A 56295-nucleotide genomic window follows, 5' to 3' on the forward strand; every position below is an offset into this window, starting at 1 on the left:
TCGCCGCGCCTCAGCTTCGTATCGGCAAATCCGCCCGAGCGCATAAGGCTGAGCCCGGGATCCGTGGCCGCATAGGCCAGCGGGGTGACCGCAACCGGACCCATCGGCGCTTCAGAGAGCCTGACCACCGGGATCCGCTCATTACTTTGAGGGGCAGTGGCATTATAAAAACCACCGGCGGTTGGGCCATCCGATGGCCGGGCGCAGGCACTGAGAACTGCGACAAGGACGAGCGGCGCCAACTTTCGCATCAAGTATCCTTTTGGCAATATTGAGAGAATCGGAAAATATCAGCGGCATGCGACCGAGCAATACCAGTTGCACGCGAAAAATCAATTATGACAGTCCAGAGGTAGGCATGTGTGACTAATTGGCAACCATCAGCCCCTCGGTGGAACCAAATCCTTCGCCCGTCTTTTCGGTCGAAGTTGGCGTCGACTCATGGCGAATGAGCAAATGGCTTTGCGCATCAAACGAATCTACGAGCCGAAGGAAGACAGTGATGGCACCCGCATCCTGGTCGACAGGTTATGGCCGCGCGGATTGAGCAAGCAGGATGCGGCAGTCGATATCTGGTTGAAGGATATCGCGCCAAGCCCGGCGCTGCGCCGATGGTTTGGCCATGACCCCGCCAAATGGACGGAGTTCCAGCGCCGCTACCGGGACGAACTGGAAGAAAATTCATCGGCCGTCGAAGAATTGAAACGCCAGATCCGGCAATCGGACGCGACACTTCTCTACGCTGCGAAAGATCTGCGCCACAATCACGCGATCGTCCTCCAGCGTTTCATCGGCAAGGACTGACACCGGCAACAAGCCGTTTCTTCGTCTCCGAAATTTCCGGGAACCTTTTCGACGGACCTGCATCCAATGTCCGCTTCAAAGGCGCACACCGCTGCTGCCGGGAGGCATCGTCATATCGACACAAGGGAGACAGACCATGTTGAAAGAAATTCTCGGCGCCGCCCCATGGCGGCATCCATAAGCACGGCTTCGATCGCCGCAGACTCCAAGCCCACCGATCCTCAGATCGCCCACATCGCCTATACGGCTGGGCAGATCGATGTCACCGCCGCGGAGCAGGCGCTGAAGAAAAGCAAGAACGCCGAAGTCATCGAATTCGCCAAGACCATGGAGCGCGACCACAAGGCCGTCAACGACCAGGCGCTCGCTCTCGTCAAGAAGCTGAACGTGACGCCCGAAGACAACGCCGTCAGCCAATCATTGTCGACACAGGCAGCGAAGGAACTGAAAACGCTGGAGGCGCTCGACGGCGCGGCATTCGACAAGGCTTATGTCGAAAACGAAGTCGCTTATCACAAGTCGGTCAACTCAGCGCTTGCCAAGATCCTGATCCCGTCGGCTGAGAATAAGGAGCTCAAGTCACTGCTGGAAACGGGCCTGATCCTGTTCAAGGAGCACCAGATACATGCCGAGCATCTGGCTTCGATGATCAAGTAGACATGGCGATGGGCTCGCTGGTCAAATCGCTGCGGCTCCCGCTGCTGTCTGCGCTGCTTTGGGCAGGCAACGGCGTCGCCTCGGCGGCGGAATATCAGGTCACCATCGCCGGCATGAAATTCGGCTCGCCATCTGCCGAGCTGCATGTCGGCGATGTGATCGTCTGGCGAAACGATGATATATTCCGGCACACGGCAACCGCACGCGACAAAAGCTTCGATCTCGACCTGCCGCCAAAATCGGAAGGCCGCATGACGCTCAGCCAGGCGGGAGCCGTTGATTTCTATTGTCGTTTTCATCCCGCCATGGCGGGCAAACTGGATGTTCGGCCCTAATGAATGTCGCCCGGAAGTGTGCAGCGGTTCCGGGATACCGGCATGCAGAAACAAAAGGCTTTAGGGCCGGGCTCCGATCGAAGGACGGTAAGCAGGGGAGAATTTCCATGACAGCCATTCCGGTTCCGGCCGAGCGACACCGGCAGGAGGTATCGACACTGTCCGACGCCGAGCTCGTACCCCTGGCAAGAATGGGCGACGAACCTGCCATCCGCGCCATCATTCAGCGTCACAATCGGCGCCTGTTCCGGACGGCGCGCGCCATCATCCGCAATGATGCGGAGGCCGAAGACGTCGTCCAGGCCGCCTATATCAAGGCGTTCAGCAATCTGGCCGCGTTCCGGGGCGATGCACAGTTTTCGACATGGCTGACCCGCATTGCCCTCAACGAGGCGCTGGCGCGCGTGCGGCGGCAAAAGAACACCACCGGACTTGAGGAAATCGACATGCAGACGAGATGGGGCGGCGACGTATTGCAGTTTCCGTCCTCCCTGTCGGCGACTGATCCGGAAACCGAACTCGCCAGGAGCCAGGCGCGACATCTCCTCGAAAATGCTGTCGACGAACTGCCGGATGATTTTTGCGCTATATTCGTGCTACGGGATGTCGAAGGCATGGGCACGGACGAGGCCGCATCTTACCTTGGCATAAGACCGGAAACGGCCAAGACCCGGCTGCACCGGGCGCGAAAGCTGATGCGGCAGTCGATCGAAAACCAGCTCTCCGGTGCATTCTCGGCGCTGTTTCCGTTCGATGGCGCGCGGTGCGCTTTCATGGCAGATCGTGTGATCGCTGCCCTTCGTCACAAGACGCCATGATGTCAGGCAGCCTGTAGAGCTGCACCTTGGTCGAGGTGGTTCAGCGCTTAACGTGAGGCAGCAGCCCGTATATCTTCTCGATATCGAGCATCAGGGTTGCGGCGAGAATGCCGCGTTGCATCCCGCTCCGTCTTGCCGAGAAATCGTCCGAGTGAAAGGGCGGTTACCCTGCGGCGCCTGTCGATGCAGAACCGGTTTGCAGCGCTCCGCTTAATCTGTCGAGTTCATCCAGAACCTTTTGGATCCGGGCACGCGCCTGGAGCATTTGGTCCATATCCGGATCTCCGGACGATACGCCTGCGACGTTGAGGTCGTGAATCTCGATCGAGGTGTTGGGGGCCGGGTTTGGAAATGGGATGATTTCAGCCATGAGCATTCGCTATTCTTGACAATCTGGGAGGATCGGAAACTCTCATGTCTCCAAGTCCGACGGCTCGAGGATCCGGCATGCTTCATTCGCCGATCAACCGGAACATCTTCGCTATTCATTTCAGTGAGTTGCGCCTGTTCGTATGGCTAGTAAACGCCGTGTCAGCCTTAACAAACTCTTACTTTAGCGCGCACAGCGGCGCGCTTGCCGGCTTTGCTGCGTCAAACGGACAGAGATGCGACAATCGGATACCGCAACCAAAGATTTTATAAATATCATAGGTTGTGATTTTTTCACATTTATAGATTGCAAATTCTACCACTGCATATCGAGGACAGCGGCAAGCCAGATCAAAAGGAGAAGGCCGGCTCCTTTATCCTTTGGCAAGCGCCCTTGGTCGGGAGCGGCCTGAATCCGCCGTCCCGACATCGGCTGGAATTTCGACAATCCTGCGAAGGGTTTGCGATGGCAGTTCGCCGAAGCGCTTTCGATATTGGCCTGAGAACCGGCCAACATGGGCAAAGCCCCATTTTTGCGCAATGACTCTCACCGATTGCTCGGGATCGGCCGATGAAAGTTCCTGGCGAACGACATCAAGACGCATATGCTCCAGATAGGCCATCGGCGTCGTCATGCGAAATTTTCGAAAGCCATCCTGCAGGGTCCGGGCACTGACGCCGCATGCTTCAGCAATTTCCTTGAGAGTCATCGCCCGGGAAATATTGCCATGCATGTAGTGGATCGCGCGCTTGACGTGCCATGGAACAGGAGCCTCCCTGTCGCGGGACAACTCCTGGGAATAGTTGTGCGGTAGGGCGTCGATGAGAAGCTCGAGCATTGCTCCCAGGACATGACCAAGCGCCGCAGGCGATTTATGGAGGGTTTCACCCGCCAGGCCGTGATGGATGGCCATAGCGAGCCGTGCCAGGTCCAATCCAGGCCCTTGCGACAGATCGATCTCGGTTGCGAATTGGAGACGCTCCCTCAACGAGGCATTCAACCGGGCTTCGATACGCCGGGTCAGTTCGAAGTGGGGCAGCCTAAGGCAAAGATGCGTTCTGGGGCCCGCAATGCGCAGCTGATTGTCCGACAGCCGATCGACGAAGACGCCCTTGTTTTGGATGGACGGCAAATTACGGTCGGCTACCGCGACCATCGCGCTCCCGGTCAGCGGAATGAGAACCATGGCTGTGTCGATCGATGCGGGAAAGTGGATCGAGAAATCGCCGTCATAGCGGCTCGCGATGACCGAGATCCCCCGCGTGCGAACCATATTGACCTGATATTTCGTATTCCGCTGACTTTCCGATCTCACTTGGATTCCGCTGTGCAAACGGGAAAGCGACGTTGAGAATTCCTGCAGATCCGCCCCGGCAAACGACAGATGGTCGAAGGTGTTCCAACTTACGTCCGGCACTCCCGGTTACCTCTGGCCAATGATGAATGTCTGCGTTTGCTGAGAGCCGAGGGGGCTCCCCGCTCGGCCGCCATCCTCATCGGCGTGGCGCGATCGGCGCCCGCCTGCCGCGGCCCCACAGGATAAACGCCGAAAGAGCAAGCAGGATGACATTGAGCGGCACGGCGGGGGCTTCGCCGCGGGAGAGATGAAAGATCATCGCGGCGATTTGCAGCAGCGCGCAGCCGAGCGCCGCCAGCACCGTCAGGCGAGGCTGGATACGGGTCAACGCAGGCAGCAGCACGCCCACTCCGCCCGCAAAATCGATAATACCCATCAGACGCAAAAACCACACGGGAACGTCGCCGGGCCATACCCACATCGCCGCCAATTGATCGACCGGCATGAAAAATTTCATGCAGCCGAACAGGGTGAAGGCGGCAAAGATCAGCACCTGCGCGGCCCACAGCCCAATCTGGAGCCATTTTCCGGCAGGTGCAGGCAAGACAGTCGTGGTGTTGGGCATGCGAACCTCTGGAGCAAAATGCGGTGCGTCGCGCGGGATAGATAAAGCTGGAAGCTCATCGCGAAAACCGCTAAACTTTCGAGAAAAGTTATCGATAGGATCGATGAGATATGCAGCCCCACCCGACTTTGGATCAGCTCCAGGTGTTCCTGACCGTGGTGGAGAAAGGCAGCTTCTCCGCTGCATCCCGCGCCCTTAACCGAACGCAATCGGTCGTCAGCTATACGATCGCCAACCTGGAGGCGCAGCTGCGGGTGGCGCTTTTCAGCCGTTCCGGCACCAGACGACCGGAGCTGACGGATGCCGGCAGATCCGTCGTCGAGGATGCTCGCCGCTTGCTTGGCGATCTCGATCTGATGCGGGCTCGCGTGCAGGCCTTGAGCGACGGTCTGGAGGCAGAGCTCAACGTTGCGATGAGCTCCATTGTCCCCTCGGACGTCGTCGTCGAGGTGCTGCGTGCCTTCCGCAACCACTATCCCACCGTCTCCTTGAAAGTAACGGCGGGGACACCTGTGATCGTCATGGACGAGGTAATTCATGGCAGGGCCGTCGTCGGCTTTGGCGGCACTATGGCAGTCAAAAACGATCAGATCGTTTTCGAGCGGATCGGCCAGACGGCGATGGTCCCCGTCGCAGCCCCGGATCATCTTCTTGCCACGCTGCGCCGGCTGCTGACACTTGCCGACGTGCGAGACGAAACCCAGCTGGTGGTCTTCGATGCTTCGGGAACGGCGAAGGGCCGGGATTTCAATGTATTCTCTCTCAAGACCTGGCGGGTCAGCGACAACGCGACGAAACATCTGTTCATCCTCGGCGGATTGGGATGGGGCGGCCTTCCCGCATCCGTGGTCAAGGACGATCTCGCTGCAGGCCGCCTCGTCCGCCTCCGGTTTCCTGCCTTCGACCAGGGCGAGCTTCCCATCCATGCGGTCCGCAATGTTGCAAACCCGCCGGGGCCTGCTGCGAGATGGCTGACGGCGGCGTTCCAGGCGAGGCTTTCAGGCGGGGCTGGAAGCCGATAGCTGACGGCAACATGGATGTTTACCCGCGTCAGGGCGGCGTCGCCTGGAGACGGGTGATCGCCACGTTGCACTCAGTTCGACGATGTTCCCTGCGTGATGGAATTCAAATGCAAGGCCGCTCCTCGCGTGGGGAGCAGCCGTTGGCCAGGGAGCGCAGCCACAGAGCGATGATTTCCGTCTTGGGCAGAGCTTTGCTGTAAAGGAAGCCTTGCGCCGAACCGCATCCATTTGCCACCAGGAAGGCTGCCTGCTCGGCGGTCTCGACGCCTTCCGCCACCACATTCTGTCCGAGACAACGGGCGATGGACAGGATTGCCTTCACAAGTTCCTCGTTGCGTTTATCCGCGCTGTTGATGAAAGACCGGTCGATCTTCAGCGTGTCGATCGGAAAGCGCGCGAGATAGTTCAGCGCCGAATAGCCGGTGCCGAAATCATCGATGGCGATCGAAAATCCCATGTTTCGAAGTTCAGAAAGCATCTGCAGCGTTTCGTCTTTCTGATCCAGCAGCAGGCTTTCCGTTATTTCGATTTCAACCCATTCCGCGCGGCAGCCGGTCTCTTCGAGAATCTCGGCGATCGACCTTACCAGTCCGGCGGACTGGAACTGTTTGACCGACAGGTTGATCGCCACCTTGTGCGATGACCGGCTATCGGCGTTGAATTCGGCCGCTGTCTGGCAAGCCTCGCGCAGCACCCATCGTCCGAGCTCCACGATCAGCCCTGTCTCTTCGGCAACCGGAATGAAGCTCGAGGGAGGGATCATGCCCATTTCGGGGTGACGCCATCTTAACAAGGCCTCGCAGCCGACCATGGCGCCGCTGTCCAAAAGCACCTTGGGCTGGTAGTGCAATTCCAACTCTCCGCGCTCGATCGCGCGGCGCAATTCCGATTCCAGCCGCATGCGCTCTTCGGCGCTCGCCGTCAGGTCCTTCGAGTAGAAGCGAAAACTGTTTCGCCCCGAGCGTTTGGCGAGATACATCGCCGAGTCGGCGTATTTCACGAGGTCGTTGGCGTCAGCGCTGTCATCGGGATAGAGCGCGATGCCGACGCTGCAAGAAATAAACAGCTCCTGGCCGTCCAGCAGGAAACGTTCCTTGAACTTTTCAAGGATCGTGTTGGCCATCCGGCCGAGATCGTCACCTTGCCGGATATCCGGCAACAGGATCGCGAATTCATCGCCGCCGAGGCGCGCAACGGTGTCATAGTCGCGAACGCTTTCGTTCAGCCGCGCGGCGGCCTGGCAGAGCAATTGATCGCCGACGGGATGTCCCATCGTATCATTGACCGCCTTGAAATGATCGATGTCGATCAGCATCACGCCGGCGCGTTGGCCACGCGATACGGCAGCGGTGATCATCTGCCGCAGTCGATCGCTGAACAGCGATCGGTTCGGCAGCGAGGTCAGAGGATCGTAGAAGGCCATCTGGTGGATTTTTTGGCGCGAGACATTCAACTCAGTCACATCCCGCGACACACCGAGAACCCCGACGACGTCTCCTCCCGCGCCCAGCACCGGAACCTTGCGTGTCTCAAGAAGAACGGATTGACCGTTTTCCTGGGAGATGACCCATTCCTCGGAGGCCAGAGTACCTCCGGCCTGGATCGCCGCTTTGTCCGACTCCAGAAAGACCTGAGCCCTTTCAGCACCAAACAGTTCGAGATCCGATTTGCCGACAATCTCGGACTCCGCCTTACCTGTCAGTCGTTCGAACGCGTGGTTGCACAACAGATAGACGCCGCCCATATCCTTCACCCAGACCATATCAGGAATGGTCTGAAGCACGCTGAGCAGCTGCGTCCGCATGGAATTGACGGCTTCCTCCGCCTGTTTTCGCTCGGTAATGTCACGCGAAAGTGCGAGGAGCGTGGTGATCGTCGGATCGGCGCTCGGCCGTTTGGCGACGGAGAGTTCGAACCATCGGGTCTCGCCGTTTGGCAAGGAGATCCGAATGCATCGGCCATAGGCAACGCCCTCTTTGCCGGCAGCCGCGAGAGCCTCCATCGCGATGGCCGCCTGGTCAGGCGCGAGAACCTCGTTGACCGTCTTGCCGAGCAGCATCTCCTTCTGCTGAGCCAGAAGTTCTGGGTTTCTTGTCCAGACCTGAAGGTAGCGGCCGTCCTCGTCCACCTCGAAGAGGACATCGGGAATGGCGGCGATGATCCCCTCTGCGAATTCAAGCGCTTTCTTGAGCTCCCGCTCCGCCTGCTTGTGCTCTGTAATGTCCACGATGGCGCCGATCACCCCGGCCGGATCGCCGTTGTGCCCGGTGAACACCGCCTTGTTGACGACGACATCCCGCACCGTCTGGCTCGCGGCAGTCATCTTCTTCTCGAAGCCTCGGCCTCCGCGCCCTTCGAGAAATCTCTCATCCCACGTGAACTGGAGTTCAGCCGGGTGCTCCGGATTGAGATCGAATTCGGTTTTCCCGATGATCTCCTCGCGCCTGTGGCCAAGCAAGTCTTCGAAAGCCTTGTTGCAGCCGGCGTAGCGCCCCTCGGAGTTCTTATAGAAAACCGGCAGGGGAAATGCGCCGAGCAACGCTTCGAGAAGGGCTTCCCGGTCGACGGCGGCGTCCTGATGCTGCGATCCGTCTCGCCTCTGCTCGTCCCCTTCCGTGAAAAGGGCCGGCTGCCGAAGCGATTGAGACAACGTCATCATGGATCTTCCTCACCATGGGCAACCGAATGCATCATCCATCCAGTCGAGAATTCTTCCAAGAAGGCCGCCCAAGTCATTTGAGGCGAAAACGAAGGCCCGAAGTTTCCGATCGCAAAGGCATCGGCCGCTGCGACCGAGCATGTCGGCTTGGCCTGAATATTGCGGTCAGAAAATTAAGAGATCGCTGCCCTCTCTTGCGCCGCGGCAACTTTCAACGCGCGAAACGGATCGGGCCGCGCAATATGGACATCCTCGCCTCTCGCGCAGATCCCAACCTGCGCGTCCTTTGGCTTTCATCGCCCAGCCGACGCTGCCGATGTCCAAACCAGGCACACTGACAAGCCAAAGCCAATCGATCGGAAAAGTAAGGGTGGGCGCCTTATCCGAAATCCGAATCCCATGGCCAAATCACGACGATTTTGTACCGAATTCTTCGCAAGGAACTGGTTTTATTGCCTTTTCACAAAAGTGTTTACGCTTCTTCAACCAGGTGGTCCACAATTTCGAGTCATTCGAATGAGGTGCTGCTTGTACTTCTCCGCCATGATGACGGGTTCAGGGACGAGCCAAAAATCCGCGCTGTCGTCAATCGATCGCGTCTATCAGAGGTGGGAATGTTCAATAATCGGCATGCATATGACGGCCTCTATTCCAAGTGCAGCGCAGATGGCGCGATCGCGCCGGCTCTGAAACTCCGGAGCATTCCGGGTAGCAGTTGTTGATGAGCAAAGCCGCACCGGCGTTGGTTCGCTGAAAGCCTCCCCTTGGCAGTGTTGACAGCAAATCCGATCGCGACAGCGGTCCGGGGAGCGCACGACGTGACCCTTCTATTTCCGGCGCCAGTGCTCGAGGCGCGGACAGGGCCATGATGGCCGATCTCTAAATAAATGATCGTGATGCAACCGTCCGCATGCCGGCGGCTGCTCAGCCGGCTTGTATCTTTCTGATGGAGCGCGAATGGTGGTGGGATCGGATTTGAAAAACACGGTGATGCCGCCCGGCGAGTCCCATTCCTCCGTGGCGAAATATATCCGCTCCATCGGGCGACACTACATCGTCGCCGTCGTCGTGATGACGGTGCTGATCGGGGCAACCTTCCTGACGGTCAAGGTGGCGCTTGATCGCCATTCCCTGCAGCAGAACATCAGCTATCTGATCGGGCGCCAGTTCATTCGCTTCCAGCAGCTTGCCAATCAGACGCGAGCGATCATGCGCGCTTCGGCCGATCCGAATATGCCGGAATATATCGTCAGGCCAATGGTCGAAGACGTTCAGAAAGCGATTAACGACATCCGCGCCATGAGCGCAGAGTTGAACGCGTTGAATATCGAGGTCGAAGCAAATCTTCTCGAAAAGCTGAACGGGCGGGATGCCGCATCTGAAAAATTGCGGCTGGAACTCGACGGGCGGCTGGAGGATTTTCTTGAAAGAGCTGAACGCGTCGTGTCCGCGAAATTGCTGGATCGGCGGGAGCGTTACAGCTTCTGGGGACCAATCGACTTCGCCGTTTCCTCCGACAGCATGCTCATGCGTCAGTTCAGCGCCCTGATCGAGAGCGCGCACGACCGAAGCGATGTGAGCATCGATCATACCCGCCTGATCAGCGCCGTGCTCCTCAGCCTCACCGCAGCCACGCTGATACTGGCGACCCTCATCCTTTTCATACCGCTGCTGATAAAACTGCGCACCGAGCACCGCCGGACTCTCGATTTCGAGATCAAACTGACGCATCTGGCGCATACCGACACGCTGACAGGCCTTGGCAACCGATCTTCGTTCAATGAGGCCCTAAACGGGCTGTTCGGTTCGCTCGATCGGACAGGCTCAGGTTTTTCCATGCTGCTGGTCGATCTCGACCACTTCAAGGCCACCAACGACAGCTTTGGCCATCCTGCCGGCGATGCGGTTTTGAGCCATGTCGCGAGTGCGCTGCAGAAGACCTTCCGCACCGGCGACGTCGTCGCAAGGCTTGGTGGCGACGAGTTTGCCGCTCTCCTTCCTGGAATTTCAGATGCGGCAACGCTGGAAGGAATTGCCGGGCGCGCGGTGGCAGCCATTGCAGCGGAATGTCATTTCGAGGGCCGGTTGCTACCGGTTTCGGCGAGCATCGGCGGCGCGGTCGTGCCCGGCCACGCGTCAGATGAGGCGACGCTCATGCGCATCGCCGATCTGGCACTCTATGCCGCCAAGGCCAAGCGCAACACAGCCGTCATCTTCGATGAAGCATCCTTTGCCCAACGTCTGGAACAGAACCGGCTTGCTGCGGCCCTCGCCGTCGCGGCCGATCGCGACGAGTTTGTCGTCTACTACCAGCAGAAGGTCAATCTGCAGACCGGCAAGCATCTCGGTTTCGAGGCACTGGTGCGCTGGCGCCATCCTCAGCTCGGCATCCTTCCGCCCGGCCGCTTCCTGCCGCTCATGGAAGGCCATATCATACAAGGCATGACGCGCTGTATCGTCAATATCGTCGCGCGTGATCTGAGGACCTGGAAAGCAGCAGGGCTCAGGGTGGGGTCGATTGCCATCAATCTGCCGGAGGCCCTGTTGGTCGGCGACGACGGTTACGCCCTCATCGCTGCGGCGGTCGAAGCAAACCACCTCGACTGGCTCGATTTTTCCATCGAGGTCACGGAAGACGTCTTCCTCAATCGCGGCGCCAATCAGATTATCGAAACCATTTCCCGTTTTCGCAAACATGGCGTGTCGGTCTCGCTCGATGATTTCGGCACCGGTTTTGCGTCGCTTGTGCATCTGCGCGACTTCCCCTTCGATGAGCTGAAGATCGACCGCAGCTTCGTTGCCGAGATCGGCAAGGATATCCGCTCGGAACAGATCATCAGGGCAATCATCGATCTGGCCCGCAACCTCGGCAAACGGTGCGTCGCGGAAGGCATCGAGGACGAGAGCCAGCGTGATTTCCTTTTGAACGCCGGCTGCGAGATCGGCCAAGGTTATTTCTATGCCAAGCCGGAACCGGCGGCCGTAGCGGTCGACCGATTGGCTCGCCGGGCGGTTCTGCGCGGGATATCAGGCCGGTCGCGCAAATTGCGGGTTGAAACTGTCTCCTGAGAGAGGCGCCGCACAAGGGACGGTGCGGCAGAGTTTATCAAAGAAAGAGGGGAACGAATGAAACGGGGAATCATATGCACATGGCTCGCCGCGGCTCTGGCGGCCGCAGGTCCTGCGACACAGGTTTTGGCGGGGCAGGACATGGCCGTCGACGTCGTGCATTTCTGGGTGTCGAAAAGCGAGTCTGCCGCACTCGATGTTTTCCGCCGGGCCTGGGCAGCCGCCGGCAACCAGTGGGTGGACATGCCGGCAGAGAACAAGGTCGCCGTCCAGCGCGTGGTGAGTGATCGTATTGCCAATGGATACGCGCCGGCGGTGATGCAATGGAATGCAAACGAGGGATCGCGCGAACTGCCGGAAATGGGCATCGTGCAAGATATAGATGATGTCGCGCAGGCGGATCATTGGCAGGACGTCATCCCGGCAACGGTTCTCAACCGGATCTCCTACAAGGGGAAAGTCTACTTTGCGCCGACCAATATCCATGCCGAAAACTGGCTGTGGACAAGCGCAGCGGCCTTGGCCGAAGCGGGTGTGAAGACGCCACAGACCTGGGACGAACTTTTCGACGCGGCCGAAAAAATCAAGGCGACGGGGCGTCTGCCGATTGCGCTTGGCGGGGCGCGATGGGAAGTGTCGCTCATTTTCAACGACATCATCTATCACAAGTTCGGCCCGGAAGGTTATGCCCGTCTCATGAGCGGCGATGCCGACTTGGTGCAGGACCCGCGGATGATCGAAGCCCTGGATATGCTGTCGCGCCTGGCCAATTATGTGGAACCGATCGAACAGCGAAAGGACAAGACATGGGCTGATGCCACGGTGGCCGTGGGCCAGGGCAAGGCCGGCATGCAGTTCATGGGCGACTGGGCCAAGGGCGAGCTTGCGGCGCGCGGCTACAGCGTCGACAAGGATTTCAATTGCAGCCTCGTTCCGGGCACATCCATCGCATACTTCATGGTGATCGATGCCTTTGCCTTTCCGCTGACCAATCGGGAAGGCACGGCAGAGGCGCAGCAGGCCTTCGCGCGCATGGTGCTCGATCGCGACAATCAGGTTGCCTTCAGCCGGATCAAGGGGTCGTTGCCCGTCCGCACCGATGTCGATCCGTCCGGGCTTGATCGTTGCGGCAAGCTTGGATTGGAGATGATCAAGGCGAGGAAGGGCGAAGTCAGCGCCCAATCCCAGGCCATGCCGACCCAGATGTCTGAGGGCTGGATTGCCGTGATTGGCGACTTCTTCAACAATCGAAACATGACTGCACAATACGTTCAAAAACGCCTGCATGATCTCCTGATGCAGCGCTGAAGGCGGGATTAAGTCAGATTCCCTGTGGCGGGAGGGCTCCTGCCGGCAGGCGATTGCGGGACGGCGCAACTGGCCCCTCCACAATCGCCTGCTCCGCTCGTTCAATGTTTCAAGACGACCTTGCCCTGGATACCGGCAGCGACGGCGCTGTGGGCCGCACCGATCTCACTCAGCGGGAAAGTCTTGGCGATCGGAACGATCAAAACGCCACGCGAGGCAGCGTCGGCCACGGCTTCGAGCGTGGCCGCATCGGCACGGTGATAGAGTTCGTGGATGATCACCCGATTGCCGATATTGGCACCCTCCGGTACGGGAACGATGCTGGCGACTTGGCCGCCGTCCCTGACATGCCCGATGAGATTGGCCGCGACAGGGGCAGCAGCACTGATCGCGTAATCGAAGGTCGTGGCAGCCGGAAGCTCGGCAATGTCGAGCGCTTCTCCCGCAAGCCGGGCCGCCTCGTCGAGCCGATCCGCCCGGACGCCGGCCACCGGCTGGGCGCCGATCTCCTGAAGATATTGGATGGCGGCACGGCCGACAGCCCCGAGACCGCCTGACACCAGCACGCGGTCACCCGCTTTGACGCCAAGAGCGTCGACCGATTGCCGGCCGGTAAGGCCCGCCTTGGGCAGAGCGGCGCCCTGCTCGAAGCTGAGATTGGCGGGGAGTTTGGCAATCGCCGAGACCGGAACGACGCCGTACTCCGCATGCGCGCCTTTACCGTTCGGTGCGAAATCGGCGATAACGCGATCGCCGACGGCAAATCCGGTCACGCTGGAGCCGATCTCGACGATGCTTCCGGCAGCGTCACCGCCCAGCACCGCGGGAAGTTCCAGGGGAATGTATTGAGCCACATAGCCCTGGCGGATCATGAGATCGAAATGGTTGACGGCGGAAGCCTCGATCTTGATCAGGACTTCACCGGCCTGAGGCGTGGGCCTGCCGACGTCATCGATTGTGAACTGGTCAATGTCGCCATAGGATTTGAGACGGGCAGCTTTCATGTGTCGGCACCTTTGTATAATCTGATGTGGAGATACGATAACGTTCACTATCGTTTATACGATATGATTGACTATCGCATGGAGTCAAGCGCATGAAATCATGGTCATCAGACCATCCGAAAGCGAAGTTGATGGCGAGCAAGCGGGCCGACATCCTCGCGGCGGCCAAGGCATCATTCCTCGATACCGGTTACGAGGGAACGAGCATGGAAAGCATCGCCAAGGCGGCAAACGTCTCGATCATGACGCTCTACCGGCATGCTGAGAGCAAGGATGACCTGTTTTCAGCCGTGATCTCCAATGCCTGCGACCCGGACGACGAGGCCGAGCGGGCGCAGATGGAGGCGCTCCTTGAAAAACCTCTGAGAGACGTCCTGCTCTGGGCCGGGATGACGGCGCAAAGCCGCCTGATGGATCCCGACACGATCGCCCTCATGCGCACCGTGATCGCCGGGACCAGCCGGTTTCCCGGTCTGGCGGAGATGGCTCATACCAGCCTCGTCGGCAACCTCGAAGGCATGGTCGCCTTCATGCTCGGGCTCAAACAGGAGACTCTCGGCATCAGCGCCGAGCGCCGAAGCGAACTCGCCGTGCAATTCATCGACCGGCTGCTTGGCACCCATATGCTCGGCGTGCTGATGGGACTTCCCGGTCCTTCGACACAACAGCAGCAGGAAAGAGCAGAAATTGCTGCCGACGCGCTGATCGCCGCGCTTGGTCAGCCCCTGTCAGCCGAACGCTGACACCCCACGGATGTGGGTCCTCTCGACGTGAAAGACGACGATATGCCATCCCGCGGATATCCATAATTCGCAAACATGTACAATCTGCGCAGCAAATAGCGCGTCGGCAGCCTGCTTCATGTCGAAAAGTGCAGGAATTAACAAAGACTTAAGCACCTTGGATACATCTCGCAAATGAGTAATTTTCATGACTTATGTGATGGTGGTTTTTGCGCTCGGGTCTTTCCTGTTCATTTGCTCGGCTCCTCAAAGCCCTCCGCGGTCTCGGCAGAGATAGGAGCGGCAATGTCGCGATTGTCGTTGCCCTCACCCTGGTGCCGATGATCGTCGCGGTCGGCGCGAGCTTTGACTATATTCGCGCTTACAATGTCAGGCAGCGGATGCAGAGCGACCTTGACGCGGCCCTGATCGCCGCCGTCAAGCAGATCGACACCTCGGACAAGGACGCCCTCGAGGAAAAGGTTTCCGACTGGTTCCACGCACAAGTGGAAAACAGCTATACGCTTGGCGACATCGACATCGATACGTCAAACCACAAGATCACCGCGACGGCCAGCGGCACGGTTCCGACGACCTTGATGAAGATCGCCAATATCGACACAGTCGACGTCAGCGTGGCAAGCGCCGTCAAGGGACCAACCACGTCCTATCTCAATGTCTATATCGTCATCGACACATCCCCATCGATGCTGCTGGCGGCAACGACGTCGGGGCAGTCGACCATGTATGCCGGTATCGGATGCCAATTCGCCTGCCACACGGGCGATTCACACAAAATCGGCAACAAGACATACAGCAACAACTATGAATACAGCACGGCCAAGAACATAAAGCTGCGCGCCGATGTCGCCGGCGACGCCGTCGAAGAAGTGCTCGACATGATCGACACGTCCGACAGCAGTCATGAACGGATCAAGGTCGGATTGTATAGCCTGGGCGACACCCTGACAGAAGTTCTAAGCCCGACGCTCAGCACGGACACGGCGCGCACCCGCCTCGCGGACGCAAGTTACGGCCTCACCAGCGCGACCTCGAAGGCAGCCACCTATTTCGACGTCTCCTTGGCGACGCTCAAGCAAAAGGTCGGCGCCGGAGGGGACGGAACCTCCTCGGGTTCACCGCTCAAGCTGGTTCTTCTGTTGACGGACGGCGTCCAGTCGAAGCGCGAATGGGTGACTGACAAGGTCACATGGAGCAACAAACAGGCGATCTCCGGGGCATATTGGAACAAAGTCGCGCCGCTCAATCCGGACTGGTGCGGCTATCTGAAAGATCAATCCGACACCATGGCCGTGCTTTACACGGAATATCTGCCGATCACCACGGACTGGGGTTACAACGCCACCGTCGGCGCGACAATGGCAAGCGCCAACTGGAAGAGCACCTGGGGCGGCACCATGGATAGCGGCGTGTCGACCAGCATCACGAGGCGCGACTACATCCCCTATGCGCTTTCGGACTGCGCATCGTCCACAAGCCTGTTTATATCAGCGTCATCATCGGCCGAGATCACGGCCGGCCTGTCGGCGCTCTTTACCCAGTATCTTGCATCCGTTCGGCTGACCCAATGAGCCGCAGGAAATTCTTTGCATCGCCGCGCCGCCTGCTCGCCGATCGAGACGGCGTGGCTGCGATCGAATTTGCGATCCTGGCTCTGCCGCTCTTCATCATGATATTCGGCATTATCGAAGTGTCGCTGATGTTTTTCGTCAACTCTTCCCTGGATGCTTCGGTGCACAAGATCTCCCGGATGATCCGCACCGGCGAGGTCGCATCCTCCAATATGACTTTGGCCGATTTCAAGGCCAAAATTTGCAGCGACATGCTTCTCTCGTTCAATTGTTCCAGCGATCTCCTGGTCAAGGTGAACGTGCTCTCCGACATCTCGTCCGCCGCCAGCGCCGACCCCATCGACGACAGCGGCAATCTCACCGTCACCGAGAGCTTTGATGTCGGCAAGGGCAGCGACTACATCCTGGTTCAGACGTTCCTGCCCTGGACGGCCGTCGTCAATTTCTTCAGCCTGTCGAGCGCCAAGCTTTCCGATGGCCGCTACCTGCTCGGCTCTGCCGTTCTGTTCCGCAACGAGCCTTTCTGACCATGAAACGGAGCCTGTCTTTTTTCCGGTGTACCCTATCCGCGATCCGCCGCCTCACGCACGACCGGTCGGCTGCCTCGGGCGTGGAATTCGCGCTCGTTCTGCCGATCCTGGTGATGCTGCTGTTCGGCACCGTCGATCTCGGCCACGCGCTCACGGTCAGCCGAAAGATCGATGAGATCGCCTCCTCCACAGGCGATATGATTTCACAGCAAAGCTCCTGGACAAAGTCCGACGTTGCCAAGCTTCTCACCGGCGCGAGCTTCATCCTGCAGCCCTATGACACGACGGGGCTGACGATCACGCTTACGGTCAACGATGTCAGCAGCAGCGGCAGCGCGACCGTCAACTGGTCCGCCGCACTCAACACCACCGCGCTCAACTCAGGCACGGCGAGCGCGATCGCGATACCTTCAGAGATACAGGAAACGGACGTGCAGGTCGTGCTGACCCGGGTGCAATACACATTGACGACACCGGTCTCGGCGTTCTTTTCGAACTTTACCGGAATGAATGGCTACAGCTTCGATCATCATTTCTTCAATCGCCCGCGGGTTACCGACAAGATCACCTATAATTGAGCCGTAAGGTCTGCCGCAATCGGCTGGGAGGTCCGCCGGATTGTTAACCGATAAGCCATGACAACGGCGATTGCGGACGATATGGAAGGTCCTTCAACAAGGGGCGACATCATGGCAAGACGAGTTTTCGGCGGCATAGGGCGGCTGCCTGTTATCGTCCCGATTGCCCTGATGGTGATTTTGTATTCGAATGGCACTGGCGGGGCAGCACCGACCGATCTTCATTGGTCCCAGGATCCAGGCACTCATTGCAAATTCGTCGCGCCAGCGTCCTTGACCAGCGGCCCCACCTTCTGGATCGGCTCCTGTATCGACGGCAAAGCGTCCGGAGAAGGGATGCTGCGTCGCCGGGATGGCGGCCAGGCCGGGCCTGCCTTCTTCGGCCGGTTGAAGAAGGGGATTCCTGAGATCGGTGTCATCGATCTGGCCGAGGGATACAGAGCCGGCAGTTTCCGCAACGGCGATATCGGCGGGCAAGCTGAGCCTGAGCCGCAGAATCGGATAGATGCCTTTCGTATTGCGGCCGAGGCCGCGCGGTCGGTCAGCGCCCATTATGCCGCCGAGAACAATGCGGGATCTGCCCACATTTATGAAGAGCTTGCCAAGACACTGGAACAGCAGACGGATTGAGCATGAGCGAGAGGCTGCAACGGCGATCCTTTCTGGCGGGCCTATGGGCAGGACTGTCGGCCATGTCTAGCGCCAGCACGCCCGCGGCGGCGGCGAACCAACCGCCGCAGAGCGCGCCGAAGGCCACCAGGGCAGGACTGGCATCCACCCCTGTCTCGGTGTCGGCGCACTCGGCCGTCCTTTCACGCCACGGCTTGCGCGCCGGTGATTTCAACCAGCGAGCCGCACATGAAGGCCGCCTCATCCGATGCCAGGAAGGCAACGAGGGCCGCCACCTCCTCAGGCTTGCCGATGCGGCCGTAGGGGACGAGCCTGTCGAGATCGGCGATCGTCCGGCCGGCGCGCGTAACGCCGGCTTCGAGCATCGGCGTATGGATTTCGCCGGGGCAGACGGCATTGACCCGGACTTTGTCGGGCGCATAGTCGCGAGCCAGATTCTGGGTGAAGGCGGCAACCGCCGCCTTTGTCGTGTTATAGGCGATATGGTTCGGCGCGGGGTAGAGGCCCCATTGCGAGGCGGTGTTGACGATCGCGCCGCCGCCCGCCGCAATCATGTGCGGCAGGACCGCGCGGCAGAGATGGAACATCGAATCCAGGTTGACTGCGAAACTCAGCTGCCAGTCTTCATCCGAAAGCGACAGCAGGTTTCCGCGCCGGTTGATGCCGGCATTGTTGACCAGCACATCCAGCCGCCCCTTGATCGCGAAGGCTTTCTCGATCAGGTCGACGCATTCCGATTTCCGGGAGATGTCGGCCCCGATGGCGATCGCCGATCCGCCCGCCGCCTCGATGAGCGAGGCGACGTCGCCTGCAGCCTGTGCATTGGCATCGGTCACCACCACCAGGGCGCCTTCGTCGGCCAACCTCTTCGATATGGCCGACCCTATACCGCCGCCACCGCCCGTGACCACCGCGACCTTACCCACAAATCTTTTCATATCGAACCTCCCTATCTGATGTAGCTGCCGCCGTTGACGTCGAACGTCGCGCCATTGACCGAGACCTGCGAAGGGCGCAGCAGGAAGGCTACCAGCTCGGCGATCTCCGCCGTCTCGGCCATCTCGCCGATCGGGATATCGCCGACCGCCGCATCCTTGCCATGCTTCGCCACGAAATCCTCGGCCATGTCGGTGCGCACCCATCCCGGCGCGATGGAGACGGCGACGACGCCGTCGCGCCCGAAGCTACGCGCAATCGACTTTGTGAGATTGATCAGCGCCGCCTTCGTCGCCCCGTAGGGCATGGCATCGGCCGCGTAACCGCGCTGGCCCGCCCGGCTTGCCATGTTGACGATCCGCCCTCCGCCATGTTGCCTGAAATGCACCAGAGCCTCCTTGCAGAGGTCCGCTGCCGCGAAGAAGTTCACCTGAAACTCCTTCTGCCAGGCGGCCCGCCAATCGGACGGATCGGCGTCGATCGAAATCTCGTTGCGGATACCGGCATTGTTGACGACGGCATGAATCCGCCCCGCCGCCGCGAGCGCGTCGCGCCAGAGCGCAAAGGCGCCGTCCGGACGGGAGAGATCGGCCTGGACGATCAGGCCGTCGCCACCGAGCCTGCGATGCAGGGCTTCCGCCCCTTCCCTGTCGCGCCCGTATTGGATGACGGGCCGCGCGCCTTCGGCAGACAGGCGTTCGGCGATGGCTGCGCCGATGCCGCCCGACGCCCCGGTGATGAGGATCGTCTGGCCGGCCAGTGGTGGAACGTGAGACATCTTTGGCTCCTAACCGAGCAGGCCGACCTGGGGACCCCAGGTGTCGGACAGGGCAAATCCTGCTGCGAAGGGATCGTCGTCGGAGATACGCAACTGCTCCCGGCCATAGACGTAGGCCCGGCCGGTTATTCTCGGCAGAACGGCGCGGCGGCCGCCCACCTCGGTCTCGCCGATCGCCTCCGCGAGAAACTCACCGCCGATGATCGACCGGGACGTCCTGCGGTCGCCGACGGCGACCTCGCCGCGCGCATGCAGCACGGCAAGATTCGCCGAGCTGCCGGTCCCGCACGGCGAACGATCGACGCGGCCGGGCTGCAGCGTCGTGCAGGTCCGCACCGCGCCGTCGGCTTCGCATCCGCGAAACATCACATAGGCGATCTCGTCGATACCGCTGAGGACAGGATGAGCGACCGAGACCTGGCCTGATAGAAGCAACTTCAGCTCGATGCCGGCTTCCGCCAGCAGCCGCGCATTGGCAGGCGCAATATCGAAGCCGAACTGCTCGACATCCACCAGCGCATAGTAGACGCCGCCGAAGGCGACGTCGATCTTGATGCGGCCCCATTTCGGCGTGTCCACCTCCCTGTCCAGCGCTTCGGCAAAGCTCGGCACGTTGTCGAGGCTGACGGACAGGCAGCGGCCGTCGCGGCAGGCGGCGCGCGCGACGATGAGGCCGGCCGGCGTATCCAGGCGGACGATCGTCTCCGGTTCCGACATCGCCACCTGCCCGCTTTCGAGAAGTGCGGTGACCACGCAGATACAGTTGCTGCCGGACATGGCGTGGGCGCGATCGGCCTGGAGGACGATGAAGCCGGCGTCCGCATCGCTGCGTGTCGGCTCGACCAGCAGGTTCACCGACATGGCGACATTGGCGCGTGGCTCGAAGGTGACGAAGCGGCGCAGGCTGTCGTCGACCGTGTTGATGTGGTCCATTTTGTCGAGCATCGTGGCGCCGGGTATTTCAGGCGCTCCCGACATAATGACCTTGCCGATCTCGCCCTGGCAGTGGACCTGCAGCAGATCGAGGGTCCGGTTCCAGTTCATTCGGCCGCCTCCGGCTTGATGTACCAGCCCCAGGAATCCTCGCTGGCGAAGCGGGTGATCTGCTTGGTCTCGAGATAGTTGTCGAGACCCCAGCGTCCGAGTTCGCGGCCGATGCCGGATTCCTTGTAGCCGCCCCAGGGCGCCTCGGTGAATGTCGGCTGCGAGCAGTTGATCCAGACGATCCCGGCGCGGAAGGCGGCCGCGACGCGCTCAGCCCGGATGTCGTCCTTCGACATGACGGCGGCCGCCAGACCGAAGCGGGAATCATTGGCGAGTTCGACCGCCTCCGCTTCTGACTTGAAGGGCCGGATGCAGACGACGGGTCCGAAGATCTCTTCCACCCAAGCGGCGCTGTCGAGCGGAACGTCGGTCAGAACGGTCGGCTGGAGGTAGTAACCCTTGTCGAATCCTTCGGGGCGGACGCCGCCGCAGGCGACGGTCGCGCCGGCCCGCCGCGCCTCCTCGATCGCCGCGACGACCTGCTCGTGCTGACGCTTGGAAACCAGCGGCCCAAGCAGCACGCCCTCGTCCAGACCATTGCCGATTTTGATCTTGTTCGTTTCTTCGACCAGACGCGCGAGCAAACGTTCGTAGATGGTGTCCTGTACAAGGACTCTTGAAGTCGCCGAGCAGACCTGGCCCTGATTCCAGAAGATGCCGAACATGATCCACTCGACGGCCTCGTCGATATCGGCGTCTTCGAAAATGACGAAGGGCGACTTGCCGCCGAGCTCCAGGCTGACGCGCTTGATGTCGCGAGCAGCGGCCGCCATGATTTTCGAGCCGACCGGGCCGGAGCCGGTAAAGGCGAGTTTATCCACTTGCTTGTGATCGATGATCGCCTGGCCGGCGACCGATCCGGCGCCGGTCAAAATATTCAGCACGCCGGGCGGCAGCCCGGCTTCGTCGGCGACATCAGCCAGTTCGAGCGCCGTCAGCGATGTCAATTCGGCGGGCTTCAGCACCACGGTGCAGCCGGCGGCGAGCGCCGGGGCAACCTTCCATGCCGCCATCAGCAGCGGATAGTTCCAGGGAATGATCGCGCCGGCCACCCCAATCGGCTCGCGCACCGCCTTGGAGGTGAAGCGCTGATCGGGAAGCGCGATCGCCTCCTCGGGATTGTTGTCGAGCTGTTCGGCCAGGCCCGCATAGAAATCGAAGCAGCCCGCCGCGTCGGCGACGTCCCAGTCGGCCTCCGGAAAGGGCTTACCGTTGTCGAGAACTTCGAGGCGGGCGATCTCGGACTGGCGGGCACGGATTCCGTTCGCAATCGCGCGGAGATATCCAGCGCGCTGAGCGCCCGTCAGCTTCGGCCAGCCGTCCTTGTCGAAGGCCCGGCGAGCCGCTTTGACGGCGAGATCGACATCTTCGGCTGTTGCGGCTCCGATCGTCTGGATCACCTCCTCCGTCGCGGGGTTGGTCACCTCGCAGGCGCCGCCCTTGACCGGCTTCACCCATTTTCCGTCGATATAGAGTTCGCTTCGCATGTTCACTCCCTTTCTCCTTGCGACGGCACCGCTCTCAGAAGCGATCGACGCGATAGGGTTGCATATCCACGGGCGGCTGAACGCCGGTGATGAGGTCGGCCATCAGACGGCCGGTCGTGGCCGCATAGGTAAGGCCGAGATGTCCGTGGCCGGTTGCGTACCAGACGTTGCGGCGCTTGGCTGATGGACCCATGACCGGAACGGTGTCAGGCAGCGCCGGGCGATGCCCCATCCACTCCGTCGCCTGCCGGACCTGCAGATCCGGCAATGCCTCCTGAGCCCGCTTCACCAGGATCTTCGCGCGCCGATAATCCGGGGACGCGTCGAGGCCGGCCATCTCGACCGTGCCGCCGACGCGGATGCCGCCCGCCGTCGGCGTGACCATGAAAGCGCGCGCCGGCCAGATGATGGAATGGCGCATCGAGATACCGTGCTCCATGATCTGCGTGTGGTAGCCGCGCTCGGTTTCGAGCGGGATATGTTCGCGCAGCAGAGCGGAAAGCCGGGCGGTGAAGGCGCCGGCAGCCAGCACGACCTTCTCGGTCCTAAGGCTGCGCCCGTCCGCCAGCCGGAGAGCGGAAACACCGGCCTCGCCCTGCTCTAAGCCGGCGATCTCACCACGGACGGTCCTGCCGCCGAGCGCCTCGAACCTTTCGGCAAGGGCGGTGACAAGCCTGTAGGGGTCGGTGATCGACCGGTTGTCGGGAAAGAGCACCGCCTTGCCGATCTTCGTCGTCAAAAAAGGCTCGAGATCCGGGATGGCCTTGCCGCCGAGAATTTCGTACCTGAAGCCGAACCGTTCCAGGATTTCGATATGCTCGCGATCGGCCTTGAATTCGGCCTCGTCGGTATAGAGGCTGAGGCAGCCTTCGGCCGTCAGCATGTGCGTCAGGCCGGTTTCCTTCAGCAGCGCGTCCAGATCGTCGTAGACGCGGCCGCAGAGCGCGGCGCCGGCCGCCTCCAGCGCCCTCAGCTTGGAGGGACGGCTGGCGGCCAGGAACCTGAGGAACCAGGGCACCAGCTTCGGCAGGTAGCCAGGCTGGATGCGTACCGGCCCCTCCGGATCGAGCAGCCATTTCGGCATCTGCGCCCAGATGCCGGGCCGCGAGGCCGGCATGAACTCGGTGACGGCAATACTTGCCATGTTGCCGTAGGAAGCGCCGAGGCCCGGCGCGTCGCGATCGACAAGCGTCACGGAAAGGCCGCGGCGCTGGAGTTCATAGGCGATGGTGACGCCGATAATGCCGGCGCCGACGACCACGATGGATGACACGGCGAACCTCATAATTTCAGTGGTCCCTGGCGCGGCTTGGCCGCTCCAGATCTGTTACCAATTCAGGATCGGCTGCATCGCGGCCTTGAATTCGGCCTTTTCCTCCGGTGTCAGTTCGCCGAGCGGCGCGCGGCATATACCCACGGGCAAGCCCTGAAGCTCGCAGCCATACTTGATCTTCTGCACGAACTTGCCGCTTTCGAGGATGTTCATCGCCCGGTAGAGCGTTTTCATCTGCTTGCGCGCCTTATCCAGATCGCCGGATCGGAACGTGCGGTCGAGGTCACAGCAGGCCTTGGCCATGCAGTTCGACGGTCCGCAGATCCAGCTTTCGGCGCCCCAGAACATGAAGTCGAGCGCGATATCGTCAGAGCCGCTGACAAGCTGGATCTTGCCGTCATAGCGGCTGGCGATGTCGACGGCGCGCTGCAGCACGCCCGAGCTTTCCTTGATCCCGATCACGCGCGGATTATCGGCAAATTGATCCATCAGCTCGAAACTGATGTCCGAACCATCCTTGGCCGGATAGGAATAGAGGACGAGGCTCACATCGACGGCGCCGAGGACGGCCTCATAGTGCTTGATGAGCTCCGCTTGTGTCGGACGGGTATAAAATGGCGGCGCCAGCAGGACCGTGTCATAACCGATATCTCTCGCCATCGCCGTCTGCTCGATCACCTCGCGGGTGGCGGGCGCGTTGGTGCCGGCGATCAGAATTTCGCCCGGCCTGGCGAAATCCTTGACGAACTGCAGCACGTCGCGGCGCTCTTCCCTGGATTGGCTGAAATACTCTCCGGTCGAGCCGTTTGGAACCCAGCCGGTGACGCCTGCCTCGCGCAGGTGCGTCAGAAGCCTTTCGAACGCCTTGAAGTCGATCCTGTTGTTCGCGTCGAAGGGAGTGATGAGCGCGGGCATGACGCCGGAAAGTTTCATGGGATTTCTCCTGTCCTGGGAAAGACTGATTAGATTGCGAGCTTCTTGAGAATGCGCCCCTCGATGAGGGAGACGGCCCGCGTGAGTGGGAAGGCGATGACGAAGTAGATGAGGGCGACGACCGTCAGCACTTCGACGGGACGGGCGGTGTTGTTGGAGATGTTCTGGCCGACGAACATCAGGTCCGCCATGCCGACGGCCGAGACCAGGGCGCTCTCCTTGAAGAGGCTGACGCAGTTCGACAACAGCGTTGGGATTGCGCGCAGCACCGCCTGCGGCAGCACGACGTTGACGACCTGGGCCCTTTTCGGAAGACCGAGGGCGACGCAGGCGTCCAGCTGCTCCCGGCCGATCGACTTGAGGCTCGCCCGAAAGGTCTCGCTGGTGATCGCCCCCATATAGAGCGTCAGCGCGATGACGCCGGACGCCAGGTTCGAGAGCTCGACGCCGAGGAGCAGCGGCAGGCAGAAGAAGATCCAGAAGAGCTGGATAAGCACCGGCGTGCCGCGGAAGAATTCGACATAGGCGCCCGAGACCGCGCGAAGCGCGAGGTTGCGCGACGTCCTCATCAGGCCGACGAGAAAGCCGAGGGTGCATCCGAGCACGATGCAGATGACCGTCAGCTTGATCGTCATCCACAGGCCGAGCAGAAGGGCGTTTTCGAAACGCAGCAGGATCGAGAAGTCGAGAGTCATCCGGGCCTCCTAGCTGACGAGGATCTGGCGGCGGCGTTCAAGCAGGCCGACGATCTGGGTTATCGGGAAGGACACGGCGAAATAAATGAGAGCGACGACGGTGAAGGTCTCGATCGGGCGATAGGTCTCGGTGGCCAGCGTCTTGCCCTGGTACATCAGGTCCTGGATCGCCACGATCGCAACCAGCGCGCTCTGCTGGAAGATGACGATGCCGTTGGTCAGAAGCACCGGGATCGAGGCGCGGAAGGCCGTCGGGAAGACGATGTGGAGCACGCGCTGCAGCGGATTGAGGCCGAGCGCGATGCCGGCGTCGAGCTGTTCGCGCGGCACCGCCTGGATGGACGCCCGGTACGCCTCGGCGTTGAACGCCATCAGATTGAGGCCGAGCGCCATGATGCCCATCGTCACCGGGTCGAGGAAGACGTCGAACAGCATCGGTACGCAATAGAATATCCAGACGATCTGGACGATGGCCGGCGTGCAGCGGAAGAATTCGACGAACAGCATGAACGGCAGCCGGACGATCCGGTAAGGGCTCATGATCAGCAAAGCGAGCGCGAAGCCGAAGACGATACCGATGACATTTGCCGCAGCCGTCAGTTCCAGCGAAACCCACAACCCCTGCAGAAGCGGCGCCAGCGAAACCGCGTTGAAGTCGAACGTGTAGTTCATGGGTGCCCCTCCCTACTGCTTGATATGGAAGACGCGGTCGATGAATTCCTTGGTGCGCTCCTCGCGCGGGGCGCCGAGCACCTGCTCGGGAGGGCCGTCCTCGACGACCACGCCACCGGCGCAGAAGATCACGCGGGAGGCGATGTTTTTGGCGAACCACATGTCATGGGTGACGATCATCATCGGCATGTCCTGGGCGGCGAGTTGCAGGATCACCTGCTCCACCTCGCTGACGAGCTCGGGGTCGAGGGCCGACGTGACTTCGTCGAAAAGCATCAGCTTCGGGTCGAGCATGAGTGCGCGGGCGATGGCGACACGCTGCTTCTGGCCGCCAGAAAGCTGGGCCGGATAGGCCTTGGACTTGGCGCCGAGCCCGAACCGCTCGAGCAGCGCCTGAGCGCGGGCCGCGGCCTTCGCCTTGGCTTCTCCACGCACTTTGCAGGGAGCGAGGATCAGGTTCTGAAGGACGTTGAGATGCGGAAACAGCGTGTAATGCTGAAAGACCATGCCGATCGACCGGCGGACATTGGTGTCGATCTGGGTCTTCCTCCCTGCCCCGTCGGAAGAAATATAAGGCTTTCCATCGAAATTGACCGACCCGCTGTCGATCTGCTCGAGCCCCATCATCACTCTCAGCAGCGTGCTCTTGCCGCCGCCGCTGGGACCGATGACGACGACACGTTCGCCGGGCTTCATTTCGATGTCGATGCCTTTCAGCACCTGAATGGCTCCGTTGCCATAGCTTTTGTGGAGCGCCTGCATTTTCACGAGGGGAAGGCTGAAGGACGTGGTCATGCCAATCTCCGATGATCGAAGCTGGAGAGGGCCGGCGCGATCTTCGCACCGGCCCGGCGAGATTACTTTGCGCCCTTGAGGACTTCGTCGACCGCCTTCTTGATCAGCTCGTCGACGTGACCGGTCGCGACCTTCTCTTCGAGGAAGATATCGACCACTTCGACGTCGGCAGCCGAAAGATTATGCGGCAGGCCGAAGGCGACGCCCTGCTTGGCGAGCGCCGGCGTCGGGTTGAGCGCCACCGCCCAATCCGGGTTCGACTGGGTGAAGAGCTGGTTGGTGTCGGAGGCGTCGACCAGGATGTCGGCGCGCTTCGAGGTCACCGCCAGGCGGGTGTCGTCATTGCCGGGAAGACGCATGATCGTGGCGTTCTTCACCGCCGCGGAAATGGCCTTGTCCTGCGCCGTGCCGGACATGACGGCGAGCGTCACGCCTGCTGTGTCGATATCGGCGACCGAGGCAGCACCAGCCGTAATTTTCGGATTGTTTTTGTTATAGGCGAGCGAGATCTGGTACTCCATCGCCGGGATCGAGAACTGCACCGCCATGGCGCGCGTCGGCGTCCGGTTCAGCGCCAGCGACAGATCCCATTTGCCCGCCTGCAGGCCGGCGACGATATTGTCCCAGGTCGTATCGACGAATTCGGGCTTCACCTTCAGGACATCGGCGAATTCCTTGCAGAGATCGGCGAAGAAGCCGGAATATTCGCCGGTCGCCGGATCGCGCATGACATAGGGCGGCGCGACGGCCGCGCCGCAGCGCAACGTGCCTGCCTTCTGCACGCCCTGCCAATATCCCTCAGCGGTCTCAGCCCGTGCGGCGGTTGCGGAAAGGCCTCCCATCAGGGCGAGCGCGGGCAGCGCCCGCAAGGCGGACGTCATCAACTTCGAAAGCATCGGGTATTCCTCTTTTGTTGTGCGCGAAGCGCGCGGGTTCCACTCGTCGGCTGTAGCCGTTTCTGTTATTTTCTTGTCGGCTTCGTGTCGACTGACAACAGTAAGTCAACAGCGTGTCGACAAAGTCAAGCGGAAAAATTACATTGCCGACACGCTGTTTTTCTGGCCCAATGTGATCCGCGTCGAGAGAAAGGGACTTAAGTGTCTGATGAATCGGAAGTGAAACGAATCCGCGGGACCGGCTGGAAGAACGTCTATGAAACGCTTCGCAATGAGATCCTGGCGCTCACTTTGCCACCGGGCCAGCTTCTCGACGAGATGACGCTTGCCGAGCGTTTCGACATGTCGCGCTCGCCGGTCCGCGAGGCCCTGATCCGGCTCGGCGCCGACGAACTGGTGGTGACGCTTTCGAACCGAAGCACGATCGTGGCGCCGATCGAAGTGGCGACGTTTCCGAAATATGTGGAAGCGCTCGACATCGCGCAGCGCATGAATACGCGGCTTGCCGCAGCATTGAGGACCGAGGCCGACCTGAAGATCATCACCAAGCGGCTGAAGTCGTTCGAAGCGGCTGTTAAAACCGGCAATCATCTGGCCATGTCGGAAGCTAACAAGGAATTCCACATGGCGATCGCCCATGCCGGAAAAAACCAGTATCTGGCCTCGTTCTACGAGAAACTGCTGTCGCAGGGGCAGCGCATGCTCCACCTGCATTTCGAATATCTGGAGCGGACCCACGAGGGCTACCTCCTGACCGACGAGCACTCACTCATGCTGAATGCCATAAAGGACAAGGACGTGGAGCTCGCCGACGAGCTCGCCCATGCCCATACCCGCCAGTTCCAGGACAATTTCATCAATTTCATGCGCGAGAACTACACGACGGATGTCGCGTTGGGCCCGCTGCGGGCCGCGGAGTAATCACGTGACAGTCAAGGCTATTGGATTCGTCGGCACCGGCGCGATTACCGAAGCGATGGTTCGCGGGCTTCTCGCAGAACCGGCCTATGCCTCCGAGATTCACGTCTCTCCACGAAGCGCTCACATCGCCGCGACGCTCGCCGACGAATTCGCCGCCGTCAGAATTGCCAAGGACAATCAGGACGTCGTCGAGCGCAGCGACATGGTGTTCCTGGCGATACGGCCGCAGGTCGCCGAGGAGGTCGTGCGCGCGCTGTCGTTCAGGGATGGCCAAATGGTCGTCAGCCTCGTTGCGGCGACGGAGCGCCAAGCCCTCTCCGAATGGATCGGCGCCGACGTGCATCTCGTGCAGGCGATCCCCCTGCCCTTCGTCGCCGGCCGGCAAGGCGTCACCGCCATCTATCCGCCAGATACCGCCGTCGCCGCGCTTTTCGATACGCTCGGAACGGCTGTGCAATGCCAGTCGAGGAAGGAATACGATCTTCTCGCGGCAGCGAGCGCAATGATGTCAACCTATTTCGGCATCATGGAGCAGGTTGCCGTCTGGCTGGAAAGAAGCGGCCTCGAAAAGGCGAAGGGACAGGTCTATATCGCCCCGCTCTTTGCAAGCCTCGCGCAGAAAGCGAACAGGCCCGGCAACGAACCGTTCAGCGCGCTGAGCCGCGAATTCGCGACCAAGGGCGGACTGAACGAGCAGGTTTTTTCCGACTTCGAGAAGAAGGGCGGCCTTGCCGCTCTGACCGCCGCACTCGACGGCGTGCTTGCCCGCATCGAGGGCAGGAACTAAAAGGTCGGCGGCGTGCAGGCGCTGATAACCTCGCAGGGCACGGGCCCGACGCAGCGGAAACGGTGCGGGCGCCTGCTTTCGAAATAGTAGGCGTCACCCGGTCCAAGGATGCGCCGCTCGTCGTCGACCGTGACCTCGAGCCTTCCCGAGAGCACGATCCCGCCCTCCTCCCCCTCGTGAACAAGGGGAACCTTTCCGGTGTCGGCGCCCGGCTGGTAGCATTCCTTGAGGATTTGCAGGCTGCGTCCGAACAGGTTTTCCCCAACCTGCCTGTAGGAGATGGGACCCTTGCCGATCTCCACCAGTTCCTCGGCCGCATAAAAAGCCTTCTTTGGACGTTCGGGCTCGAAGGCGAAGAATTCCGCCAGACCGATGGGAATGCCGTCGAGAATCCGCTTCAAGGCCCCGACCGACGGATTGGAGGCGTTCGATTCGATCAGCGAGATCGTCGAATTGGGAACGCCGGTGCGTTTGGCGAGCTCGCGCTGGGAAAGCTTATGGGCGATGCGGAGATGGCGAAGGCGGCTGCCGATATCGACGGACATGATGAGTTCGTTTGTCTTGTTCAGAATATCGAAAACATATCCTTTCATTTGTTATATTTCAATGGGTTACAACGATAAAGAAAAGGACTTGTTTGAAAAGGAGAAATCGCCATTCTCGGCGCATTCCAAGGAGGCCAGGATGGACCAGCTCAACAAGACGAACGCGCCCGTACTCGAAAATTTCTGGATGCCGTTCACCGCCAACCGGCAGTTCAAGGCGACGCCGCGCCTTCTCGCGGCAGCAGAGGGCATGTACTACACCGACGTTGATGGACATCAGGTGCTTGATGGCACGGCCGGTCTTTGGTGCTGCAATGCCGGCCACGGCCGCAAGAAGATCGCCCAGGCGGTCGAGCGACAGCTTGCAACGCTGGACTATGCGCCGACCTTTCAGATGGGGCATCCGATCGCCTTCGACTTCGCCGCGAAATTGGCCGCGAACGCACCGGGCGGTCCGGAAGCCAAACTCGACAGGGTGTTCTTCACCGGCTCGGGTTCGGAATCGGTCGATACGGCGCTGAAGATCGCCATCGCCTACCAGCGCGCCATCGGCCAGGGCACCCGCACGCGGATCATCGGGCGCGAAAAGGGCTATCACGGCGTCGGCTTCGGCGGCATTTCCGTCGGCGGCCTGGTCAACAATCGCCGGGTTTTCCCGCAAATACCGGCCGACCATATGCGCCATACGCTCGACATTGAGCGCAACGCGTTTTCGAAGGGCCTTCCCGCTCATGGCGTCGAACTGGCGGATGATCTCGAGCGGCTGGTGCAACTGCACGGCGCCGAAACCATCGCCGCCGTCATCGTCGAGCCGATGTCGGGATCGGCGGGCGTGGTCCTGCCTGCGAAGGGTTATCTGGAAAAGCTGCGCGCGACTGCCGACAAGCACGGAATCCTACTAATCTTCGACGAGGTCATCACCGGCTTCGGGCGTCTGGGCGCTCCTTTCGCGACCGACTATTTCGGCGTCGTGCCCGACCTGATCACCACGGCAAAGGGCATCACCAACGGCACGATCCCGATGGGGGCGGTCTTTGCCAGCCGCAAGGTCTATGACGGCCTGATGGTAGGACCTGATAATGCGATCGAACTCTTCCACGGCTACACCTATTCCGGCCATCCGGTCGCCTGCGCAGCCGGGCTCGCGACGCTCGAGATCTACGAGGAAGAGGGCCTGCTGACCCGCGCGTCCGAGCTCGCCGAATACTGGCAGGAAGCTCTCCATTCGCTGAGAGGCTCGCCCAACGTGGTGGACATCCGCAATCTCGGCCTGGTCGGCGCGGTGGAATTGGCGCCGAGAGCCGCGGCGCCAGGAACCCGCGCCTACGACGTCTTCGTCGACTGCTTCAACAAGGGCCTGCTGATCCGCGTGACCGGCGACATCATCGCCCTCTCGCCGCCGCTGATCATCGAGAAGGCTCAGATCGACACGATCGTCTCGACGCTCAGCGATGCGTTGAAGCGCGCCGCATGACCTTCTCCCGATGCGGCGGCAAACGGGCCGCCGCATCCTGCTATCCCACCGGCACCCCAAGCCCGACCTTGACCCGATCCATTGCGACGAAGGTCCGGAAGCGTTTGACGTTGTTGTTGCCGAAGAAGAGCCTGCGCGTCAGAGCCTCGTAGTCGGCCATCGACGGCACGATGATGACCAGGATGAAATCCGCTTCGCCGGTGACGTAGTAGCATTGCTGGATCTCGGCCGCGGCCGTGAATTCACGCTTTGCCTGCTCGATCTGCTCGGCGGTTTCGCTGATGACCTCCACTTCGACGAAGATTGTGATGGATTGTCCGACCGCGTCCGGCTCGACGACCGAGACATCCGCCCGGATGACGCCCTCCTCCCGCATTCGCTTGATCCGACGCTGAACGGCCGGTGCGGAAAGGTTCACCGCATCGCCAATCGTTCGCTGCGGGGTCATATTGTCCCGCTGAAGAATGGCGAGGATTTTCCGGTCGAAATCGTCGAGATGCGGCGGATGAACGGGGTTGCGCAAACCGATGCTCCAATGAAACAAAATTGCAAATGAACGGCCAAATATCAGCGCCTTTTTCGTGTTCGCTGCAATAGAGTTCAACGAAACCCACATAAAGGTGCGCGATGTTTCTTTTGAACAGCACGGCAGACTATCGTCTGGCACTTGACCCGAGAGATGAGAAAACGCTCGACGCCTCCGCCGCCGTGGAGGTGGAACGCCACCTGGCTTTCCGGAAGGACCATGCGGTAACGCCGCTCGTGGCTTTGCCCGGATTGGCGAGCGAAATCGGCGTCGCCGCAATCCACGTCAAGGACGAAGGCCACCGCCTCGGGCTTGGAAGTTTCAAGGCGCTCGGGGGAGCCTATGCGGTGATCCGCCTCGTCCTCAAACAGGCCGAGCAGCAGCTTGGCCGCGTCGTCGATATGGCGGAGCTGCATTCGTCCGAGGTTCGCGCCATTGCGCAGACGATGACGGTCGCCTGTGCGACCGATGGCAATCATGGCCGTTCGGTTGCCCAGGGTGCGCAGTTGGTCGGTGCGCGCGCCGCAATCTTCGTCCACGCAGGCGTCAGCGGCGAACGCATCGCCGCCATCGCCCGCTTCGGCGCGGAGATGATCCGCGTCGAGGGAACCTATGACGACGCCGTCCGCGAAGCGGCCCGCGTGGCCGAGGCGAACGGCTGGATCATCGTTTCGGATACGTCCTGGCCGGGCTATGAGCGGATCCCCGGTCTGGTGATGCAAGGCTATACCGCCCTCGTCAGGGAAGCGCTCCGACAGATGCAGGAACCGCCGACTCATGTGTTTATCCAGTCCGGCGTCGGGGGAATTGCCGCAGCGGTCGCCGGCCATCTGGCCATCGAGTTCGGCAAAAATCGTCCGGTCTTTACGGTCGTCGATCCCGCCCGCGCGGCATGCCTGTTCGAGACGGCGCGGGCCGGGCGTCCGGTGACGGTCGCCCATGGCGAACCGACCGTCATGGCGATGCTCGAATGCTACGAACCCTCCCTTGTCGCATGGCGGATTCTTGCCCGCGCCGCCGACGCCTTCATGACGGTGGATGAGGCGGATGCGACCGACATCATGAAGCGTCTTGCCAACCCGGTCTCCGGCGACCCCGCCGTCGTTGCCGGCGAAAGCGGCGGTGTCGGCCTCGCAGGCGCCATCAAGGCCGTCGCCGACCCGGCGCTCAGGGCAGCGCTCTCGATCGACGGCCGCTCCCGTATCTTCGTGGTGAATACCGAAGGCGCAACCGATCCCGGCAAATATCAAGAGATCGTCGGACTGTCGCCCGCAGCAGTCGCCGCCAGGAACCGTGAAGGAGCCCTGACATGACCGGACAATCGATCGATGCCGCGCGTCTCCTCGGCCGGATCCGGACGCTCGGCGAGATCGGCCGGGATGCCGACGGCCGACTGATCCGGCTGGCGGCCTCCGATACGGAGAAACTCGGCCGCGACCGGTTCGTCGCCTGGATCGAGGGCGCGGGACTTCAAGTCGCCGTCGATCGCATCGGCAATATCTTCGGCATCTGGAAGCCCGATAGCGTGACCGACAACGCACCCCTCATGCTAGGCTCGCATATCGACACGGTCATCGGTGCCGGCATTTACGACGGCTGCTACGGCACGCTTTCCGGGCTTGAAGTGATCGAAACGCTGAGGGCAGAAGGCTTGACGCCGTCTCGTCCGATTGTCGTCGCGGCCTTCACCAACGAGGAAGGCGTGCGCTACGCGCCCGATATGATGGGGTCGCTGGTCTATGCCGGCGGCCTGGATGTCGATACGGCGCTTGCCACCATCGGCACCGATGGAACGATCCTCGGCGACGAACTCGAGCGGATCGGCTATGCCGGCGAGCGTCAACCAGGATTCCCTAGGCCGCATGCCTATATCGAACTCCACATCGAGCAAGGGCCAGTGCTTGAGCGCGAGGGCATTCGCCTCGGTGCCGTGGAACATCTGCAAGGCATCTCCTGGCAGAAAGTTGTTATCACGGGAGACGCCAATCACGCGGGAACGACACCGATCTCCATGCGCCGCGACGCGGGTCATGCGGCCGCACGGGTCGTGACCTTCCTGCGCGACCGGGCGCAGGCATCGAACACGCCGACGGTCGCCACGGTCGGCTGCATGCGGTTCGAACCGGATGTCATCAACGTGATCCCGTCGCGGGCGACGTTCACGGTCGATCTCCGTGACCCGGACGAAGAACGGTTGAGAGAAGAGGAAGCCGCGCTCGCGACGTTCCTGGACAGGCTATCGGCCGAGGAGCAGGTCGGCGTATCGGTGGAGAGGCTTGCCCGGTTCGAACCAGTCAAGTTCGATCAGAACATCGTGAGGCTGATCGAAGAGGCGGCGCGGGAACGGGGCCTCGCCTGCCGGCGGATGACCTCCGGTGCCGGCCACGATGCGCAGATGATCGCCAGGATCGCCCCGTCGGCGATGATCTTCGTGCCAAGCATCGGCGGTATCAGCCATAATCCGAAGGAATATACCGACGACGAGGATCTCGTCGCAGGCGCAAACATCCTGCTCGATGTCGTTCGCCGGCTTGCCACGGAAGGATTGCCGGCATGACCATCGACGAGGACGCTTTACATGCAGAGATGACGGCGTGGAGACACAATCTTCACACGTACCCCGAATTCGGCTTCGAGGAGCAGCGGACCTCCGCCTTCGTCGCCGCCAGGCTGCGGGAGTTCGGGCTCGACGAAGTCGTCGAGGGTGTCGGCGGCACCGGCGTCGTCGCAACGCTGAAGCGCGGCAGCGGCAATCGCGCCGTTGCGCTGCGCGCCGATATGGATGCGCTCAGGATCAGTGAACAGACGACCGTCCCGCACCGGTCTCAAAACCCGGGCGTCATGCATGCCTGCGGTCACGACGGCCACACCGCGATGCTACTCGGCGCGGCAAAGATGCTGGTGACGGAAGGCGGTTTTGACGGCACCGTGCGCTTCATCTTCCAGCCGGCCGAAGAATGGGGCAAGGGGGCGCTGGCGATGATCGCCGACGGGCTCTTCGAAAGATTTCCCTTCGACGAAATCTACGGCATCCACAACATGCCGGGGATCGGCGTCGGCGGTTTCCAAACGCGTCCCGACGCGCTGATGTCGGCGGAAGACAATTTCGAGATTACCCTGACGGGCGTCGGCGGCCATGCCGCACGGCCGCACTGGGGCAATGAAGTGCTCGTCGCGGCCTGCGCGCTCGTGACCAACCTGCAGACCATCGTCTCCAGGCGGCTGGATCCGGCCGACATCGGCGTCGTGTCCGTCACGGAATTGATCACGGACGGCACGAGGAATGCACTCCCCGGCCTCGCCCGCATTCTGGGCGATGCCCGCAGCTTCCGTTCAGAGATCAGCGAGACGATCGAGAAGCAGATGCGCCTGATCGCCGAGGGCACGGCCATGACCTACAACGTCAAGGCCGATGTGATCTACACCAGGGAATTCGTGCCTCTCATGAACGACCCTGTCTTGACGGAGGAGGCCCTGACTGTGGCACGTGATCTCTACGGTGTTTCGAACGTCGCCATCGCGAGTAAGCCGATGACGGGATCCGAAGACTTCGCGCAGTTCCTCTCGCGGGTGCCGGGCTGTTTCGTATTCCTGGGCAATGGCGAGCACTCGCCGCCACTCCATAACCCGACCTATGACTTCAACGACGCCGGCCTCTCGCATGGAGCAACCTTCCACGCAGGGATTGTTCGTCGACGGCTTCAGACAGGCTGATGCCGTTCAGCGCTTCAAGGTCTGTGACGGCAGCTGGCCGAAGCGCTTCCTGTAGTCGGCTGCAAATCGCCCCAGATGCGTAAAGCCCCATCTCAGCGCGACATCGGCGATGCCCTGCCTAGCGTCGGCTTCGAGCAAATCGCGATGGGCGGCAACCATCCGAAGTTCCTGCAGATAGGCCATCGGGGTCGTATCCCTGAACTGACGGAAACCCTGTTGCAAAGTCCGAACGCTGACCTTGGCTGCAATCGCGATGTCGTTGAGCGAAATCGGCTCGGCGATGTGTTCCTGCATGAAGTCGATCGCCCACTTCACATGGCGTGGCGCCGGCGCAGGCGCAGAGAGCGCAAGCTCGTTCGAATAGCGATTGGGACAGGCCTCCAGAAGCAGATAGATCGCCGCGTCGCAGAGCGAGCCGGCGGCCACAGGCGACTGTTGCAGCGGTCCGTTGCCGCTGAGGCCGCGATGGAGGTTCGAGACAAGTTGCTGCAAGACAAGCCCCGGACCGGTCGTCAGATCGATGTGAGGATGAAAATCGATATCGCCGCTGATCGTTCGCTCGAACATATGCGTGAGGTGGCTGATGATCTTCGCCTGATCGACGAACAGCCCGAAATGACGGCGGGGGCCAAACAGGCGGGCACCTGCGGCGCGACCTGCTTCAAGGATCGTACCACGCGCGGGAATCGAGTATATTTGCTCCCGCATGCCGTCGAAGAATGCGTTTCCCTCCATCGGCAGAAAAACGATCATCCTGTCGCTGGTCGCCTCCCGCCTGATCAGGATCGTGCCTTCATAGGTGCAGTCCGCTACCGTCACCTCTTCTCCCACGGAGACGAAATTGCAGCGGTATGCAATGGGCATATTGCCTTCCGCCACAACCTTGATCGGCGAGTTCGGCGTCGACAATATTTCCGAAAGCGCGTCCGGGTCCGTGCCGCTATGCGCCGTCTCCCGAAACAACATGCTGTGCGTCGCCAGCTGCCGGGTGAGGCCGCCATTGTTATGTATATGAGAACTAACGGACATTTAGGACCTCGAAAGACGAGGCACGCAAGTGACACTGGATTTGCGCAATCATGTTCATCCCTCCTTGGTGTTGCCCGGGGCGGTTTCAGCCGTAGCGGCTGATTGCGAGATCCCTCGCATCGATTTCCGGCTGGCGGCCGCCGACGAGATCGCCGATGAGCCGCGCCGAACCGGTGCTCATGGTCCAGCCGAGCGTGCCGTGGCCGGTATTGAGGAAGAGGCCGGCGACTTTCGTCGGGCCGATGACCGGTGTGCCATCCGGCGTCATCGGGCGCAGGCCGGACCAGAAGGAGGCCTTGGAAACATCGCCGCCGGGGAAGAGATCGGTGACCGAATATTCCAGCGTGCTGCGGCGGGCCAGGCCGAGATCGTTGGTATAGCCCGAGATTTCAGCCATGCCGCCGACGCGGATGCGGTCGCCGAGCCGGGTGATCGCGATCTTGTAGGTCTCGTCCATGACGGTCGATTCCGGCGCGCGTGACGCATCGGTGATCGGGATGGTGAGCGAATAGCCTTTGACCGGATAGACCGGCAGCCGGATGCCGAACGGCTTGAGCAGCAGCGGCGAATAGCTGCCGAGCGCGACCACCACCGCCTCCGCGCTCATCCGCTCACGATCGGTGATGATCCCGCGCACCCGGCCAGCTTCGACATCCAGCGCCTTGATCGTCGTCCCGTAAGCGAAGCGGACGCCGAGCGCCTCGGCTTTGGCTGCCAGCGCATTGGTGAACTTGAAGCAATCGCCGGTTTCGTCCTTCGGCGTCAGCAAACCGCCGACGATCTTGTCGCGCACGTGCTTCAGTGCCGGTTCGAAACGGACACAGCCGTCCCGGTCCAGCACCTCATAGGGAATGCCGTCGGCAGCCAGCGCCTTGACATCCTTTGCCGAGGCATCGAGCTGCTGCTGCGTGCGGAACAGCTGCAGGGTTCCCTGCATGCGTTCGTCATAGGCGATGCCCGTCTCGGCGCGAAGGTCGGCCAGCGCGATGCGGCTGTAATCAGCAAGACGCAGCATGCGGCTCTTGTTGATCGCATAGCGCTCGGAGGTGCAGTTGGACAGCATCCTTGCCATCCAGGAAAGCATGGCCATGTCTAATTTCGGGCGTAGGATGAGCGGCGCGTGTTTCATGAACAGCCACTTCATGGCCTTCATAGGAATGCCGGGCGCGGCCCATGGCGAGCAATAGCCGAAGGAGACTTCGCCGGCATTGGCAAAGCTCGTCTCCAGCGCCGGACCCGACTGCCGGTCGACGACCGTGACGTCATGGCCTGATTTGGCCAGTTGATAAGCGGATGTGACGCCGACGATGCCGGCTCCCAGAACGATGACCTTCATGATGTTCCCAATGATGGAGCCGCCGGCTCTCAGCGATATTGCCTGTGATAACGATCGCCCAGACCGGTTAGGATTTCGTAAGAAATGGTGCCGGCGTCGCGGGCGATGTCCTCGAGCGTCTGATGGCCGCCAAGCACCTCGACAAGACTGCCGAAGGTCAGCGCGCCTTCGGGCAGCGCTGTGATGTCGACGGTCGCACTGTCCATCGACACGCGGCCGACGATCGGCAGGCGGACGCCCTTGAAATAGACGGCGCCGCGGTCGCTCAGGCATCGCGGCAGGCCATCGGCATAACCGGCGGCAACGGTGGCGAGACGCGTTTCCCGCTGCGCGACATGCGTGCCGCCATAGCCGACTTTGGCACCCGCCGGCACCGTGCGCGTCTGCACCACGGCGACATCGAGGCTGACGACCGGTTCCATCGGGTTCTTCTCGCCGGCGTTCGGAGCACCGCCATAAAGCGCGATGCCGGGACGGGCGAGCACGCCGTGATAGGCATCGCCCAGGAAAACGCCGCCGGAATTGGCAAAGGAAATGTCGAAGCCGGGAAATTCGTCGGCGATGCGGGACATCTCGGCAAACTGCTCGCCGTTCTGCTCGCTGTCCATGTCATCGGCCGAAGCCAGATGGCTCATGATAAACAGGATTTCGACATTGGCGCCGCCCCGAAGGGCCGCCGCCAGCTCCGCTCGCTCTTCCTGGGGAAAGCCGAGCCGCGACATGCCGGTGTCGAATTGCAGGACGGCGGGCAGGCAGCGATTCAGGATACGTGCAGCCGCCGACCATTGCCGCCACTGCGCCAGCGAATTGAGAACCGGAACGATGCCCATCTCGGCGCAGGCGATCTCGTTTCCGGGCTGCAAGCCGTTCAGCACGAAAATCTGGGCATCGTGCGCAAGGGCCGGCCGGAGCCTCAGGGCCTCGACGAACTGGGCGACGAAGAAATGCCTGCAACCTTCCCTGTAGAGCGTTCTTGAGACCCGCTCGGCGCCGAGGCCATAGGCGTCTGCCTTGACGACCGCGCCCGCGCGGACCGGTGACAGCATCGACACGAGCTTGCGATAGTTGCGGCCGAGGGCGGCAAGATCGATCGTCAGATAGCCCGTGGCTCCCTGCGCTGGAGTAACGGTGCGTGTGCGGGAAACCAAAATATCGCTATCCATGTCCACCCCTTGTCGATTTCAAGGAGTTTATGAAATAATGAGCGAAATTGCCTATCATTCAGTAGTCGATTATTGTGTGATTTGCCTATTAGCCGCATAATCAACGAATATTTGGAACGATATCTCATGCCCGCTCTTGACGCGATCGATCGCAATATCCTGAGATTGCTGCGCCTCGATGCCCGCATGAGCAATGCCAAGCTCGCCGCGGAGATCGGTCTCTCTCCATCGGCCTGTCTCAGGCGCATCAAAATCATGGAAAAATCAGGTGTGATCCGCGGCTATACGGCGCTGATCGACACTGGCAATGCGGATGAGATGATCGCCGTGATCATCAACATCACCCTGGAACGACAAACAGAGGATTATCTCGACCGCCTCGAAGCGGCGGTTCGCCGGCATCCCGAGATCCGGGAATGTTTTCTGATGACGGGCGGTTCGGACTATCTGTTGCGCGTGGAGGTCGCGAACGCCGGCGAGTTCGAGCGGATTCACAAGGAGATACTGTCGACCTTGCCGGGTGTCCTCAGGATTCATTCCAGCTTCTCGATTCGCAATGTTCTGGCGACACGCACGAGGGGCAGGCGCTGAACCGCGATCCCCACGCTTAGAGCCTTTCCGGGTTAGATTGAAGCATTCTGCCGGAGCAGGTTTTCGTCAGGCTCTAGATCAATTCGAGCGCCGTAGCCTTGGCGACCGCTTCACTCGTCGTGGCGACGGTCAGCTTCCGGCGTGCCGAGGCGAGATAGAGTTGCACCGCGCTCACCGAAATGGACAGACGGGCGCAGATCTGCTTTGCCATCAGGCCGCTGGCCGTCATTTCAAGACATTGCAGTTCGCGGCGCGACAATTGCGGAAAATCCGCCGTTTTTCTCAGGCCCGACAGAACCATGGCCCTGTCGTGGAGATGGTGGGCGAGAAACTGGAGGTCGCGCATGCTGTCCATGCGGAAATGCCGCCAGTAGGCGTCGGGGTGATTGGACGTGACCGTAAACAGCGACCGCTCCCCTTGAGGTCCCCGCACCGGCAGAGTCACGCCCTGCCGGCCGATACCGAAGGCCATGGCCTCCTTGAAGAAGCCATAAGCCCGGCCCGAATCCCATTTTGACGCCGACCATTCCACGGGCAGGAAGCCGCGCCGGCCGAGACGGACGACGGGATCGATGCTGAAGTAGTCCCGGTCAAGATATTGTTTCACCCACTCGGGCGGGTAGGTCAGCATCAGTAACGGATTGCTGGCCGCCGCCCCCGAGGAGCGGATCACATGCAAAACCATGTGCGATATCGCATAGATGTGGCGGACTTCGTCCAGCGTCGTTTCCAGATCCCGCAATGTCGGCGCTGCGGAGATCCGATCCAGACAATAGAAAAAACGAGAACTGCTCAGCATGAGATGGACTCGTGGTTGTGCGTTTCATTGACTACTCGTACCGGTAACATTTCACGGGATCGGGGAACAGCTAATTCTAATACAACCATGGGTGCGGTGAAAAATGGGTTAAGGCTTAGCGGGAGCATATCCCGCTGCTGGGCGAGCCTTACCGCATGCCGCCATCGGCAAAGGTTCTGGGACGATTGGGCGAAGCTCGCTCCAGTCGGGACAGGTTGGCCCGAAGTGCCCGGCAATTGTCCGCCGTCACATCCCATAGGCCGACATACAGCTTGCCAATCTCGGGCAGGGATCGGGCAAGCGGCGTCGGCCTCCAGCCGATCCTGCGATACACTCCGACCATGGCGCCATCATAGACGCCGACGATGCTTTCGATACCGGTGTCGAGCGCAAGGTCGCAAAGCCCTGAGAGCAGCTCCGTGGCAACTGTGCGCGATTGCTCCATGTGCCCGGCAAGCGGGTGAACGCAAAAGCGCGTACATTCCCAAGTCGTTGGGCTATCGACGTCGATAGGCTGATCGAAGAAATGCCGGAACTCGCTTTTGAGCATCGTCGCTCCCGTCGTCGGTAGCAGGCGCAGCGAACCCGTCAGTGTGCCGGAAGGTCGTTGCGTGACGAGATATACGGGATCCTCGGCCTCGTCGTATCGGTCCCTCTCCCATTGGTCCCGGACATCGACCTGCCATCCCAGCCGATCGCGAAAAACGGCGGCGCGAGCCCGAAACATTTCATCGAAAGCACGTCGATCGGTATCGAGCATGTCTTTGGTGAGTATCCGCAACATATCCGTCCCTCCTGATGTTCTGACGTTTCACAACAGGAGGCCGACCGGGAGCAATCTGGATATTTCACCAGGTTGACCGGTGCTTCGCTTTGCCTTCCCCTTTCATAAGAAGTTTCTGATGTTCGTCGATCGAAAGCTCTTGGTAATTGCCAATTTTAACGCAACCAACGGGAGGATTCTGATGACCCACGACATGGCCCGCGGCAAACGTATTCGAGAGGCGATATCCCGGGGCAAGTTCCGGAAAGTTCACGCCCTGGCGGCCGAACTGGACGTGTCTGTCGCCGCCGTCTCACGCTGGCAGAATGGCGGCCATACCTCGCTGGAAAGCGCCTGCGCGCTCGCCGACCTGCTGGATGTCTCCCTCGACTGGCTGCTGCTCGGGCGAGGCACCATGGACTGGCATAGGAACAGCGCGATCTCCGCCACGGAATTGCAAATGGTTCTGGCGTTGCGCAACCGGTCTGCGGCAACACGGTCCAATCTCGCTGGGCTGGTCGAATCCATCCCTCCGGAGCACCCGTAACGCCAAGCGCAATTCTGCGCGAATTTTTGACCTGAGGTCAACACGTTTAGGTTGATAAAAAGCAGATCGTCGACGATCTTTCTAGTTAAAGCTTCAACGGCGACACAACAGGGCGGCCAGCTCGCCCTGCCCTCGCCGCCGCAGAGACCTTGTTTTCACTCTCAATGCAGAAGGGTCGTTGGCGTCGGCTTTTGACGTGAAACCGTAAATACGCAGCCCGAAAATTATCGAAAAACCGCATCGCCACCGGTTCGGAACATTTTTGGATCTGGTCCCGGCAGTCTCAACCGATTTTGGAGTCAGTCAATGACAGTTGCGCTTTGGAGTCAGTCAATGACCGGTGCGAACCCGGCCCATATCGGCGCCAATGCGCCTACGGTCAAACCGCGGCCTGCCTTCGCGCAGACCGATCTGGTCGCATTGTCGCGCTATTTTTCTCTGCTGATGATGCGCAACATCACAAGCGATGGCTATGTCATCGAGGATCCGGCATCGCCGGGCGTCTTTTCGGCCCCGGGCTGCGTCATCGCCGCACCCTCCTATCCCGCGAACACGCCGGGTGTCGACCAGGACTATGTTTTCAACTGGGTCCGCGACGGGGCCATTACGGCCATCGAAATCGCACTTGCCGGCTTGCTGCCCGTTCCGGGCGGGGTTTTGCCGAGCCTGGTCGACTACGTGAATTTCGCCGCGCTCTGCCAGGCGAATGCGCAGAATTCCGCGACCGTCACACTTGGCCACGCCTGCTTCACCATCACCGGCGAGGTTCGTCCGTGGTCGGAGCAGAATGACGGACCGGCCATTCAGTCGATTGCGATCCTGACCTTGTTCAATCAGCTGGATGGCGCCACGCAGACGATCGCCAAACAATTGGTCGAGACCAACCTCTCTTATCTTCTCGAAGTTTACCAGAACAAGACCACCAATCTCTGGGAGGAATATGAGGGCTATTCCTTTTTCGCAAGGGCCGTACAGCTGCGCTTTTTCCGGGAAATTTCCGCAAACACGATCTCTATTGCCGTGCCTGCCGGGGTGGCCGATGCCATCTCCTGGCTGGAAAGCCAGCTGGCCACCCACTGGAACGGGCAGCTCTATGTGAGCATTCTGGATGCCGCGGAGCAAGCCGGTTACGACGCGAACATCGATATCGTCTCTGCGGTCTGCTATGGCGGGATCGAGCCGACCGATACCAAGCTGCTGGCAACGGCGGCCATCCTGCGGCGCCAGTGGGCCGATCCTTCGTCTTCGAACTATTACCCGATCAATGGCGCCGACGCGGCCAAAGGGCTCGGACCACTCTTCGGGCGCTATCCAGGCGATCATTACGATGGCGATGTGGCGGCCCCGGTGGTCGGCGGCCATCCCTGGGCTCTGTGCACGGCCAACTTCGCCGAGTTCCAATATCGGCTTGCCAATGCCATCGAGGCCAGCGGCGCCATCCCCCTCGATCAGTTCTCCGAGCCCTTCTTCACGGAACTGGGACTTGGCGCATCCAGCAGCGCCGCCGACGCCTCAGCTGCCTTGCGGGCTTCGTCTGACGTCATGCTGCGCGCCATCGTCTACCACAGCGATCACTATGAACTGAGCGAACAGTTCGATGGAACCGTTGGCTACGAGAAAAGCGTCCGGAACCTGACCTGGAGCTACGCCTCCTTTCTCTCGGCGGTCAGAGCCCGCTCCGCCGCCGCCCCCGCCGCCAAGTCCAAACCCCGAAACTCCCGCGGCCAGAGATCATGACGACGTCAGGCTGTCCGGTCTGAAATCTCGATTGAGTGCAGAACCGCATGATCCGCAAAGCCTGATGCGGCTTTCCGGGAATAATGGAGGACCAAAGTGCTTTTTCCCCTTGAATCCGCGATAAAAGCCGATGCCAAGACCGTCGCAGCGTCTGGCGACTACGATATCGTGATTGTCGGCAGTGGCATTTCCGGAGCAATCATTGCCAAGCAGGCTGCCGAAGCGGGCAAGCGTGTCCTTATCCTTGAAGCCGGAACCGGTGCCAACAGCACACTGTCAGGCTATGACAATCTGCTGACGACTTTCTATTCGGCAGCCTCCAAGGACAACCAGTCGCCCTTTCCGCTGAATGCGAACGCGGCCATGCCCCGCAGCCCGCAGCTTCGCAAGCTGCGGGCGGGGGAAACCGATAGCTCGACCTATATCGTTCAATCCGGCCCTTATGTCAGCGATACGACATATACCCGTATTTTCGGCGGAACGACCATGCACTGGGAGGCGAAAACGCCTCGCCTGCTTCGCTCGGACTTCAAGACGCGCACCATTTTCGGCCAAGGGTTGGACTGGCCGCTGAGCTTTGAGGAAGTCGAAGATGATTACCGCCTGGCCGAGCGGGAAATCGGTGTATCGGCAGATGTCGAAGATCAGCAATATCTGGGGCAGACCTTCCCGGACGACTATGTCTTTCCCATGCGCGGCCTGCCGCTTTCCTATCTGGATCAGCAGGTCAACAAGGGCATCGAAGGCACCAGTGTCGAACTTTACGACAAGACCTATCCCCTGAAGGTCAGGCCCTATCCGCAGGGGCGTAACAGCATACCAAACCCGGCCTATGACGGCGGGAAAGGCTACCGTCCCATCGGAGCCGTCGATACGCATCAGGTCGAAGAGGGCGGTCGCTGCCAGGGCAACACCAACTGCGTACCGCTCTGTCCCGTGCAAGCGCGTTACCACTCCGGCAAAACGCTTGCCAAGGCGTTCGCAGTAAACGGGAAAAGCGGCGAGCGGCTTGTCGAACTATTGCCGCAGGCGGTCGCATCGAAGGTCAACATCGATCCGGATAGCGGGAAAGTCCACTCTCTCGAGGTCAAGATTTACAAGGATCCGGCCTCACCTGCTCACGAGACCATCACCGTGAAGGGCAAGGTTTTCGTGCTTGCGGCAGGCGCCATCGAAACGGCGCGTCTCATGCTTGCCTCCGGCCTGCGCAGCACCAGCGGTCTTGTCGGACGCAATCTGATGGACCACGCCTATCTGCTGAACTGGGCGCTGATGCCGGAAATCTGCGGCACGATGCGCGGAACCAGTTCGACGGGCGGTATCGTGGACCTGCGCGACGGCCCTTTCCGGGAAAGGCAAGCCGCCTTCGCCATCGATATCCATAACGACGGCTGGGGCTGGGCCACGGGTGCGCCGACTTCCGACCTTCTCAAACTGGTGGATGATCGCAACCTCTACGGGGCGGATCTTCGGCGCGGCATGATCGACCAGGTTTCGCGGCAGTTGCTGCTGGCATTCATGATCGAGGTCATGCCCGTCGAAAGCAACCGCATCGCGGTGGATCCGCAATATACCGATGCTCTGGGCAATATGCGGCCCATCCTGTCCTTCACGGTTCCGGAATATACCATGAAGGGTGCCGCCTATGGCCGCCAGTTTGCGCGCACCGTCTTCACGCGTCTGGGCGCGCAGGATCATACCCAATACGACCCCAGCGATTTCGGCTATGTGGCCTATGAGGGGCAAGGCTATGCGATCCGCGGCGGCAATCATCTGGCCGGGACCCATATCATGGGAACGACGAAGACCAATTCCGTCGTGGACAAGAACCAGCGCAGCTGGGACCACGAAAACCTCTATCTCGTGGGCGGCGGCAGCATGCCGACGATCGGCACGGCCAATGTCACCTTGACGCTGGCCGCCATGTGCTTCCGAAGCGGCCGCGACATTCTGAAGTCTCTGCATTGAACGAAGACCGGCATCCGCTGTGCGGAACGAACAGATGGCCTCGCAAGCGACACGAAGCCGGCCTGTGAACCCAACTTATCTTTCATGGAGCTTGAGATGTATTCCGCCAGTATTAAGACGCTCGATGAGCTGAAAGAATTTCTCTACCGGGCGATGCAGCTCGAACATGCGACGATTCCGCCTTATCTGACGGCGCTTTACTCGATCAAGCCCGGCGTCAATCAGGATGCGACCCAGGTTCTGCGCGTGATCGTCGTGGAAGAAATGCTGCATCTGACCATCGCGGCCAATATTCTCAACGCCATCGGCGGCACGCCGGATCTTGTCAGGCCGGACTTCGTAGCCCGCTATCCCGCCGCCCTGCCGGACGGCGAGACGGATTTCAAGGTCGGCATCCAGGCTTTCGGCCGTGAGGCGCTGGCGACTTTCCTGAAAATCGAGCGGCCGGCCCAGCGTCCTGAACATCTCGTCGGCAAGGGCCTGATATATCGCAAAACTCCTCCTGATATCACCGCGCTTGCCAGCCATCCGAGCCATGAGGACCTACATTTCTTCAGTATTGGCGAGTTCTACTCAGCCATCGCGGACGGCATCAAATACCTGGAAGCCGAAGCGCATGGGGCGGGCACAACCATATTTACCGGCGACAGATCGCGCCAGATCACCTCGGAATATTATTACTCCGGCGGCGGCGAGCTGTTTCCGGTGACCGATCTGAAAAGCGCGTTGGAAGCCATCGATCTCATCATCGAACAGGGCGAGGGCGACGGTGGCGGTATCTACGACGATGACGACCACGAACTGGCCCATTACTATCGTTTCGAGGAACTGGTCAAAGGCCGCTACTACCAGAAGGGCGACCAGCCCGGCCACCCCACAGGTCCTGAGTTGCAGGTCGATTGGGAAGGCGCGTATCCCATAAAAAAGAACCTAAAAGTGGGGGACATACTCGAAGGCTCGGAACTGCGTGGGGCGGCGATCGCCTTCAACACGCGCTACGGCGAATTTCTCCAGCTTTTGACGCGTGCCTATAACGGCCAGCCGACCCTGCTGCTGGAAGCCGTTCCGATGATGTTCGAATTCCGCAACATGATCCTCGAACTCATCCGCAATCCCCTGCCGCAACATCCCGGTAAGAACGGCAGCCCCACCTATGAGATCCCCGGCGCCATCAAACAGCCAGCCACCACCCGGCAGGCGGAGGTAAACGCATGAGCAACCGTTTCGAGGCATTTCTGGGTCTTTCCGGCGAATTGACGGCCTTCTCCCACTTTGATCTCCTGGGAACAGGCCTGGCGGACCGCTATCTCGTCACGCTCGACAAGGTGGTCGGCGGCGAGATCGTCGACGCGCTGCTGGCCGCCTTCGCCGCCCTGCCACCCCCGGAAGGTGAGGTCCGCATCCAGGCGGTGCGCACGACCATTCTGGGCAATGAATTGCTCGGAGACGTGGCCCGTGCGCTGATCAAGCTCTGGTATTCCGGCACCTGGTTCGAGCTGTCCTCCGCCTGGACGGAGCGCTTTGGCCCCAGGCCTGCGAATATCACCTTCGTCGTTTCTCCCGATGCCTATGTCGAGGGTCTGCTCTGGAAGGCGATCGGAGCCCACCCTGCAGGCGCCAAGGGGCCGGGTTTCGGCTCCTGGGCCTTTCCGCCGAAAATTCCGGCTTTTTCCGGCTCTCGATTCCAAAACCTGACCTGACGCCACTTCCGTTTGTCTTCAAGAACTGGATCATTGCCATGACGACACATCTGCATCGACTGACACCTGCTAAAGTCTGGCTCGGTGTCATCCCCACGCTCTGGTGGAATGACGATTTCATCAATATCGACATCGGCATCCCCTACGAGCAGGCTCTGAGTGAAATGGCGCTCGCCGGCTATGTCGGATGCGGCGTCGGCCACAAATATCCGACGGACCCGAAAATATTGCGGCCTGTCCTCGAACTCAGGGGATTGCGGATTTCCGAGCCCTGGGTGAGCACCTACTTCACCATCAATGCGATGAAGCGTCATACGCTTGATAATGTCGATGCTCAGCTCGACTTCCTCGAAGCCATGGAAGGAGGCAGCGACGATCCGCGCAGGGCCGACCTGGTCGTTTCCGAGTTTGGCGGAGCGGTCAATCCGCTTCCTGTCGCCCTGTTTCCGAATTGCCCCGATTTCTCCGATGACCAGTGGAAACGGCTGATCGAAGGCCTGCATGAGGCCGGAGAGAAAGCCAGGGCCCGTAACCGCCGGCTCTGCTATCACCCGCATCTGGGGACCGGGGTGATGAATACGGAAGCAATCCACCGGCTCATGGACGAGACGGATCCTCGCCTGGTCAACATGCTTCTCGATACTGCGCACCAGGCGGCTGCCGGTGTCGATCCGCTGGCGCTGGCCAGAAAATATGCCCACCGCATCAAGCATGTTCATCTGAAGGACATTCGCGCCGAGGTGGTTACGAAGATTCACAAAGAAGGATTGTCCTTCCAGCAAGGGATCGAGGCGGGGATCTTCACCGTCCCGGGTGACGGCTCCATAGGGACCTTTCCAGAAATCCTCGATGCGTTGGCCGAGGCGGATTTCGCCGGTTGGATCTGCGTCGAGGCAGAGCAGGACCCAGCCAAGGCCAATCCGCTGCAATACGCGAAAATGGGCCGCGAATATCTGCGCAAGCTGCTCGGATGGTAGCCCGGCGCGGACCGTTTGTCTCAGCCCGATGGCGATGTGAAGGAGGCGGGCAGGGATCTCGCTTCATGACGGTGTCGGGCGGGACATCATCCTGAACCACGCATGACTGGATAGCGACAGCTGGAGCGATGAAGATGGAAGAGGCACGCAGACGAGAGATATATTTCAGCTTCTTTATGTTTACAGCCGATTTGAGGCCGAACGACGCGGGCTATACCCAGGTTCTTGTCCGGCATCTGAAAGCGCTTACCGAGATCGGCTACACCGGCTTCGATGTGCATATCGCCCCAGGACCGGCCAACGTCGGTCATCACGCTGAGGTCGAAAGCTATATCGGCCTCAAGAGGGCGTTCGATCGGGCCGGCTTCCGGGATGTGAAGTTCACAACCAATGTGGGGACCACGCGAACCTTCGATCCGACCTCGCCCTATGAGGACCAGCGCAAGCAGGCGCTGTCCTATCTCAAATCCCGCGTCGACATCACCTCGGTGCTGGGCGGGGAGAATACGATCATGTCGGGGCCGTTCCTGTACCCCTATGGCATCTTTCCACTGACGGATGACGGCGAAGGGATCTGGAGCGACGCGCTTCAGGATTGGATGAAGCCACGATACGCGGCGGCCGCCTCCATCTTCCGGGAATTGGCGCAATATTCTGCGGAGAAGCGGGTGAAGCTCGCCATCGAACCGGTCAAGAATTGGGAAACGCCCGGGCCGACCATGGTCTCGGAAGCGCTGGATTTTCTCGAAAGCGCCGACATTCCGGTCGGGGGCGTCACGATCGATACAGCCCAGGTCGTCATGGAAAGCCAGGGACCGGCGATCTTCAGGAAAAATGTCGCCCGTGCCGTTCAGCAGAGTCGGTTGAATTACGTTCACATCTCGGCGCCGGACCGGGGCGCTGTCAGAGATAGCTGGATTCCCTGGGAGATCATGCTGGACGAAATCGAGCCGGTCTATTCCGGCCCCTATCTCGTCGAAGTCTTCAACGCGATTCCACCCTTCGAGAGTTCGATGCGAATGACGCGCAGACGCTTCTGGCGGCCCGGTGAGGACGCGCCGGAGGCAGACGTCGACAGCGCCTACGACGTTGCGCGCGCGGCCCTGAAGACATTGGAGGAGAAACTCGCGTCCCGCAGTCGTTGATCTCATCCGTGATGGCGCTCGGGCGCAGATGTTGTGCCCGAGTGAACTTCAAATCTCAGCAAACGACCTTTCAATCAGGGAGATACCGATGGTCACGCAATTGCCGGATCCCATTAAAATCGTCAGGCGAGCAGGCGATGTCCGTATTCATACTTTCATTTCAGCCTTCACGGCTGACAATATCGCCAATGCAACGCACATCATCGAAAGCAGGAACAAGCTTGTTCTCGTCGATGGGCAATTCCTCGTTCCCTATGCGCTGCAATTCAGGGAATATGCCAACAGTATCGGCAAGAAGATCGACCGGATCTATCTGTCGCACAGACACCCCGACCATTGGTTCGGCCTGGGAGCCGCATTCAGCGATATTCCGATTTATGCATTGCCGAAAACGATAGAGTTCCTGCAGCAGCATGGGGAAGATTCCCTGAATGACCACTGGAAATTGGGCAATCTCGCTCCGAAGAGCTTGATCATTCCCGAAAGAGCTGTCCGCGCCGGCGAGGAAATCATCGACGGAGTCAAATACCTATTTGATGAAGTCGTCGATACGGAGATCGATTTTCTTCTCACCATAGGTCTTCCGGACGTGGGCGTTTTTATTGCGCAAGACCTGATCTACAGCGGAACGCACCTTTATCTGACGAAATACATGGAGCATTGGATTGGGATTTTGCAGGGTATGCTGCTGTCCGACTATGACCTGTTCCTTCCCGGTCACGGCTTTCCGGCTGACAAAAACGAGGTTGCCAAAAATATAGAGTATTTGTCCGTCGCCCTGGAGGCCGCCGGCAACGGACTCACCAATGACGCTTTCAAGCGCTTCCTGCTGGAAAGATTTCCCGAGCGGAAATGCCCCGGCATATTCGACATATACGTACCGCGCTTATTCGATAACGCGAGCGAGTTCTAGCGCATCGGCCCGAAAATCGGAATCGATTTTCGGAAAGAACGATGCGTAGATTCAAAGTGTTAGAGCTGTCCTTTGTGCGTCCGAAAGGACGCACGGCACTCTAATATCCGTCAATTGTCGTCAACAGGGGAGCCGTTGGAACATGGGCGACACATACACGGTTGGACAATATCTGGTCGACAGACTTCGCGAACTGGGCCTGGGGCACCTGTTTTCCGTAGCAGGCGATTATTCGATCGAATGGGTGAACAGTTATGTCGAGAAAAGCGATATAAAGGTCATCGAAGAGGCGAATGAACTGAATGCCGGTTATGCGGCTGACGGCTATGCCAGACTGAAAGGAATTGGCGCTCTGTGCGTCACCTATTCCGCAGGCTCGCTTTGCGCAACAAATGCGATCGCCGGATCCTACGTCGAGAAAGTGCCGGTCGTTCTGATCAACGGTGCGCCCAGCATCAAGAAAACGCTGACGTTCGAACAAACCGGCTACAGTTCGCATCACTTCATCAGCGGCCGGGAAACGGATCTTCAGGTATTCGAATACATCACCGCCGCTGCCGTCCGCATCGACAGCCCTCATCTTGCGCCAATGCTCATAGATTATGCGCTGACGCAGTGCATCACGGAAAGACGTCCGGTCTATATCGAGTTGCTGGAGGATATGGTGGACCTGGGATGTACGCGCCCGTCGAATGCCTTAAAAGCGGCGCCTGTTATATCCGACGAGAACAGTCTCAATCAGTCGATCGCGCAAATCAGCGAAAGATTGCAAAACGCCACCCGACCGCTGATCTGGGTCGGTGTCGAGATCGACCGGTTTGGCCTTCACGACCAGGCGGAGCGGCTCATCCGGGACCTCAAAATTCCCTACGTGACCGAGCTTTTGAGCAAGGCCATTCTATCGGAAGACGATGTACAATTTGCCGGGGTGTTCGATGGCAAATCGTCATCACCCTATGTCCAGTCTTTGGTCAAAGACTCCGACTTCGTATTGGCACTGGGCGTCTGGTTGACTGATATCAATGATTTGGGCTGGCCTATCGATCTCGATAAAACCGCATTCGCCTCCTGGGAGACCGTGAAATATGGCACGATCTTCAACGCACAGGTTTCGCTGGCGGATCTCGTCAACGGCTTGATTGACAAAAGGCTGACGTGCAAAGGCCAAAGTCTTCCGGTGAAACCGGCCCGGCAACTGCCGGTCGTCAATCCGGCAGGCGAAATTACCTATCAGGGCTTCTACGATTTCATTCAGCCGCAGATCGACGGAAATACCATCGTTGGTGCCGACGCGAGTTTGAATTATTTCGGGAGCCTGCTTCTTGAAGTGGGTGCTCGCCGCGGTTTCATCGTGCAATCATCCTATTCGGCGATCGGTTATATCGGTCCGGCCGCAACCGGGGTTTCGCTGGCGAAGCAAAATCAACAAAGGCTACTGGTCTTTGCGGGGGATGGCGGGTTTCAGATGACCGCTCAATGCCTCTCGACACAAACCCGTTTCAATCTCAACCCGATCATCTTTGTGATGGACAACGGCATTTATGGCGTGGAGCAATGGCTTGCCGACGCATCGGTTTTCCATGGCGACAAACCGTTCTACAATTCCTGCATCCTGCACCAGTGGAATTACAGCAAGCTGGCAGAGGTCTTTGGCTGCCAAGGCTGGAAAGTGGGCACCTATGGCGAACTGAGGGAGGCCATAAACGGCGCCAAAGAAAACCTGAACAGTCCGTCCATCATCCAGGTCGTCGTGCCGCAGCGATCGATCCCCGACAATGCGAACTGGAAAGCAAATTAGAATGGGCATAGGAGAGTTCAGCGCTTTAGTGGGCGGAACGGCAGATGGCATGCCTAACCACCTTCGGTGACCTCAACATCGAGCGCTGGGCCTTCTGGCCACAAGTGGTATAGTTCAATTTCGGTCGTCCGACCTAGACGATACGACAAAGGAACTGTTCCATGGGAGACCAGAAACGCCCGCTGCAACCTGGAGAAACCGCTCCCGCATTCGCGCTCGCCACGGCCAACTTCGACGGAACGGTCTCTTTCGCCGACTTGAGCGGTCGCCCGTTCGTGATCGGGTTCTTTCGCGGGCTGCACTGCCCGTTCTGCCGGCGTCAGTTGGAACAGCTTGCCGGCGTACAGCCGACGCTACGCGCCGCCGGGGTGGAGACCGTCGCCGTTATCAACACGCCGGTGGAACGTGCCCGCCTGTATTTCCGCCACCGGCCAACGCCAATAACACTTCTATGCGACCCGGATTGCCGCACGCATCGGGCCTACGGTGTGCCGCATGCCGAGTTCCTGCCCGATGGGAGTTGCGAGCAGCCCGAATGGCCCTATCGTACAACGATGGAACAGTTCCTGGCGGCACGCATCAACCCCACGGACGAATTGCCGGAACCGCTGCACCCGATGGAGGCCAACACGATACTCAACGCCAAGGATCGGTTTGAGCTTGACGAAGCCGACAATGAGATCTTCGCGAACCACGCGACCCAACTCGTCGGGCACTTCCTGGTCAATGCGAACGGCACCATCGGCTGGGCACAAATCGAGGCGCTCGACGGACCGAACAGCCTCTCCATCTTCCCGACCGCGGCAGAGATCATCGCGGCCGCTGGCAGCCTTGGACGCTGACCTGCGGTGAACCGTCCGATAGCATCTCAGTAGCAAAAGATCGAATGGTGGAAGCCCAATTCCGCCCGCTATCGCGTGAGTGTCTGCCTGATGCCGGCAATCCCGCGGCGCAGGAAGGGATCGGTGTGGACGTAGAACAACTGGACCCCCTTCTGCAGCCAATGAGGCAATTCGTCGGCGGTGGCGAGCGTGCCTGCAATCTTGCCTGCTGCACGAATCTTGTCGACGGCGACCGCGACCTTATCCATCACTGCTTCGGGACGCGGCTCGCCGAAGGGCGGAGCCGGCGGATAACCCATATTCTGCGAGAGATCGCCGGGGCCGATGAAGAAGACGTCAATGCCATCGACCTTCAGCATTTCGTCGAGATTGTCGATGGCATCCACCGTCTCGATCATCGCCACCACCAGGCGCTTGTCGAAGTCGGACGGAAGAGCGTAACGAACGGTATCGACGATGGCGCGCGCCTGTTCGGCCGTGTCCACCATCGGGACCATGATCCCATCGGCGCCCGCATTCAGGTAGCGGATAATGATCGGGCGCTCGTGCGAATGCGGCCGAATGATCGCCGCCCCGCCGACGGAGCGGACGATCTGCGCGGTCATGCGCACATCCTCGAAACTCCAGCTTCCGTGCTCGCAGTCGACGAAGACGGAATCGGCGCCGAGCTCCACCAGCCGGGCTGCCAGGCCCGACGATACGTGATGCGGCGTATACATGGTGACTGCCTCGCCGGCCAGCAGCCGCGCGCGCAACTTCGCTCCGTTCATCGATGTCTCCCAATTCTACTTTTTCGGCATATCCGGCATGTCGGCCGGCGCTCCGACCCACCGCGCAATTTCGATATCCGCTGACGTGTCCCGCATGAATGTCGGGCAGATGTGAAGCTCGGGGATCACAGCGCTCTTGTTCAGGCTGGCGCAGAGGACGATCGCACGGGCGACGTCATGCGGATCCATCATGACGGCACGTTCCTCCTGCAGAGGTGGGCGCGCGCGATTGTCCATGATCGGCGTATTCGTCTCGCCGGGCAGGATCGTCGTCGCCCGGATCCCCTGATTGCGATAGGTGTTGTGCAGGAAGGTCATGAAGTTCTTCACGCCGGCCTTGGCCGCACCATAGGCCGCGCCGCCGAGCAGGTTGGGGTTGATCACGGCAAGCGACGAGACCGTGATGATCGTCCCCTCGCCGTTGGCGATCATGTCCGGAAGGACCGCCTGGGTCAGGTTGAAGACGGCCGTCAGATTGACGTTGATGGTGGAGGTCCACTCGGCCTCGCTCAAGAACCGCGCGTTCAGCACCTTGCTTGCGCTGCCGGCATTGTTCACCAGGATGTCGACGGGTCCGACGCTATCCTTGATCCACTTCACGGCCGCAAAGATCTCTTCACGCGTCTCGATATCGAGTGCGCGCGTGACGGCCTTGCCACCCGCCTCTTCGATCAAGGCCGCCACCTCGCGCAGCGGTTCGATCCGCCGCCCGGTCAGCACGACGGTGGCCCCGTCCTTGGCCAGCAGCAGGGCGGTCTCGCGACCGATCCCGGAGCCGGCTCCCGTCACCAGAGCGATTTTTCCGTGAAGACGTCCCATATCTTTCCCCTATTCGGCCGCAGCAGCGATCGGGCCAGAATAGCCGTAAATTTCCCGCGCGGCCTTCGCTGTGATCAGGTTCTCGGCAAGATCCTGCTCGATGAGCGCCCGCGAACGATCACTCGCCAATCCCCAACCGCCGCCGCCAGGCGTCTCTACCTCGAGGCGCTGGCCGGTCTTCAGGACCACCTTGCCCTTTGGGAACTGAGGCTTGCCGTCCTTCGAGACCTTTCCGGCCGATCCGCTCTGCCCTTCGACGACACCGAAGCAGGGATGTCGGACACGCTCGGAGGCGAGATAGATGTTCATCGGGCTCCTGCCGAGGTTGCGGAGCACGACACGCTGGCCGAGACCGCCGCGATGTTTGCCTGCGCCGCCGGAGTCGGCGATCAGTTCCTTCCGCTCGGTCAGGACCGGCACGGCAACCTCGAACATCTCGATGGCCGTTACCTTGCAGTTCGACGGGAAGCTCAGCGTATCCAGACCATCGAGCTCTGCGCGCGCACCCTGGCCGCCATGGAAATTCTGAACGGATCCATATTGCGTACCGTCATTGCGCTGACCGACGCAATTGGCAGCCCAGATCGGAGCGCCGCCGCTGTCGCCCATCACCTTCTCGGGCACGACGCCTTCGAGCGCCTTGAAGATCAGCGAGGGAATGACGTGCCCGATCAGGTTTCGCGAATTGCCCGCCGTCCATTGCTGCGGATTGAGGATGCAGCCGAGCGGCGCCTCGTCGGTGATCGGGACGATGCAGCCCTCGTTGTTCGGCGTCTCGGGATCGAGCAGGCACTTCAGAGCATAGACGGAATGGGCGTAGCGATAGTTCGTCCGGCAGTTGATCGAGTGCAGAACCTGGTCTGACGTGCCGGTGTAGTCGACATGAACAGAGTCGTCCCTGATGATGACCGAAGCCTTCAGTGTCACGTCGACATCGTAACCGTCGAGCAGAACCTCGGCTGCGTAAGTGCCGTTCGGCCATTCGCGGATCGCCTTGCGGGTCTGTGCTTCGGAGCGCGAATGAATGGCGGCGGCCAGGCCTTCGACATCGTCGAGCCCGTATTCGTCCAGGAATTTGACGAGTTCGCGGCCCATGACGTTGTTGGCGGCGATCATCGATTCAAGGTCGCCCCGCACCTCTGTCGGAAGGCGGACCGAGGCTTCGATAATATCGAAGACGTCCTGGTTCGGAACGCCTGATTTCAGCAGCTTGACGATCGGAAAGCGGATACCTTCCTCATAAATGTCGCTCGCTTCGGAATGCAGAGGCGCGCCGCCGATATCGGGAAGATGGGCGATGGAGCCGGCATAGGCGACGACCTTGCCGTTCTTGAAGATCGGCGTGATCATCGTGACATCGGGAAGATGGCCGGTGCCGATCTCCGGATCGTTGGTCGCCAGCACGTCGCCCTCTTCGAGCCTGTCTGCCGGAAATTTCGGCAGGAAATAGTTCTGGGCAGCAGCCGGCAGCGAGGTGATGAAGACCGGGATCGACCAGGTGCATTGCGCCAGCGCCCGTCCCTTGCTGTCGAGGAGCACGGTGACGTAATCGTGGTTCTCGCGGACGATCGGCGAGAATGCCGTCTTGCCGAGAACGTTGTCGGCCTGGTCCGCGATGAAGATCAGGCGGTTCCACATGACCTGAAGATTGATCGGGTCGTTGAAATCGGTGGCGGATTTCGACATCAGAGTACCCCTTAGTGAATGTTGATCACGAGGTTGCCATGGGCATCCACATGGAAGACGCCGCTCGGGCCGACGATCGCGGTCGATTCACGCTGCTCGACGATTGCCGGACCCTTGACCTCTTCGCCGACGGGAAGCTTGTAATGGTCGTAGACCGCAGTCTCGGCAAAGCCGCCGATCTCCTGGAAATAGACCTTTCGGCTGCCCTTCTTCGCG

The 56295-nt window shown here is 60.4% G+C and carries 56 protein-coding genes (2 of these 56 running past the window's edge); 29 read left to right on the forward strand and 27 right to left on the reverse strand.

Features of this window, described 5'->3' with window-relative positions; translation table 11 throughout:
• Positions 1–251, reverse strand: the 5' end (the start) of a protein-coding gene (locus FHT75_RS26375) for a polysaccharide biosynthesis/export family protein (protein WP_063474125.1). The gene continues 889 nt to the left of window position 1, outside the view; 251 of the gene's 1140 nt are visible here — the first part of the coding sequence; its start codon is at positions 249–251; its stop codon lies beyond the left edge, outside the window.
• Between the two features lie 205 nt (positions 252–456).
• On the opposite strand from FHT75_RS26375, the gene FHT75_RS26380 reads away from it, so the two are divergent.
• The 4 genes from FHT75_RS26380 (at position 457) to FHT75_RS26395 (ending at position 2614) form a co-directional block, all read left to right on the forward strand.
• Positions 457–804, forward strand: coding sequence for a DUF488 domain-containing protein (locus tag FHT75_RS26380; protein WP_063474124.1), 348 nt, complete (start codon positions 457–459; stop codon positions 802–804).
• A 165-nt stretch (positions 805–969) separates the two neighbouring features.
• Complete coding sequence (locus tag FHT75_RS26385; protein ID WP_063474123.1) at positions 970–1461, forward strand: DUF4142 domain-containing protein; 492 nt, start codon at positions 970–972, stop codon at positions 1459–1461.
• An 8-nt stretch (positions 1462–1469) separates the two neighbouring features.
• Complete coding sequence (locus tag FHT75_RS26390; RefSeq protein ID WP_063474184.1) at positions 1470–1796, forward strand: cupredoxin family copper-binding protein; 327 nt, start codon at positions 1470–1472, stop codon at positions 1794–1796.
• Positions 1797–1903: 107 nt separating this feature from the next.
• Positions 1904–2614 carry an RNA polymerase sigma factor gene (locus FHT75_RS26395; RefSeq protein WP_097595375.1) on the forward strand — a complete coding sequence of 237 codons (711 nt, stop codon included), beginning with the start codon at positions 1904–1906 and terminating at the stop codon, positions 2612–2614.
• 163 nt (positions 2615–2777) lie between these two features.
• Here FHT75_RS26395 and FHT75_RS26400 read toward each other — a convergent pair whose 3' ends face one another.
• The 3 genes from FHT75_RS26400 to FHT75_RS26410 all read right to left on the reverse strand — a co-directional run bounded on the left by FHT75_RS26400 (position 2778) and on the right by FHT75_RS26410 (position 4906).
• Positions 2778–2984 (reverse strand): hypothetical protein, encoded by a 207-nt coding sequence (locus tag FHT75_RS26400; RefSeq protein WP_244604813.1) that lies wholly within the window; start codon positions 2982–2984, stop codon positions 2778–2780.
• A gap of 373 nt (positions 2985–3357) precedes the next feature.
• Positions 3358–4401, reverse strand: coding sequence for an AraC family transcriptional regulator (locus FHT75_RS26405; RefSeq protein WP_082849675.1), 1044 nt, complete (start codon positions 4399–4401; stop codon positions 3358–3360).
• Positions 4402–4477: 76 nt separating this feature from the next.
• Positions 4478–4906: a DoxX family protein gene (locus FHT75_RS26410; RefSeq protein WP_063474119.1), complete on the reverse strand. Its 429-nt coding sequence runs from the start codon at positions 4904–4906 to the stop codon at positions 4478–4480.
• 110 nt (positions 4907–5016) lie between these two features.
• On the opposite strand from FHT75_RS26410, the gene FHT75_RS26415 reads away from it, so the two are divergent.
• Complete coding sequence (locus tag FHT75_RS26415; RefSeq protein WP_063474118.1) at positions 5017–5928, forward strand: LysR family transcriptional regulator; 912 nt, start codon at positions 5017–5019, stop codon at positions 5926–5928.
• A gap of 103 nt (positions 5929–6031) precedes the next feature.
• Here FHT75_RS26415 and FHT75_RS26420 read toward each other — a convergent pair whose 3' ends face one another.
• Positions 6032–8587, reverse strand: coding sequence for an EAL domain-containing protein (locus FHT75_RS26420; protein ID WP_063474117.1), 2556 nt, complete (start codon positions 8585–8587; stop codon positions 6032–6034).
• A 957-nt stretch (positions 8588–9544) separates the two neighbouring features.
• Here FHT75_RS26420 and FHT75_RS26425 point away from each other — a divergent pair.
• Positions 9545–11656, forward strand: a complete 2112-nt coding sequence (locus FHT75_RS26425) for a putative bifunctional diguanylate cyclase/phosphodiesterase (RefSeq protein WP_063474116.1) — start codon at positions 9545–9547, stop codon at positions 11654–11656.
• Between the two features lie 57 nt (positions 11657–11713).
• Positions 11714–12964 (forward strand): ABC transporter substrate-binding protein, encoded by a 1251-nt coding sequence (locus FHT75_RS26430; protein ID WP_063474115.1) that lies wholly within the window; start codon positions 11714–11716, stop codon positions 12962–12964.
• Positions 12965–13065: 101 nt separating this feature from the next.
• On the opposite strand, the gene FHT75_RS26435 is transcribed toward FHT75_RS26430, so the two are convergent.
• Complete coding sequence (locus FHT75_RS26435; RefSeq protein WP_063474114.1) at positions 13066–13968, reverse strand: NADP-dependent oxidoreductase; 903 nt, start codon at positions 13966–13968, stop codon at positions 13066–13068.
• 92 nt (positions 13969–14060) lie between these two features.
• Between FHT75_RS26435 and FHT75_RS26440 the strand changes: the two genes are divergently transcribed.
• From FHT75_RS26440 to FHT75_RS26460, 5 genes are all read left to right on the forward strand, one after another.
• Entirely contained in the window at positions 14061–14711 is a 651-nt protein-coding gene (locus FHT75_RS26440) for a TetR/AcrR family transcriptional regulator (RefSeq protein WP_047616870.1), read from the forward strand.
• Between the two features lie 209 nt (positions 14712–14920).
• On the forward strand, positions 14921–16282 hold the full coding sequence (locus FHT75_RS26445) for a TadE/TadG family type IV pilus assembly protein (RefSeq protein WP_063474112.1): 1362 nt from the start codon (positions 14921–14923) through the stop codon (positions 16280–16282).
• Positions 16279–16809, forward strand: coding sequence for a TadE/TadG family type IV pilus assembly protein (locus tag FHT75_RS26450; protein ID WP_047616910.1), 531 nt, complete (start codon positions 16279–16281; stop codon positions 16807–16809). Before FHT75_RS26445 ends, FHT75_RS26450 begins: the two co-directional genes overlap by 4 nt.
• Positions 16806–17390: a TadE/TadG family type IV pilus assembly protein gene (locus tag FHT75_RS26455; RefSeq protein WP_063474111.1), complete on the forward strand. Its 585-nt coding sequence runs from the start codon at positions 16806–16808 to the stop codon at positions 17388–17390. The genes FHT75_RS26450 and FHT75_RS26455 overlap by 4 nt, the downstream gene beginning before the upstream one ends.
• A gap of 111 nt (positions 17391–17501) precedes the next feature.
• Positions 17502–18020 carry a hypothetical protein gene (locus FHT75_RS26460; protein ID WP_245294547.1) on the forward strand — a complete coding sequence of 173 codons (519 nt, stop codon included), beginning with the start codon at positions 17502–17504 and terminating at the stop codon, positions 18018–18020.
• A gap of 182 nt (positions 18021–18202) precedes the next feature.
• Here FHT75_RS26460 and FHT75_RS26465 read toward each other — a convergent pair whose 3' ends face one another.
• From FHT75_RS26465 to FHT75_RS26510, 10 genes are all read right to left on the reverse strand, one after another.
• Complete coding sequence (locus tag FHT75_RS26465) at positions 18203–18958, reverse strand: SDR family NAD(P)-dependent oxidoreductase (protein ID WP_063474110.1); 756 nt, start codon at positions 18956–18958, stop codon at positions 18203–18205.
• Positions 18959–18969: 11 nt separating this feature from the next.
• Positions 18970–19734 (reverse strand): SDR family NAD(P)-dependent oxidoreductase, encoded by a 765-nt coding sequence (locus tag FHT75_RS26470; protein ID WP_063474109.1) that lies wholly within the window; start codon positions 19732–19734, stop codon positions 18970–18972.
• 9 nt (positions 19735–19743) lie between these two features.
• On the reverse strand, positions 19744–20778 hold the full coding sequence (locus tag FHT75_RS26475; RefSeq protein ID WP_063474108.1) for a proline racemase family protein: 1035 nt from the start codon (positions 20776–20778) through the stop codon (positions 19744–19746).
• Positions 20775–22265 carry an aldehyde dehydrogenase family protein gene (locus FHT75_RS26480; RefSeq protein WP_063474182.1) on the reverse strand — a complete coding sequence of 497 codons (1491 nt, stop codon included), beginning with the start codon at positions 22263–22265 and terminating at the stop codon, positions 20775–20777. The genes FHT75_RS26475 and FHT75_RS26480 overlap by 4 nt, the downstream gene beginning before the upstream one ends.
• A 34-nt stretch (positions 22266–22299) precedes the next feature.
• Positions 22300–23550, reverse strand: a complete 1251-nt coding sequence (locus tag FHT75_RS26485; protein ID WP_088930328.1) for an NAD(P)/FAD-dependent oxidoreductase — start codon at positions 23548–23550, stop codon at positions 22300–22302.
• Between the two features lie 42 nt (positions 23551–23592).
• A complete protein-coding gene (locus FHT75_RS26490; protein ID WP_047616849.1) occupies positions 23593–24471 on the reverse strand; it encodes a dihydrodipicolinate synthase family protein in 879 nt (292 codons plus the stop codon).
• A gap of 29 nt (positions 24472–24500) precedes the next feature.
• Entirely contained in the window at positions 24501–25166 is a 666-nt protein-coding gene (locus tag FHT75_RS26495) for an amino acid ABC transporter permease (protein ID WP_047616847.1), read from the reverse strand.
• Between the two features lie 9 nt (positions 25167–25175).
• Positions 25176–25838: an amino acid ABC transporter permease gene (locus tag FHT75_RS26500; RefSeq protein ID WP_047616844.1), complete on the reverse strand. Its 663-nt coding sequence runs from the start codon at positions 25836–25838 to the stop codon at positions 25176–25178.
• Positions 25839–25850: 12 nt separating this feature from the next.
• Positions 25851–26633: an amino acid ABC transporter ATP-binding protein gene (locus FHT75_RS26505; RefSeq protein ID WP_047616842.1), complete on the reverse strand. Its 783-nt coding sequence runs from the start codon at positions 26631–26633 to the stop codon at positions 25851–25853.
• Positions 26634–26695: 62 nt separating this feature from the next.
• Positions 26696–27529 carry a substrate-binding periplasmic protein gene (locus FHT75_RS26510; RefSeq protein WP_063474107.1) on the reverse strand — a complete coding sequence of 278 codons (834 nt, stop codon included), beginning with the start codon at positions 27527–27529 and terminating at the stop codon, positions 26696–26698.
• A 201-nt stretch (positions 27530–27730) separates the two neighbouring features.
• Between FHT75_RS26510 and FHT75_RS26515 the strand changes: the two genes are divergently transcribed.
• Both FHT75_RS26515 and FHT75_RS26520 read left to right on the forward strand, forming a co-directional pair.
• The gene (locus FHT75_RS26515) at positions 27731–28450 is read left to right on the forward strand and encodes a GntR family transcriptional regulator (RefSeq protein ID WP_063474106.1); all 720 of its coding nucleotides are present in this window, start codon (positions 27731–27733) and stop codon (positions 28448–28450) included.
• Complete coding sequence (locus FHT75_RS26520; RefSeq protein ID WP_206114847.1) at positions 28416–29237, forward strand: pyrroline-5-carboxylate reductase; 822 nt, start codon at positions 28416–28418, stop codon at positions 29235–29237. The genes FHT75_RS26515 and FHT75_RS26520 overlap by 35 nt, the downstream gene beginning before the upstream one ends.
• Here FHT75_RS26520 and FHT75_RS26525 read toward each other — a convergent pair.
• On the reverse strand, positions 29234–29782 hold the full coding sequence (locus tag FHT75_RS26525; RefSeq protein ID WP_063474180.1) for a cupin domain-containing protein: 549 nt from the start codon (positions 29780–29782) through the stop codon (positions 29234–29236). The genes FHT75_RS26520 and FHT75_RS26525 overlap by 4 nt on opposite strands.
• A 139-nt stretch (positions 29783–29921) precedes the next feature.
• Here FHT75_RS26525 and FHT75_RS26530 point away from each other — a divergent pair, with 139 nt between their 5' ends.
• Positions 29922–31256: an aspartate aminotransferase family protein gene (locus FHT75_RS26530; protein WP_063474179.1), complete on the forward strand. Its 1335-nt coding sequence runs from the start codon at positions 29922–29924 to the stop codon at positions 31254–31256.
• A 40-nt stretch (positions 31257–31296) separates the two neighbouring features.
• Here the strand turns inward: FHT75_RS26530 and FHT75_RS26535 are convergent, their stop codons facing one another.
• Positions 31297–31779, reverse strand: coding sequence for an Lrp/AsnC family transcriptional regulator (locus FHT75_RS26535; RefSeq protein WP_047616969.1), 483 nt, complete (start codon positions 31777–31779; stop codon positions 31297–31299).
• Between the two features lie 104 nt (positions 31780–31883).
• Here FHT75_RS26535 and FHT75_RS26540 point away from each other — a divergent pair, with 104 nt between their 5' ends.
• Genes FHT75_RS26540 through FHT75_RS26550 form a run of 3 tightly spaced genes read left to right on the forward strand, consistent with a single transcriptional unit; the run spans position 31884 to position 35496 of the window.
• A complete protein-coding gene (locus tag FHT75_RS26540; protein ID WP_047616837.1) occupies positions 31884–33095 on the forward strand; it encodes a diaminopropionate ammonia-lyase in 1212 nt (403 codons plus the stop codon).
• The gene (locus FHT75_RS26545; protein ID WP_097595381.1) at positions 33092–34339 is read left to right on the forward strand and encodes a Zn-dependent hydrolase; all 1248 of its coding nucleotides are present in this window, start codon (positions 33092–33094) and stop codon (positions 34337–34339) included. The genes FHT75_RS26540 and FHT75_RS26545 overlap by 4 nt, the downstream gene beginning before the upstream one ends.
• Positions 34336–35496: a M20 aminoacylase family protein gene (locus tag FHT75_RS26550; protein WP_063474103.1), complete on the forward strand. Its 1161-nt coding sequence runs from the start codon at positions 34336–34338 to the stop codon at positions 35494–35496. Before FHT75_RS26545 ends, FHT75_RS26550 begins: the two co-directional genes overlap by 4 nt.
• Before the next feature lie 6 nt (positions 35497–35502).
• On the opposite strand, the gene FHT75_RS26555 is transcribed toward FHT75_RS26550, so the two are convergent.
• The 3 genes from FHT75_RS26555 to alr all read right to left on the reverse strand — a co-directional run bounded on the left by FHT75_RS26555 (position 35503) and on the right by alr (position 39024).
• Complete coding sequence (locus FHT75_RS26555) at positions 35503–36525, reverse strand: helix-turn-helix transcriptional regulator (RefSeq protein ID WP_063474102.1); 1023 nt, start codon at positions 36523–36525, stop codon at positions 35503–35505.
• 85 nt (positions 36526–36610) lie between these two features.
• Positions 36611–37861 carry a D-amino acid dehydrogenase gene (locus FHT75_RS26560; RefSeq protein ID WP_063474101.1) on the reverse strand — a complete coding sequence of 417 codons (1251 nt, stop codon included), beginning with the start codon at positions 37859–37861 and terminating at the stop codon, positions 36611–36613.
• A 29-nt stretch (positions 37862–37890) separates the two neighbouring features.
• Positions 37891–39024, reverse strand: coding sequence for an alanine racemase (alr, locus tag FHT75_RS26565; RefSeq protein WP_063474100.1), 1134 nt, complete (start codon positions 39022–39024; stop codon positions 37891–37893).
• A gap of 126 nt (positions 39025–39150) precedes the next feature.
• Here alr and FHT75_RS26570 point away from each other — a divergent pair, with 126 nt between their 5' ends.
• A complete protein-coding gene (locus FHT75_RS26570) occupies positions 39151–39615 on the forward strand; it encodes an Lrp/AsnC family transcriptional regulator (protein WP_047616828.1) in 465 nt (154 codons plus the stop codon).
• Positions 39616–39688: 73 nt separating this feature from the next.
• Here the strand turns inward: FHT75_RS26570 and FHT75_RS26575 are convergent, their stop codons facing one another.
• A complete protein-coding gene (locus FHT75_RS26575; RefSeq protein ID WP_047616826.1) occupies positions 39689–40414 on the reverse strand; it encodes a helix-turn-helix transcriptional regulator in 726 nt (241 codons plus the stop codon).
• A gap of 148 nt (positions 40415–40562) precedes the next feature.
• Complete coding sequence (locus FHT75_RS26580) at positions 40563–41198, reverse strand: acyl-homoserine-lactone synthase (protein WP_063474099.1); 636 nt, start codon at positions 41196–41198, stop codon at positions 40563–40565.
• Between the two features lie 181 nt (positions 41199–41379).
• Between FHT75_RS26580 and FHT75_RS26585 the strand changes: the two genes are divergently transcribed.
• The 10 genes from FHT75_RS26585 (at position 41380) to FHT75_RS26630 (ending at position 52804) form a co-directional block, all read left to right on the forward strand.
• The gene (locus tag FHT75_RS26585) at positions 41380–41724 is read left to right on the forward strand and encodes a helix-turn-helix domain-containing protein (RefSeq protein WP_018245423.1); all 345 of its coding nucleotides are present in this window, start codon (positions 41380–41382) and stop codon (positions 41722–41724) included.
• A 306-nt stretch (positions 41725–42030) separates the two neighbouring features.
• On the forward strand, positions 42031–43461 hold the full coding sequence (locus FHT75_RS26590; RefSeq protein ID WP_097595383.1) for a glycoside hydrolase family 15 protein: 1431 nt from the start codon (positions 42031–42033) through the stop codon (positions 43459–43461).
• Between the two features lie 96 nt (positions 43462–43557).
• A complete protein-coding gene (locus FHT75_RS26595; protein ID WP_028757368.1) occupies positions 43558–45429 on the forward strand; it encodes a GMC oxidoreductase in 1872 nt (623 codons plus the stop codon).
• Between the two features lie 96 nt (positions 45430–45525).
• A complete protein-coding gene (locus FHT75_RS26600) occupies positions 45526–46644 on the forward strand; it encodes a ferritin-like domain-containing protein (protein WP_028757367.1) in 1119 nt (372 codons plus the stop codon).
• Positions 46641–47129 (forward strand): hypothetical protein, encoded by a 489-nt coding sequence (locus FHT75_RS26605; protein WP_028757366.1) that lies wholly within the window; start codon positions 46641–46643, stop codon positions 47127–47129. The genes FHT75_RS26600 and FHT75_RS26605 overlap by 4 nt, the downstream gene beginning before the upstream one ends.
• A gap of 38 nt (positions 47130–47167) precedes the next feature.
• Positions 47168–48106, forward strand: a complete 939-nt coding sequence (gene iolE / locus FHT75_RS26610) for a myo-inosose-2 dehydratase (protein WP_063474096.1) — start codon at positions 47168–47170, stop codon at positions 48104–48106.
• A 128-nt stretch (positions 48107–48234) separates the two neighbouring features.
• On the forward strand, positions 48235–49251 hold the full coding sequence (locus FHT75_RS26615; protein WP_174824464.1) for a sugar phosphate isomerase/epimerase family protein: 1017 nt from the start codon (positions 48235–48237) through the stop codon (positions 49249–49251).
• 88 nt (positions 49252–49339) lie between these two features.
• The gene (locus tag FHT75_RS26620) at positions 49340–50164 is read left to right on the forward strand and encodes an MBL fold metallo-hydrolase (RefSeq protein ID WP_028757363.1); all 825 of its coding nucleotides are present in this window, start codon (positions 49340–49342) and stop codon (positions 50162–50164) included.
• 142 nt (positions 50165–50306) lie between these two features.
• On the forward strand, positions 50307–51962 hold the full coding sequence (locus tag FHT75_RS26625) for an alpha-keto acid decarboxylase family protein (protein ID WP_063474095.1): 1656 nt from the start codon (positions 50307–50309) through the stop codon (positions 51960–51962).
• A 161-nt stretch (positions 51963–52123) separates the two neighbouring features.
• Positions 52124–52804: a redoxin domain-containing protein gene (locus FHT75_RS26630; protein ID WP_063474094.1), complete on the forward strand. Its 681-nt coding sequence runs from the start codon at positions 52124–52126 to the stop codon at positions 52802–52804.
• Between the two features lie 68 nt (positions 52805–52872).
• Here FHT75_RS26630 and FHT75_RS26635 read toward each other — a convergent pair whose 3' ends face one another.
• The 4 genes in view from FHT75_RS26635 to FHT75_RS26650 are tightly spaced (at most 15 nt apart) and all read right to left on the reverse strand, a layout consistent with a single transcriptional unit that may run on beyond the window.
• Complete coding sequence (locus FHT75_RS26635; RefSeq protein WP_063474093.1) at positions 52873–53574, reverse strand: HpcH/HpaI aldolase family protein; 702 nt, start codon at positions 53572–53574, stop codon at positions 52873–52875.
• A gap of 15 nt (positions 53575–53589) precedes the next feature.
• The gene (locus tag FHT75_RS26640; protein WP_063474092.1) at positions 53590–54393 is read right to left on the reverse strand and encodes an SDR family oxidoreductase; all 804 of its coding nucleotides are present in this window, start codon (positions 54391–54393) and stop codon (positions 53590–53592) included.
• Between the two features lie 9 nt (positions 54394–54402).
• Positions 54403–56079 (reverse strand): hydantoinase B/oxoprolinase family protein, encoded by a 1677-nt coding sequence (locus FHT75_RS26645; RefSeq protein WP_063474091.1) that lies wholly within the window; start codon positions 56077–56079, stop codon positions 54403–54405.
• Positions 56080–56090: 11 nt separating this feature from the next.
• Positions 56091–56295, reverse strand: the 3' end of a protein-coding gene (locus FHT75_RS26650; protein WP_063474090.1) for a hydantoinase/oxoprolinase family protein. Its footprint extends 1859 nt past the window's final position; only the last 205 of its 2064 coding nucleotides appear in the window; its start codon lies off the right edge, out of view; the stop codon is at positions 56091–56093.

Origin of the sequence: Rhizobium sp. BK112, assembly GCF_014193215.1 — a bacterium.
Taxonomy (GTDB): Bacteria; Pseudomonadota; Alphaproteobacteria; order Rhizobiales; family Rhizobiaceae; genus Rhizobium; species Rhizobium anhuiense.

What these genes read in the sequence shown, in the direction of transcription:
- FHT75_RS26615 (WP_174824464.1), top strand. Translation starts at nt 48,235, where the DNA reads ATGAAGATGGAAGAGGCACGCAGACGAGAGATATATTTCAGCTTCTTT.
- FHT75_RS26475 (WP_063474108.1), bottom strand. Translation starts at nt 20,778, where the DNA reads ATGAACTGGAACCGGACCCTCGATCTGCTGCAGGTCCACTGCCAGGGC.
- FHT75_RS26380 (WP_063474124.1), top strand. Translation starts at nt 457, where the DNA reads ATGGCTTTGCGCATCAAACGAATCTACGAGCCGAAGGAAGACAGTGAT.
- FHT75_RS26500 (WP_047616844.1), bottom strand. Translation starts at nt 25,838, where the DNA reads ATGAACTACACGTTCGACTTCAACGCGGTTTCGCTGGCGCCGCTTCTG.
- FHT75_RS26435 (WP_063474114.1), bottom strand. Translation starts at nt 13,968, where the DNA reads ATGAAAGCTGCCCGTCTCAAATCCTATGGCGACATTGACCAGTTCACA.
- FHT75_RS26520 (WP_206114847.1), top strand. Translation starts at nt 28,416, where the DNA reads ATGTCGCGTTGGGCCCGCTGCGGGCCGCGGAGTAATCACGTGACAGTC.
- FHT75_RS26450 (WP_047616910.1), top strand. Translation starts at nt 16,279, where the DNA reads ATGAGCCGCAGGAAATTCTTTGCATCGCCGCGCCGCCTGCTCGCCGAT.
- FHT75_RS26470 (WP_063474109.1), bottom strand. Translation starts at nt 19,734, where the DNA reads ATGTCTCACGTTCCACCACTGGCCGGCCAGACGATCCTCATCACCGGG.
- FHT75_RS26605 (WP_028757366.1), top strand. Translation starts at nt 46,641, where the DNA reads ATGAGCAACCGTTTCGAGGCATTTCTGGGTCTTTCCGGCGAATTGACG.
- FHT75_RS26630 (WP_063474094.1), top strand. Translation starts at nt 52,124, where the DNA reads ATGGGAGACCAGAAACGCCCGCTGCAACCTGGAGAAACCGCTCCCGCA.
- FHT75_RS26465 (WP_063474110.1), bottom strand. Translation starts at nt 18,958, where the DNA reads ATGAAAAGATTTGTGGGTAAGGTCGCGGTGGTCACGGGCGGTGGCGGC.
- FHT75_RS26600 (WP_028757367.1), top strand. Translation starts at nt 45,526, where the DNA reads ATGTATTCCGCCAGTATTAAGACGCTCGATGAGCTGAAAGAATTTCTC.
- FHT75_RS26620 (WP_028757363.1), top strand. Translation starts at nt 49,340, where the DNA reads ATGGTCACGCAATTGCCGGATCCCATTAAAATCGTCAGGCGAGCAGGC.
- FHT75_RS26510 (WP_063474107.1), bottom strand. Translation starts at nt 27,529, where the DNA reads ATGCTTTCGAAGTTGATGACGTCCGCCTTGCGGGCGCTGCCCGCGCTC.
- FHT75_RS26440 (WP_047616870.1), top strand. Translation starts at nt 14,061, where the DNA reads ATGAAATCATGGTCATCAGACCATCCGAAAGCGAAGTTGATGGCGAGC.
- FHT75_RS26625 (WP_063474095.1), top strand. Translation starts at nt 50,307, where the DNA reads ATGGGCGACACATACACGGTTGGACAATATCTGGTCGACAGACTTCGC.
- FHT75_RS26400 (WP_244604813.1), bottom strand. Translation starts at nt 2,984, where the DNA reads ATGGCTGAAATCATCCCATTTCCAAACCCGGCCCCCAACACCTCGATC.
- FHT75_RS26430 (WP_063474115.1), top strand. Translation starts at nt 11,714, where the DNA reads ATGAAACGGGGAATCATATGCACATGGCTCGCCGCGGCTCTGGCGGCC.
- FHT75_RS26395 (WP_097595375.1), top strand. Translation starts at nt 1,904, where the DNA reads ATGACAGCCATTCCGGTTCCGGCCGAGCGACACCGGCAGGAGGTATCG.
- FHT75_RS26410 (WP_063474119.1), bottom strand. Translation starts at nt 4,906, where the DNA reads ATGCCCAACACCACGACTGTCTTGCCTGCACCTGCCGGAAAATGGCTC.
- FHT75_RS26505 (WP_047616842.1), bottom strand. Translation starts at nt 26,633, where the DNA reads ATGACCACGTCCTTCAGCCTTCCCCTCGTGAAAATGCAGGCGCTCCAC.
- FHT75_RS26490 (WP_047616849.1), bottom strand. Translation starts at nt 24,471, where the DNA reads ATGAAACTTTCCGGCGTCATGCCCGCGCTCATCACTCCCTTCGACGCG.
- FHT75_RS26575 (WP_047616826.1), bottom strand. Translation starts at nt 40,414, where the DNA reads ATGCTGAGCAGTTCTCGTTTTTTCTATTGTCTGGATCGGATCTCCGCA.
- FHT75_RS26530 (WP_063474179.1), top strand. Translation starts at nt 29,922, where the DNA reads ATGGACCAGCTCAACAAGACGAACGCGCCCGTACTCGAAAATTTCTGG.
- FHT75_RS26425 (WP_063474116.1), top strand. Translation starts at nt 9,545, where the DNA reads ATGGTGGTGGGATCGGATTTGAAAAACACGGTGATGCCGCCCGGCGAG.
- FHT75_RS26645 (WP_063474091.1), bottom strand. Translation starts at nt 56,079, where the DNA reads ATGTCGAAATCCGCCACCGATTTCAACGACCCGATCAATCTTCAGGTC.
- FHT75_RS26555 (WP_063474102.1), bottom strand. Translation starts at nt 36,525, where the DNA reads ATGTCCGTTAGTTCTCATATACATAACAATGGCGGCCTCACCCGGCAG.
- FHT75_RS26420 (WP_063474117.1), bottom strand. Translation starts at nt 8,587, where the DNA reads ATGATGACGTTGTCTCAATCGCTTCGGCAGCCGGCCCTTTTCACGGAA.
- FHT75_RS26390 (WP_063474184.1), top strand. Translation starts at nt 1,470, where the DNA reads ATGGGCTCGCTGGTCAAATCGCTGCGGCTCCCGCTGCTGTCTGCGCTG.
- FHT75_RS26460 (WP_245294547.1), top strand. Translation starts at nt 17,502, where the DNA reads ATGGCAAGACGAGTTTTCGGCGGCATAGGGCGGCTGCCTGTTATCGTC.
- FHT75_RS26550 (WP_063474103.1), top strand. Translation starts at nt 34,336, where the DNA reads ATGACCATCGACGAGGACGCTTTACATGCAGAGATGACGGCGTGGAGA.
- FHT75_RS26585 (WP_018245423.1), top strand. Translation starts at nt 41,380, where the DNA reads ATGACCCACGACATGGCCCGCGGCAAACGTATTCGAGAGGCGATATCC.
- FHT75_RS26560 (WP_063474101.1), bottom strand. Translation starts at nt 37,861, where the DNA reads ATGAAGGTCATCGTTCTGGGAGCCGGCATCGTCGGCGTCACATCCGCT.
- FHT75_RS26480 (WP_063474182.1), bottom strand. Translation starts at nt 22,265, where the DNA reads ATGCGAAGCGAACTCTATATCGACGGAAAATGGGTGAAGCCGGTCAAG.
- FHT75_RS26590 (WP_097595383.1), top strand. Translation starts at nt 42,031, where the DNA reads ATGACAGTTGCGCTTTGGAGTCAGTCAATGACCGGTGCGAACCCGGCC.
- FHT75_RS26540 (WP_047616837.1), top strand. Translation starts at nt 31,884, where the DNA reads ATGTTTCTTTTGAACAGCACGGCAGACTATCGTCTGGCACTTGACCCG.
- FHT75_RS26545 (WP_097595381.1), top strand. Translation starts at nt 33,092, where the DNA reads ATGACCGGACAATCGATCGATGCCGCGCGTCTCCTCGGCCGGATCCGG.
- FHT75_RS26525 (WP_063474180.1), bottom strand. Translation starts at nt 29,782, where the DNA reads ATGTCCGTCGATATCGGCAGCCGCCTTCGCCATCTCCGCATCGCCCAT.
- FHT75_RS26640 (WP_063474092.1), bottom strand. Translation starts at nt 54,393, where the DNA reads ATGGGACGTCTTCACGGAAAAATCGCTCTGGTGACGGGAGCCGGCTCC.
- FHT75_RS26385 (WP_063474123.1), top strand. Translation starts at nt 970, where the DNA reads ATGGCGGCATCCATAAGCACGGCTTCGATCGCCGCAGACTCCAAGCCC.
- iolE (WP_063474096.1), top strand. Translation starts at nt 47,168, where the DNA reads ATGACGACACATCTGCATCGACTGACACCTGCTAAAGTCTGGCTCGGT.
- FHT75_RS26485 (WP_088930328.1), bottom strand. Translation starts at nt 23,550, where the DNA reads ATGAGGTTCGCCGTGTCATCCATCGTGGTCGTCGGCGCCGGCATTATC.
- FHT75_RS26495 (WP_047616847.1), bottom strand. Translation starts at nt 25,166, where the DNA reads ATGACTCTCGACTTCTCGATCCTGCTGCGTTTCGAAAACGCCCTTCTG.
- alr (WP_063474100.1), bottom strand. Translation starts at nt 39,024, where the DNA reads ATGGATAGCGATATTTTGGTTTCCCGCACACGCACCGTTACTCCAGCG.
- FHT75_RS26570 (WP_047616828.1), top strand. Translation starts at nt 39,151, where the DNA reads ATGCCCGCTCTTGACGCGATCGATCGCAATATCCTGAGATTGCTGCGC.
- FHT75_RS26635 (WP_063474093.1), bottom strand. Translation starts at nt 53,574, where the DNA reads ATGAACGGAGCGAAGTTGCGCGCGCGGCTGCTGGCCGGCGAGGCAGTC.
- FHT75_RS26415 (WP_063474118.1), top strand. Translation starts at nt 5,017, where the DNA reads ATGCAGCCCCACCCGACTTTGGATCAGCTCCAGGTGTTCCTGACCGTG.
- FHT75_RS26580 (WP_063474099.1), bottom strand. Translation starts at nt 41,198, where the DNA reads ATGTTGCGGATACTCACCAAAGACATGCTCGATACCGATCGACGTGCT.